The organism is Lysobacter sp. ISL-50 (genome assembly GCF_018612875.1).
GTDB lineage: Bacteria > Pseudomonadota > Gammaproteobacteria > Xanthomonadales > Xanthomonadaceae > Lysobacter.
On record NZ_JAGGRI010000017.1, the window covers coordinates 1 to 57,671 of the forward strand.

Sequence of the window (57,671 nt, forward strand, 5' to 3'; positions counted from 1 at the left end):
CGTCCATATAAAGCGTTCATGCGTTCGCCGCGCTGGGCGGCAACACACGGACACACACAATGGATATCGAGCGAGATTTGCGTGCCCTCGGCGGGCTGCCGGGATCGATACGATGGTTGCTGGCAGCACCTACGGACCTGGAGCCGGTCTGGGAATACGGCATTTGCCCCGTGGATGGATGTGCGGCCTTGACGCGCTTTCTGGAGCCGTGGACACGAATTGACCGAGCGCGGCGAATCGACGCCATCGAATTGCATGCGCGGATGGCGGCGGCGATGGAAGAGATAAACCACTGGCATCGACGCGTTCGTGGCGACTACAACCGCCGCAAGCGCCGGCCGAAGCGACGGAACGAGGCGGTCGCTGCGGTTCTGACGGCCACGGCGCGGCAAATCGAAGACTACTTGCAGTGCCGCCGGGAGTTGACGCCGCGCGAGTGGGTCGAGCAAGCGCTTGCGGCGGTCGAGCGGTTGTATGTGTTGCGGCCCCGGGACAGCGAGTACCAGCACGGAATCAGCTTTGCGGTCAGCGGATTGGAGCAAGCACTGGGCCAATTGCCCGAGTAGGCGGGGGTGTCCGGCCAAGCTGTCGGACACCTGTCTTCTCGTACAGAACGTTCCGGATTCCGCTTGGCTTCTCGGGAGAAGGAAGCGTTCATGTCCTTGCCGCAACGTTGCGGCTCCACCCCAAAGGACGAACGCCATGAAGATCGAAACCGCTCAGTCGCATCTGTTTCGCAATACGAACCAACTGCAGAACGCCTGCATCCTTCGGCTGGAAGAGATGAGCGGGCATTTTGCGCCCGCGCTCGACGCGGAAGAACTGATGGCGGCCAAAGCCATGGCGGCCGGCGCGTGGCGATTGATAGAGATCATGTTCGAATCGCAGGGCATGGAACTTGCGCTGCGATTCGATACTGACGACTTGATCGATACTTTGAACAAGCACGCAGGCTAGGACGAACGTAGAGACAAGACCCCAACGTCCACCGAGCGTTGGGGTTTTCCCTCTTCCTTTCATCCGCGCACCTGTCTGCCAGCTGTCGGCGGTCGAACAGGGCGGAAGTTCCGCTTGCGATGTTCGCGCAGCGAAGCGTTCATGACGTCGCCGCACCAACGCGGTCTACCCAGGAAGACCCATGAACGACCAGTACCTTATCGCCGACGCGGAGCTGCGCAGCCTCGGCGACTATTTGGAACGGATACTGCTGTCCAGTTACCCCATACCCGAGGACTTGAACGAACAGCTGAGTCTGTTCGCCTGCTACGGACTGGCTAGTGCGCTGGCTGAGCGTACGGATACCTTCCGCACCATGCGGTTGTCCGCCGATCTGATTGAACGGCTAGTGGATGCATGTCGGAAGGAACTGGCCCCGATGGAGCGCACGATTGATCAGGTCAAGGGCTGGACCGGTAAGCGACCGGTGCCGAGCGAGATTGGCGAGGACGAAATGACGCTGCGCTGGCTCCTGTCCACCATTGAGCGCTACTTCGATGGACTGGAACCGGAATTTTCGGCGCTGCCCGTGCATCAACTAAATCGGGTGTTGCGCCACGCCCGCCTGATGCAGGTATGGGATGTCGCGGACCACACCTATACGCGCACGCTGCGAAACGCCATTCACGCTATGGAGAACGCTATCCTCGCGGCGATGTGCGCGCCCCGTAACTGACCGCTGCTGCGCGAGAGCGCACACCCTTGCTCCCGACGGGAGCAGGGGTGTTCCCTCTTCCCTTGCCCTGATCTGCGCCGATGGCCGGCGGTCGCGGAGGCTGACCCGAATCGAATCCTGACGTGGGAATTTCCATCCGTGCTTATGGCCGCCATCGCGGCGTGTCCGACACCGCCGTGCGCAAGGCCATTGCCGCCGGCCGCATCACCGCCGAGGCCGACGGCACCATCAACGTGGCGCGCGCGGACGCCGATTGGGCGGCCAGCACGCGCGCGCCCGAGGAGCGCGTGCCGGCTTCCACGCGGTCGCGCGCGGAAACGCGGCCGGGGGCGGACGACGTTGCCGCCGTGGCGCCGACCAGCGCGCCCATCGGCGGCAACACCTATACCCAGGCACGCACCGCCAACGAAGTTCTGAAGGCGCAGCATCACAAGCTGCGCATCGCCCAACTCAAGGGCGAGTTGATCGACCGTTCTCAGGTCATGTCGCAGGTCTTCGCGCTGGCACGCGCCGAGCGCGATGCCTGGTTGAACTGGCCGGCGCGCATCAGCTCGATGCTCGCCGCCGAACTCGGCATTGATCCACACACCATGCACGTCGCGCTGGAGCGCGAAGTGCGGCAACACCTGTCTGAACTGGGCGAGTTTGTCGCGCGATTGGAGTAAGGCTTGTACGACGGTTCGGACGACGTTGCGCGGTACTGGCGCGATGGGCTGACGCCCGATCCGTTTCTCGATGTCGCGGATTGGGCGGATCGAGATCGGGTGTTGTCCAGCACGTCGTCAGCTGAGCCGGGTCGCTGGCGCACCGCGCGCACGCCGTACTTGCGCGACATCATGAACGACCTGTCGCCGGCTTCGGCGACCGAGCGCGTCGTGTTCATGAAGGGCGCGCAGGTCGGCGGCACGGAGTGCGGCAACAACTGGATCGGCTACGTCATCGCCTGCGCGCCAGGTCCGATGATGGCTGTCGCGCCGACGGTCGAGATGGCCAAGCGCAATTCGAAACAGCGTATCGACCCGCTGATCGAGGAATCGCCGTCGCTGCGTGAGCGGATCGCGCCGTCCCGCGCCCGCGACGCGGGCAACACCATTCTCGCCAAGGAGTTCCGCGGCGGCGTCCTGGTGCTGACCGGTGCGAACAGCGCGGTCGGCCTGCGCTCGATGCCGGTGCGATACCTGTTCCTGGATGAAGTGGATGGCTACCCCCGCGACGTAGAGGGCGAAGGCGATGCGGTGGCGCTGGCCGAGGCCCGCACCCGCACCTTCACCCGCCGCAAGATTCTGCTGGTATCGACGCCGACGATCGCCGGCGCATCGACGATCGAGCGCGAATACCTGGCCTCCGATCAGCGTCGGTACTTCGTCCCGTGCCCGCATTGTCGCCATGAGCAATGGCTGCGGTTCGAACAACTGCGCTGGACCTGGGGCGACCCGCGTTCGGCGCGCTACATGTGCGAGTCCTGCGAGCAACCGATCGGCGAGCACCATAAGACCGCGATGCTGGCGGACGGCCGTTGGGTCGCCACGGCGCCGCAGAACGCCGGCAAGACGGCCGGCTACCACCTGTCCTCGCTGTATTCGCCGGTGGGCTGGCGCAGTTGGGCGGATATCGCCGCCGCGTGGGAATCCGCGCAAGGTTCGGCCACGGCGCTGAAGGCGTTCAAGAACACCGAGCTGGGCGAGACCTGGGAAGAGGAGGGCGAGGCGCCGGATTGGGAACGCTTGCTGGAGCGCCGCGAGGACTACCGCATCGGCACGGTGCCAGCCGGTGGCTTGCTGCTGACCGGCGGCGCGGATATCCAGAAGGATCGCATCGAGGTCTCGGTGTGGGCGTTCGGGCGCGGGCGCGAGACATGGCTGGTCGAACACCGCGTGCTGATGGGCGACACCGCCCGCGCGGCGGTGTGGAACGAATTGGGTCAGGTGCTACAAGAGCAATGGACCCACGCCAGTGGCGCGCTGTTGCCGTTGACGCGAATGGGCCTGGACACCGGCTTCGCCACGCAGGAAGCCTATGCGTTCGCGCGCGTCGTGAGCGATCCGCGGTTGTTGCCGATGAAAGGCGTCGGCAGCGCCGCGGCGCTGATCGGTACGCCCACGGCAGTAGATGTCAGCGTGCCGGGCAAGCGCATCCGGCGCGGCCTGAAATTGTTCGCCGTGGCCGGTGGCATCGCCAAGCTGGAGTTCTACAACGCGCTGCGTCTGTCCATCGAGATCGGTCCGGACGGGCAGTCGGCGTTCCCAGCCGGCTACGTCCATCTGCCGAAGATCGACGGCGAGTTCCTGCAGCAGCTGACCGCCGAACACCTAATCTCCCGTCGTGATCGCCACGGCTACACCGTGCGCGCATGGGAGAAGCGGCGTGACCGCAACGAGGCGCTCGACTGCTACGTCATGGCGCGTGCCGCGGCGATGCAGGCGGGCGTCGATCGATTCGAAGAACGTCACTGGCGCGAGATGGAGCGAACGCTCGGCGTCACGCACGCAACGGCACCACCTCCATCGTCGCCCGCGATTTATCCCCCTCCACAGGCCGCCCCACCGGGCGGCCTTTCCATTTCTGGCCCGCGCCGGGGGCGCCGGGTCATTTCGAGCCGTTTCATGCGATGACCGATCTTCCTTACACTCACGAACAACTGAAAGCGCTGCGCAACGCGCTCGCGCGCGGCGAGCGCCGCGTCAGATTCGGCGACCGCCTGGTCGAGTACCGCAGCGTTGATGAACTGCTGGCCGCGATCCGCGAGATCGAGGCCGCGCTCGCCGGCACCGAAGGCCAGCCCCGCCGCGTGCGCCGCCTGCTGACCACCACCTCCAAGGGCTTCTGACATGAGTTGGTGGTCTCGGCTCCGAACGTCGATGTTCGGAGGCACGCCCGTGCATGAGGTGTCGGGCCAAGGCCGCCGCTCGACTGCATGGCAGCCCAGCAATCCCGGCGCGGTGGCCGCGTTGCTGGCGACCGGCGATGCGCTGCGGGTGCGCTCGCGCGATCTCGTTCGCCGCAATGCCTGGGCCAACGCCGCACTGGAAGCCTTCGTCGCCAATGCGGTCGGCACCGGCATCAAGCCGCAGTCGCTGATCGCAGATCAGACCCAACGCGAGGCGTTGCAGGCGCTGTGGCGCGATTGGTGCGACGAGGCCGATGCGGCGGGCCTGACCGATCTGTACGGATTGCAGGCCTTGGCCTGCCGCGCGCTGCTGGAAGGCGGCGAGTGCCTGGTCCGCCTGCGCCCGCGTCGGCCGGAAGACGGCCTGGTCGTTCCGCTGCAGTTGCAGGTACTGGAACCCGAACACCTGCCGCTGACGCTCAATCGGGAAGAGCCCAACGGCAATCTGATCCGCGCCGGCATCGAGTTCGACCGGTTGGGTCGCCGGGTCGCCTATCACCTCTACCTGTCGCATCCGCAAGACGGCGCGATGGCGCCGATGTCGCGTCACGGCGGCATGGAAACGTTCCGCGTCCCCGCCGCCGAGATCCTGCACATCTTCCGCCCGTTGCGGCCGGGCCAGATTCGTGGCGAGCCCTGGCTCGCGCGCGCGGTGGTCAAGCTGCACGAACTGGATCAGTACGACGACGCCGAGCTGGTCCGCAAGAAGACGGCGGCGATGTTCGCCGGCTTCGTGACCCGCGATGGCCCCGAAGATCCATTGCCGGGGGATGGACCGCCTGACGAGCACGGGACTGCACCGCTCGGCCTGGAACCGGGCAGCCTGCAAATTCTGGAGGCGGGCGAGAGCGTCACCTTCGCCCAGCCGGCCGATGTGGGGGCGAGCTACGAGGCGTTCCTGCGCTCGCAGTTCCGCGCCGTCGCCGCTTCGATCGGCATTACCTACGAACAGCTGACCGGCGATTTGACCGGCGTGAACTACTCGTCCATCCGCGCCGGGTTGCTGGAGTTCCGGCGCCGTTGCGAAATGATCCAGCACACGGTGCTGGTCTACCAATTGTGTCGCCCGATCTGGAACGCGTTTCTGGATGCCGCAGTGTTGTCGGGTGCGATTGAACTACCGGGTTACCGGCGACGCAAGCGCCAGTACCGCGCCAGCAAATGGGTGCCGCAAGGCTGGAGCTGGGTCGATCCCGAGAAAGAGTTCACCGCGATGATCCTGGCGATCCGCGCCGGCCTGCTCTCGCGCTCGGAGGCCATTGCCAGTTCCGGCTACGACGCCGAGACCATCGACCGCGAAATCGCGGCCGACGCCGCCCGCGCGGATGCCCTCGGCCTGGTCCTCGACACCGATCCCCGCCAGGTCGCCCGCAACGGCGCCCTGCAATCCGCGCCGGCCGAGCCGGCCCCTTCTGACTTGATCGCTGCCTGATGACTCCAATTCCCCACCTCGCGGCGCGCGTGTTTAACACACCGCTGCTGATTCAACGCGCCAAGCTTGAAGTGATCCTGAGCGTGCTGGCGCCTCGATTCGACTTGCAAACCCTGCCGCCCCCACAGATGGCACCTCCCAATACCTCCACTGTCCCGCGGCTGGGCGATGAGCGCGGGATTTACGTCTTGCCCATTCACGGCACGCTGGTCCAACGAGCGATTGGATTGGATGCGCTATCGGGCCTGACGAGTTATCAATCGATCGCGCGAAGAATCGAGGCGGCGCTGGCCGACGATTCCGTCCGCGGCATCGTCCTGGATATCGACAGTCCCGGTGGCGAAGCCGCCGGAGTATTCGATCTGGCCGACACGATTCGCGCCGCCCGTTCCATCAAGCCTATTTGGGCGGTGGCTAACGATTCTGCATTTTCGGCCGCCTACGCGTTGGCGAGCGCGAGTCAACGGCTGTTCCTTACTCGCACCGCCGGCATCGGTTCGATCGGCGTCATCGCGCTGCACGTGGACCAATCACAGTACGACGCAAAGGCGGGCCTGAAATTCACCCCGATCCATGCGGGCGCGCGTAAGAACGACGCCACGCCACATTCGGCGCTGACCGATGAAGCGCGCGACTCCATCCAAACCGAGGTCAACCGCCTCTACGAACTATTCGTCCTGACCGTCGCCGATCAACGCGGCTTGTCCGCCGAGAGCGTCCGCAAGACTGAGGCCGCGCTGTACTTCGGTCAGGACGCCATCAACGTCGGCTTGGCCGACCGGCTCGGCACCCTCAGCGATGCCGTCCAGCAAATGCACATCGAACTGGACGCTACCGCGCGTCCCCTTTTCCTGGAGTCCCCTGTGATGTCTACCCCTGATTCGACGGTTCCGACCGTCGATGCCGACGCCGTGCGCGCGCAAGCGCACAGCGATGCCTTGGCGATCGCCGAACTGTGCGAACTGGCCGGGCAACCGCAGCTGACCGCGACGCTCCTCGCCGCTGGCGTAACCCTTGCGGTCGCACGTCAACGCCTGCTCGCGGCCAAGGCCGAGTCCCGCGAGATCACCAGCCATTTGTCGCCGAATGCGCCCACCCCATCGGTGGCGCTGTCGGCGGCCGACAACCCGCTGATCCAAGCGGTCAAGGCGCGCGCCGCAACCGCGAAGAAGGAGCGCTGAGATGCGACTCACCACCTATCCGCCGTTCCAAGAAGGTTTGAACCTGGGCGATTTGCTCAAGTTCGAAGCCGACAACTTGTATTCCCGAGACCGCGTGACGGTTGCGCCGAATCAAACGCTGGTACTCGGCCAAGTCATCGGTCGTCTGGCCGGATCGAATCACATCACCGCGCTCGATCCGGCGGCCACGGACGGCCGCGAAGTCGCTGTCGGCGTCGTGATCGTGCCGATCACCACGACCAAAGACCCCAGCCCGGACGGTCTGATCGTGGCGCGGCACGCGACCGTGGCCGATCACGCCCTCGTCTGGCCCGCTGCCATTACCCCCGAACACCATGCCGCCGCGGTCGAGCAACTGCGCGCGATCGGCATCCTCGTGCGCCACGGAGTCTGACCGATGTCGATGAACAACCCGTTTCACAATCCCGCGTTCTCGATGAGCGCGCTGACCACCGCCATCAACCTGCTGCCGAATCAGTACGGCCGATTGGATGAGCTGAACCTGTTCCCGATCAAGCCTGTGCGTACCCGGCAGGTCACGGTCGAGGAACGCAACGGCGTCTTGTCGCTGTTGCCGACCCAGCCGGTCGGCTCGGCGGGCACCGTCGGCAAGCGCGGCAAGCGCGTGTTGCGGGCGTTCAACGTGCCGCACATCCCGCATGATGACGTGGTGCTCCCGGAAGAAGTCGTCGGTGTGCGTGCGTTCGGCACGGAATCGGAACTGGAGACGGTGGCCGGGGTGATGGCCGACCACCTGCAGACCATGCGCAACAAGCACGCGATCACCTTGGAGCACCTGCGTATGGGCGCCCTGAAGGGCGTGATCCTGGACGCCGATGGCAGTGAGCTGGCGAACCTGTTCGACATCTTCAAGATCACGCCCAAGACGTTCGACTTCCAACTCGGCGACCCCAAGACCGATATCAAGAAGAAGTGTCTGGACCTGAAGCGCTATATGAGTAAGGCGCTGCTTGGCGAGAGGATGACGGGAATCCACGTTTTGGTCTCGTCGGAATTCTTCGACGCGTTTACTGGGCATGAGGCCGTCAAAGACGCCTACCGATTGTGGCAGGACAGTCTGGTACTGCGTGAAGACATGCGATCTGATTTCCGGTTCGCGGGCATTCGGTTCGAGGAGTACGGCGGTGAGGCTAGCGACGGCGAGGGCAACACCCGCCGGTTTATCGAAGCGGGCGAGGGCCATGCCTTCCCGTTGGGCACGCTGGACACCTTCGCAACCTACGTGGCGCCGGCTGACTTCAATGAGAGTGTCAACACCCTGGGCCAGTTGCTCTACAGCAAGCAGGCGCCGCGTAAGTTCGATCGCGGCACCGACCTGCACACGCAGTCGAATCCGCTGCCGATGTGCCATCGCCCGGCCTTGCTGCCCAAGCTTAAGGCGTAAGCCGTGAACGCGTTCGCGACAATGGACGAGGTAGTGTTTGACACGCTCGGCGTCGTCGCGCTCGTACAGCGTGCCGGCTCCCCACCGGTACAACCCCAACTGATCGTGCGTGACGGCGTCGAGCGCTTGGGCGAGTTTCAGCAGGTCGTTGGTCGCGCTCGGCATGTGGTAGTTCGCAATCGCGACTGGACGTTCCGCCGGGGTGACACGGTCACCCTGGACGGCCGGTCCCAAACGGTCGAAGCGTTGGTCCGTGACGACGGATGGGTCAACGAAGCGGTGCTGCATGGTTGAGCCCGCCCCGACTTGGCGTTTGCTGGAGCGAGTCGCGGAGCGCTTGACCGAGATCCGCGTCGGCCGCGGCTACCGCACCGACATCGGCGCCGTTGTCGCGTTGGAACCTGCCCAGCACCCGGACGATGAAGTCGAGGGGCTGACGCTGGCCTCGCTCGGCATCCAGCGCGACGCCAGTAAACCCCACGGATGCTATCGACTGTTGCAAGTTCTGGTCGAAGCGACGGTGCCGGTCAGTTTGACCGACGCCCATGCTCGATCGCACGCCATCGCCGCCGACATCGAGGACGCGCTCGATGACTGGATACCGTTGCCGAATGCCCTGCCGGTACAAGTCGAGGACATCGTGTTACTCGACCGGCCCGAAGGGCTCCCGATGGTGGCCGTGCAAGTCGCTCTGACCATTCGCTATCGCCGCTGATGGGTCTGTTCATCGATGCCGATGCCACGCTTAATCTTGTCGAACATCGGATTCAGCTTATGAAGTACGGTGATGAACTGTGTTGATGTCACATGCATCACGAATTAACGGTCGAGATTTTGATACTAACACTCTGCGCCGAGCCGATGATTTTAGGCTGGGCGGGCTAGATCAAATTGACTTGACTAGATTGGGAGAAATAAAGATGCGCACGTCACTTTGGACCGGTGCAACAGGCCTTGTTCTGCTGGCATTTAGTACTGTCTCTCACGCATTGTGTCCAACGATCGCTGACACATATGTTCAGAAGGGAAAGTCAGACACCCAGGCTGGTGTGGTATCCGGTCTCGCGACCGCGACGTACTTCATTCAGGTGGGAATGTCCGGCGGCACATCCGGCTTGATCAATCTGGCGATACAAGCAGCACCTGGGTTCCAGTATTCCAATGGGCAAAAAGGATTCTTCGGACCTGGATCGACGCTATATGTCAGCTACTTTGTTCCCCCGGGGGCAGCGCCAGGTACCTATCGGGATGTTTGGTATCGCGTCATTAATTCGTCCGGTCAGACCATCTGCTCCGACGAATTCAGGGTAAACGTAACGCCTTAAGAAGTCATTTTTCGTTAGGAAAAAGCGTCCGAGATCATTCGGGCGCTTTTTTTATGGTGCTAGTTGCGGATCGAGATCCATGTTGGCGAAGCGCTATCGCTTTCGGCTCGGCTTAGTTCGGCGCCGCAAGCGATTTCCCTGGCCCTGCGCCGCGCGCTGGGCACGTTGCGTCGCCGCTGGCCGGTCATCGCCCGTCGTGACATTCAGACCGAATACGCCCTGTCGGCGCAGCGCATCCGTGCCGGAATTAGCGTGCGCACCACCCGCGAAGGTGTCGAACTAGTCGGCGTCGCGCGTGGCGTGGGACTGCGCAACTTCGCGTCTAAACGCAGTGCCGACGATCGAGGTTTGAACTTCACTGCACTACGCGGCAAACGCAGCTTCCGCCGCAGCGGCTTCCATCGCCGCCACGCCGGCACCGACGTCGCCTTCGTCCGAACCCCGATCTCGGGGGATGAGCGGGTCCCACGCACGCCGATCGTCCGCCTCTACGGTCCATCGCTGGCGCAAATGCTGCGCAAGGGCGATCGCCCCAACCGCATGGCCCAAGCCGGTCTGGACGTGATCACCGCCGACATCGACCGGCTGCTGTTGCGCTCGCTTCGTCGCTGAATCGGCTGCCACTCGGCAGCCCACTACACCTTATATATAGGAGCAACGCTGCCCCATGGCCGCGCAAGACCTGTTTTCGTTTCAGGGCAAGGTCTACCTCGCCCAGCGCCGAACCAATGGCAAGCCCGGTCCGCTGCGGTGGGTTGGTAATGCGCCGCAGCTCCAATTGGCCCTGGAGGTCCAGAACTCGGACAAGACCGAGTCGTTCAGCGGCAATCGCCTGCTGTACGGACGCCTGATCCAAAGCAAGACCGCCAATCTCAATCTCACCTTGGACGAGGCCACCCCCGAGAATCTGGCCGAGGGCCTGTACTCGATCCCGGCGACGCTACCGGCGGGCGCGATCAGCAATGAACTGTTGCCGGCGGGCCTGAAGGCCGGCGAGATGGTCGCCCTAGACCGCGGCTGGGTCAGCGAAATTTCGCTGACCGACAGCGCCACGCCCCCGGCGACGCTGGCGGCACCGAACTGGTGGACCGAATCGCCTTCGGCGGGCTTGATCGGACTACGCAAGGTCGAGGGATTCACTCAGCCGTTCAAGGCTACTTATAAGCATGGCGAGACGGTCAACATCGCCCTGTTCAACACGCCGCCGCAGGAACGGATGCTGTTCCTCGATGGCATCAACACGGTCAACGGCCGCCGCGCCCGCGTGACCCTCTACCGCGTCGCCTTCAATCCCATTGAACAGTTGGACTTGATCTCCGAGGAATGGGGCAGCCTGCAACTCTCGGGCGCGACGCTGTTCGATGAGTCCCGGTCGCTGGACCCCGACTTGGGCGGCTTCGGCCGCATCGAACTGGTGCGGTCGTAATGGCGCGCAAGATCAAACGCCCGGAACCCCAAACCGACGAACTGGCGATCCTGCAACCCAACCGCACGCTGCCGCTGGGCGACCGCAATGTGACCGTGCGGGAGCTGGGCTTCTTCGAAAGCCTGCGCCTGCACGAATCGGTGGCGGCCCTGGTCGGCGGCCTGGTCGGTTTGACCGACGACGGCAACATCGATCTGGATCGCCTGCATCGGGTCTGCGCGCTTCACCCCGATGCCACGGTCGAGTTGCTGTCTCAGGCCAGCGATCAATCCGTGGAGTGGGTGCATTCGCTCAACGCCGCGCAGGGCGATCTGCTGCTGATGACGTTTTGGGCGGTCAACGCCGATTTTTTTCTGCAGCGCGTGCTGGCGGCGCTGGAAACGCGGCGCGCGGTCCTGGCAACGACTGGCCCAGCGTCCTCGCCACGCTGATCGATCACGGCTTTGATTGGCCGTGGATCGAGCGCGCGACCGCGCGCCAACTCTCCCTGTTCTATCGCATCGCCGTCCAGCGCGAGCGAGCGCTGCGCGCCGATCGCGTCGAAGACGTCAACGCCGGCTTCGCTGGCGGATGTGACGTGACCGCCTTCATCCAAAAGCTACGGAATCCCTTATGAAACTTATCGAGAACTGGCGCCACGCGTGGCGCTTCCTGAGCGTGCAGGCGATGACGCTCGCCATCGCCCTCCAAGGCGTTTGGTTGAACCTGCCCAATGATCTGCGCATCCATGTGCCCGACCGCATCGCCGTCAGCGTCACCGCAGGCTTGCTGGTCCTCGGCCTGATCGGCCGCCTGTTCCAGCAGCGAGGGGCCCGTGGCGAAACTCTCCGCTGAGCAGGCCGGTGGCCAGAACGTCGTCGCGTTCCTCGACATGATCGCCCATGCCGAAGGCGTGGAGCGTTTCAGCGAACACGGCGGGTACGACGTCATGGTCGGCGGAAAATGCTTTACCAGCTACGCCGAACATCCGCGCAAGTTGGTGTGGCTGCCGAAGTACCGCATCAACTCCACCGCGGCCGGTCGCTACCAATTCCTGTGGAAAACCTGGAACAGCCTGCGCAACAAATTGCGACTGCCCGATTTCGGCCCGGCGTCGCAGGACCGTGCTGCCATTGAACTTCTGCGAGAGAACGGCGCGCTGGCCGATATCAAGAAAGGTTGGATCAGCTCGGCCGTTCGGAAATCCCGCAAGACATGGGCGTCCTTGCCAGACGCCGGCTACGGGCAACGAGAGCTGCCCCTTGAGACGTTGCTGGTGGTCTATCAAAAAGCTGGCGGGACAATCGCTTAACGCTTTTGAGTAATGGCCTCGCGTAGGTGTTGCTTTGCTAAGTACCGTTTCAAGCGATTTGACTCCAACAATTCGAATATCTTGCCCTTAGCTTCGGCGGCGCTTGCGAATTTTAATCTTCCGCGATTTCCATTGATGACAATGATGTGGTAATCATCCTTGCGCACGATGGACATTCGAATATCTTTGACGTGACGCGTTTCGCGCCCAGCTTCGGCCGAAATCCATTTGGACGAACTAATGAAACGCTTCTTTTTTTCCAGATCGAGGCGCCGTTCCCGAATGAACTCCGACGCCGCAGGCTCATTGGTTAATCGGTCGCAACAATGGGTGCCAACTTCCAAGGGCCGCCATGCGGGATGAGAAACAAGAAACACATAACGGATGCCCGTGCCACAGCATTCGCAAGTGCCGCTCAGCTCACCTAGATCTTCCCAGCCCTCATACATCCAGCCGTGACTGGGTGCGATGATGCCGTGTTCTTGAGCATGGCAACCAGCGCAAATGGTCTCGCAGGTGTCGTGTGAATACTGCCAAGGCTTTCGTCCTGGCAAGTAGAACTTGTGATGGACGTGCAATGTCACTTGGTCCGGGCCGCGTAAGCATTGACCACACTTACCCCCATCCAGGCGAATAACTTCCTCGCGAAACGACTTCCATTCCGCTGACCTGTACCCGTCCACTGTGCCTCCTTGGCAGTTGGAGAGCGGCGTCTAGTAAAACTTCTGACCGATTATACCGTGCCGAGTCACGACACCACGATCACGCTGCTGCTCAAGGGCAACGCGGCGGCGCTCAATGCTGCGCTTCAACAAGCCGGGGCGCGCATCCGTAGCTTCGCAAGCGAATCCCAGACCGCCGGGCGCAAGGCGCAATCCGGCCTGGCCGGCTTGCAGTCCGAGATTCGCGGCGTCGCTGCCGGCTATCTGTCTCTGCGGTCTGTGCAAGGTTTGGCGCACCTCGCCGACGAGGCGACGAACCTACAAGGCCGGCTCAAGCTGGCGACCAAGACCCAGCAGGAGTTCAACACCGCTTATCAAGGCGTGCAGCAGATTGCGCAGGCCACGCGACAGCCGCTGGCATCGACGGTCGATCTGTATGCCCGGATCGAGCGAAGCACCCAAGCACTCAAGCTGGGGCAGACTCAACTCCTCGGCCTGACGCAGACGGTTTCGCAAGCGGTCGCCCTGAGCTTTACATCGGCCGCCTCCGGGGAGGCCGCGATCATGCAGCTTGGCCAGGGACTCTCGATCGGCCGGCTCGGTGGCGAGGAGTTGAACTCAGTCCTTGAGCAAACCCCGCGTCTGGCCGAAGCCATCAAATCCGGTCTGAAAGAGCTCGGCGTCGAGGGAGCCGACAACCTGAAGAAGCTGGCCGGGGATGGCAAGCTGACCACGACGTTGGTCTTGCGAGCCATTCAAACCCAGGGAAAGTCGGTTGCCGACGAGTTTGCGAAGCTGCCGCTGACGATCGGCGGTGCCCTGACGCAGCTGCGTAACGCATTTACGGTCACCATCGGCGATACGGAACGTGCGACGGGGGCTGCCGGCGCGTTGTCCACCGAGATCTCGTCGCTCGCGACGTTCGTGTCGAACTACAACGCCGCGTTGGTTACGGCAGGCGACCGCACCGATGCGGTCGCGTCCAAGTTCAATGCATTGGTCTCGATCGCGCGTGTGGTGGGTAGCGCCTTGATCGGCCTGCGAGTCGCGTTCCAGATGGTGGGTCGCGTGATCGCCGCGGTCACGGTTAGCCTGGAGAACTTCGGGCGCTATCTCGCGCTCAATGCTCGCGTACTGGTGGCGTATGTCGAGGCGGCCCAGAAGGTCGCCCGCTTTGATTTCTCGGGTCCTGGCGAATTCTTCGCTACCCAGCAGAAGGCGTTCGAAGACGCCAAGAGCCTGGGTCGGCAGACCGCGGAAGCGTGGCGGGCTGCCGGCGGCGACATGGCCAATGAGATCGCTAAAGCCAACCAGCAACTGAGCCTGCTGTGGACGACCAGCGCCGATGCCAAACCGGCCAAGGACTTCGCCGCCAACGCGCAAACCATCGCCGACAGCGCCGGCAAGATCCAGTCGGGCACGAAGAAGGGCGACGGCGATAAGGACGCCCGCGAGCGCAAGGCCAAACAGGCGAAGGAGGCCGAGGAACAAAAGCGCAAGGACGAGGATCGCAAGAAGGAATTGCGGGAGGCGGTCGCCGAAGCGGAAGCTGCCATCGCACGCGTGCAAGGCCGAGAGCGCGAAGCCCGCGAGCAAGAACTGAAGATCAAGTTTGATCCGATCAAGCAGGACTTGAAGCGCCTGAACCTGACGGGCGAAGCCACTATTGAGATCCATATCGCGTCCGAGACGGCGCAGGCGGAACTTCAGGAACTGCAGGCTAAGGTCGAACGCGTATTCGGCGAACAGTCCCGGCAAGAGCAATCGATCCAGGCCGGTCAACAGACCGGATTGCTCACTGAGATCGGCGCGCGCCGTGAATTGATCGATCTGCATGCGCGGACCGCCGCTGAGGTCGAGCTACTGCTGCCGAAGATGGATCAGTTGGCCGCGAAGACCGGTTCCCCGGAGTCGATCGAGCGCGTCAAAGACCTGACCGCACAGGTCGCCGCGCTCAAGACGCAGTCGAACGAACTGGTCGTCACACTGACCAACGGCTTCGAAACCGGATTGAGTAATGCGCTGGAAGGACTGGCGACCGGCACCCTGACGTTGCGCCAAGCCCTCACCGGACTGGTGCAGGACATGGCCCGCGCGATGGCGCAGTTGGCCGCGCAGCAACTGGCTGCGATGGCAACCGCCAAACTGATGTCACTCGTCGGCAAGTTGGCCGGTGGTGGCAAAACGCCAGACCTCGCCCAGCCCGACCCGGTGGAGGCGGCGAAGGCGGGCGTGGCCTATGCCACGCCCATCGCCGCGGCCTCGGGGGCATTGGGGCTGGCCGGCGGCGTTGTGTTGAAAGCAGCTGTGGCCATGCAGACCGCGGCGTCCACGATGCTGGCGGCCAACGCCACCAAGGCGGCTTCCGGATTCTTCGCCAGCGGCGGCTTCACGGGCATCGGGCCGAAGTACGCCCCGGCTGGCGTGGTGCATCGTGGCGAGTTCGTGCATCGGCGCGAGGTCGTTCGGCAGCCCGGCGCGCGCTCGTTCTTGGAGCGGTTCAACCGCGTCGGTATGGCCGCGATCGATGGCCTGCGCGGCTACGCATCGGGTGGTTTCGTCCCTCCTGCGCCGCAGGCGCCTACAACGATCGGTCGAGGCGTCTCTGAGTCGCCGGGACGTACTGCCGAGCCAGACCGGCGCTCGGCCCAGATCACCAATGTGTTGTATCTAGACCCGCGAGAAATCGTGAACGTGATGAGCACCCAAGCCGGGCGGCAAGTGATCTTGTCCACGATTCGGGCGAACGCACCCACCGTTCGTCAGGATCTGGGATAGCGTCTCAGCGGGTGCGACAGCCGGCTGGCTCGATCGATTCACCCGCCACCCGGTGCATACCCAATGAGTTTTACCTCCCTGATACGTCTGGCCGATCAAATTCCGTGGTTGCTGCCGATTGCGCTGATCATTCTGACTCCGATCGCCGCAATTTTCGCGTGGCAGCGATTCCGTTCCGCACGAATGCGTCTCAATCTTCAGTCGACGGCGCGGCTGTACAAGAAGGTGTCAGGTGAGCTTTTGGGCGACCAAATGGCCTTCATGAGTGCGTTCGGATTCAGCCTGCACCCGCGTATTATCAAGCTGATTCGGGAGCGCGAAGATCCCGAGGCTTGCGTATACAGCTGTAAGCGGGGGCGCCGCTACATTTGCCACGCGAATGGGCGGATCGCATCGCGCACACCCGATGCCCGCATCTCGCTTAAGACGCGATCTCGATGGCTGGCAGGCGGCTCGCTAACGCTCCTGTTTCTGCCGTGGCTGGCCTTGATCTTGCATCCTCTCCTGAATTTTTCGCCGGAGTTTCAGACCCTCGTTGTCCTGACTCAGATTGTCATGTGGTTCGTGACGCCCGTTGCTTTGTGGGTATCGGACGACTTGATGCATGCGCATTGGCTTTGCGAGACGTTTGACAAACGCTACCCCCCTGCCCGGCCCGCGCCCGTGCTGTCGATGATCGACGCAGCGCCTCCCGAGAACCAGCAATCCAGGAAGGGAAGCAAACGGCCCGCTTCGTCCAAGGAATAGCGCGTCTGTCGCTGCTGACCGGCTTCTTTTCTACCCCACTCGGATCAGTACGCACGCCCGGCTCTTGAAGCCTGGCGTGCTTTTTTATACCTATGACTTTGCGAACCGGCGTCGCCAGCGACTACTATGACTTCCTCAATCAAATTGAAAACGCCTTGTGCGGTGAGGGGCATGCCTGGGGCCTGCTCTACTCGGGCACCGGTAACGGCACGCTGACGGGCATTGATGGTGTAACTGGTGGCTATCGCGGCGGCATCGCTTCCATCGCAGAAGCCTTCACGATCACGGCGCTGGATGCGAGTCGATTTCAGGTGGTCGGCGCGGCGGCCGGCGATCTTGGCGTCGCCACGGTCGGCCAACCCTTCGAACACGCACGGTTGCGTTTTCGGATCAACGCCGGCACCGCTGCGTTCGTCGCGGACGATCGCTTTACCTTGAACACGACATCCGCCTGGATGATGGTACGCCGTTTCGGCGTGCGCAATCCGACGTTCCGCACCGGCAACTTCATCAATCTGGCGGCGCTCTTCGACAATAACGTCGAGTCCTGGGGGTCGCGCGCGGTCTCGGACCTGCCGGCCGTTGCCGGGGTCGAGATGATCGGGCCGGGGTCGGTCCGTGCCGTGACGTTAGGCATCGGCGACAGCGGCGCGCACGGCCCGGCCGCGTTCGAACTGCAACGCTCCGACAACGGCGCCGCCTGGACGCCAGTGCAAGCGTGGACCGGCGTGACCTGGGCGACCGCGCGGGCGCGACGCACCTTCCCGGTGAGCGCCTCGCCGCCAGCGGCCCGGTTCTGGCGGGTGGTGGTCACCGCGACGGCCGGCGCCGGGCCGCTGGAGGTCAATGATCTGTCGTTCCACACCGATCTCAACGCCGACTACGAGTTGGAGGACCGCGCGCAGTGGATCGTCAAGGCGCCGGGACTGGACGGCACGAAGTCGATCTTCCTCGGCGCAGAGCTGTACGAAGACCCCGCGCGCGCCGTTTACAACCTCAATTGGTACGGCTTCCGCAATCACAATCCGTTGCTCGGGGTACGCTCGCAGGTCAACAACAGCGGCCTGCGCAATCTCCCGCTGCGCAACGGCCCATTCGCCTACTGGCTCGCGATCAACGGGCAGCGCGTGGTGATCGTGGCGCGGATCGGCACGGTCTATGTCAGCGCCTACCTGGGCTATGCCAATGCCTACGAGCCGCCGTCCATCCACGAGTATCCGCTGGTGATTGGTGCCTGCGGCTCGACCGAGGGTGGAACGCCGGATGCGACCGATGCCAACTTCCGCAGCTTCTTCGATCCGGGGCGTTACGGATTAATGGCGAACTACCCCGACAATGTTTGGCGGCCGCACAGCAATCGCTACGCATCCAGCGCCAACGACTACGGCGATACCGAAACCAGCGGCAAGGTGTATCCGAGTGCAATGTCGGCTTCGGGCGACCGTTCTTATCTGCGCGACAACCTCGATCAGTCTTCGCCCTTGCTTCCGTTGATCCTGGGGAATACGAATCCACGCCACCCGTGGGGTGAGTTCGACGGCTGCGCCTGGACCACGGGATTCTCGACGGCCTCAGAGTCGCGCATCGAACGCGATGGCGCGACCTGGTTGGCCTTCCAGAACACCTTCCGCATCTCGGCGGACAACTACTTCGCCTTGAGGATGGACTGATGGCCTACGCCACGTCGGCGGCGAACGACCCCAACGAGCTCCTCGATAAGCTGCGGCTGTTTGCGCAAGGCGCTGGCTGGACGATCGATGGCCTGCGCGATCGCAGCGCGGGCGGTGGCAAGGCCGTGAGCCTGCACGCCGGCACGCTACACGCGACCTTCCTGTCGCAGCTGACCGGAGGCGATGGCAACAATCCCTCGCCGCTGCTGGGTGCGTTCGGCCATACCGGCTATGCCGCCAATGCCAATGCGGATGTACAGAACGAAGCCAGCGCGGCGAGTTGGACGAACTATGTGCAAGGTCCGTACAGCGCGGTCTACTTCTTCGGCCGCACCGCACCGCAACCCTATCTGCACATTGTTCTGGAAACGCAAGCCGGCACGTTCAAGCATTTCGGTACGGGGCGCCTGGTCACCGCCGGCGTGGTCAACACCGGCCAGTATGTCTATGGCAGTTCGTGGTACTACGCCGCCAATTACATCAACAGCGCGGACTCACCGTACCACAGCGTCGCGTTCGATGACGCGTACTACAACTACACCACGCCATCGACGCGCATTCGCGCCGACTACGAGGGCATCGCGCCGCGCTGGCATGCGACCAACGGTGATTCGAACGATCCGCGGCGAATGACCTGCGGCTGGCGCTCCAAAGCCAGCCCGATCAACCTGCTCAAGGACGTCGGCCATAGCGCCTTGACCGGCCGCGCGCCGGGACAGCCGTTGTGGTATGCGGTCCCCCGCGGCGCCGGCCTGTGGTCCGACGTCGGTCATCCCCCCGACCTGCGCTTCATCCGCTTGGACAGCTACGCGCCCGGCGAGGAACTGTCGCTGGGCGGCGATCGCTGGAAGGTGTTCCCGGTCCATCGCAAGAACGGCCCGACCGGCACCCCGAACAGCGGCGTCTACGGCTACGCCTATCGCATCACCGAGTAATCCCAACACCTCATGCTCTGGCCTGCCCTTTGGCCGCTGACCTTCAGCGGTCAGGGCGACTATTTCCAATCGCCGCCGGCCTGGGACGGAACAAGATCGGCCGCGCTCGGAAGCGAGCCCAGCTTCGGCAGGTCTTCGTTCGATGTGCCGAACCATGTGATCGACCGTCGTGCGGGTGCACCGCAGCCGATGTTCGGCGACGACTTCTTCGACCGCATCCACGTCGAGCCGCAAGTGCTGAACCTGGGCAACGTCAGCAGCGTCCAGCAACGCGCCGTGCGCGTTTGGAATGCGTACCGCGCCCGCGCGCTGACCCTGACCGATGCCGCATTGAGCGGCGGCGAAGGGATCGTGCTGATCGCGCCCGGTGTGCCGCCACTGCCGTTCGCGCCGATGTCCGAACGGACGTGGCAGGTCGCGGTCGGCACGGACGGTCCACCGGTCATCGCGGCGACGCTTGCGTTCCGATTCGACGGTTTCATCGAGATGCCGGTGGTCATCACCGGCCAGCGCATCGTGGCCTGGGCGTTCGTGCCGGATTGGTCGCGCGGGGTGCTGGAACGGCTGGCATGGAAGACCGACATTCTGACCAGCCCACTCGCCGCCGAGCAACGGCGGGGTTTGCGGTCGGCGCCGCGTCGTTCGTTCGAAGCCACGATGATCGTGGACGGGCGCGAGCGCGTCCTGCTCGATTTGGCCGTGTTCGGCTGGGGCGGTCGCACCTGGGCCTTGCCGATCTGGCCCGATGGGCAGTGGCTGGCGCAAGACCATGCGCTGGGCGTGCGGGTCATCGCTTGCGATCCGCTGCACCGCGACTTCCGCGTTGGCGGCCTGGTGCAATTGCGTGGGTGCACGGCGTTTGAGGTCGAGGTCGCCGAGGTCGAAGCGATCGGTGCGGCGTCGATCACGCTGCGTCGTCCGACCACGCGCGCCTGGTCGCGCGGCAGCCGGCTGTATCCGGTGCGTACGGCGCGTTTGGCCGAGCCACCGCGGGTCACCCGACTGACCGATCAGGCCGCGTCGGTCAGCGCCCGTTTCGATGTGGTCGAAGCCTGCGATTGGCCGACGATAGGCAACCCGACGATGTATCGCGGCCATCCGGTGCTGGAGCAGAGCCCCGACGAGTCCGAAAGGCTCAACGAAGGCTGGCAGCGCGCGCTGCTGAGCTTGGACAACGAATTCGGGCGACCGTGGGTGCTGGACCCGGTGGACTGGGCGGCGACGACCCAGGCGCACCGTTGGCGCATGCACGGCCGAACCGAGCGTGCGACGGTGCGGTCCTGGCTGTACACCTTGCGTGGCCGACAGCGCGCCGTGTGGCGGCCCACGCACGCCGACGACCTGACCTTGCTGACGACCGTCGCCGGCACCGCCACGGCGCTCGATGTAATCAATGTGGGCTTGGCCCGGTTTGCTGGCTTGCGTCCAGGCCGTCGCGATGTACGGATCGAACTGCGCGGCGGTGTCGCCTTGCATCGCCGGATCACCGCGGCGGTGGCCTTGAACGACGACATCGAGCGGGTAACGCTCGATGCCGCGCTGGGCCTGGACGTTCGCCCGGGCGATATCCGTCGCATCAGCTTCTTGGTGCTGAGCCGCGGCGACAGCGACGAAACCGAAATCGAACACCACACCGACGGCGATGGCAGCGCCGACGCCGCCATCGTCCTGCGCGCCGTGCGCGATCCCGATATTGACGACGACATTCCCGCGCCGACATGAGTTTCGAACAACTGGAACGATCGACTGCTGCGGGCAATCCGCAGCGGCTGTACGAGTTCGTGCGCGGCGCCCAGCGCTACCGCTACACCGGCGGCGACCGCGACCGGATACTCGACACCCAAACGTATCGTGCCGTGGCGGCGTCGGACGATGGCATTCGCCAATCGGGCAGCGTCGCCAGCGACCTGCTGACCATCGTCGTGCCGGGCGATCTCGATCTAGTCCGCTTGTACCGCGGCCTGCCGCCGTCGACCGAGATCGGCGTGGTCATTCGTGACCTGCATGACGGCGATGACGACGTCAAGGTCGCGTGGATGGGACGCATCGCAGGGATCAATCGCACCGCGCCCGAACGAGCCGAGATCCGGTGTCAGACGCTGGATACCGTGCTCTCGCAGCCCGGCTTGCGCTTGGCCTGGACGCGCGGCTGCCCGCACACGCTGTACGACCGCAATTGTCAGGCGAACCCGGAAGCGCATCGCGTGCCGGTCTCGCTGACGACGGTCGCCGGGGTGATGGTCACCGCGGGCGAGTTCGGCCACTACGCGGACGGTTGGTTTGCGGGCGGCTTCCTGGCGTGGGATTTGGGCGAAGCCGGCATGGAGCGGCGTGGCATCCGCGCGCACAAAGGTGAGCAACTGATCTTGCTGGGCGCGGGTGATGGCCTACGCGTCGGGCAGGCGGTCGTGGCCTATCCCGGCTGCGCTCGAACCATCGCCATCTGCAATTCCAAATTCAAGAACGCCCCGAACTACGGGGGCGTACCGGGACTGCCCGGCAAATCGCCGTTCGACGGCACCCCCATATTCTGATATCCGGACACCCGCATGCACATTTGGGTCCAGCTCGCGATCATGGTCGTGAGCTATTTCTTATCGAAGGCCGCACAGCCGAAACCGCCGCAGCCCAAGCCCGCCGCGTTCGGCGATTTCCAGTTCCCGCAAAGCACCGAAGGCACGCCGCAAGCGGTGGTGTTCGGCGATGTGTGGACCGGCGACTGGATGGTGCTGGGGGTCGGGCAGTACCGCACGGTGCCGATCAAGCAAAAGGGCGGCAAGAAGTGATCGTGACCTTGGACCACCTGCGGCGTGCGCCGGGGTTTAGCGTGCGCGACGGATTCTGCGCGCAAGGCGGCCGGGAATGGTTTGCCTACTACGGCCTGAGCTGGAGCGACTTCGTCCGCGACGGGATCGAGGCCGAGGTGCTTCAAGCCACCGGCGACGCATTGGCGCTGCGTGTCATCGCCTTCGCGCGCGAGGAGGCGGCGCGTGGGCAGCAGTAAGAAGCAGACGGTTGGGCACCGCTATCTGTTCGGTCTGCACATGGGCTTATCGCGCGGTCCGCTTGACGAGATCGTGGAGATTAAGATCGGTGATCGCGAAGCCTGGAAGGGCTCGATCACCAAGACCGGCCGCATCTTCATCAACAAGCCCGACCTGTTTGGTGGCGACAAGGGCGAGGGTGGGATCAAGGGCACTCTCGATGTGCTGATGGGCGAACTGACGCAGGCGGTGTTGCCGGCGCTGTCGGCCCTGCACGGTCTCCTCGTCCCGGCCTTCCGCGGCGTAACCACCCAATACTTCGACGGTCAGATCACGGCGAACAATCCGTATCCGAAGCCGTGGAAGATGCGCGTGCGCCGCGCGCTGGCCGGATGGGACGGCGCACCGTGGTATCCCGAGAAGGCGGTGATCTGGCTCGGCAACGGCGCCGTTCGGGCCATGAACCCGGCGCACATCCTGGTCGAGTGTCTGACCAACCGCGATTGGGGTCGTGGCTTGGATCGCGGCCTGCTGGACGATGCCAGCTATCGTCGCGCCGCCGATGCGCTGTCGGCCGAGGGCTTCGGCCATTGCCTGCGCTGGAACCGACAGTCCTCGATCGCTGAGTTCATGCAGGTGGTCATCGACCACATCGGCGCGGCGCAGTATGTCGATCGTTCGACCGGTCGGCTGACCTTGAAACTGATCCGCGACGACTACCGGGTCGAGGATCTGCCGCTGTTCGATTACAGCAGCGGCTTGCTTGCGATCGAGGAGGACGAAGTGGCCGCGCCCGATGGCGCAGTCAATCAGGTCATCGTGACGTGGTACGACCCGACCACCAACGAAGAGCGACAGGCGCGAGTGCAAGACCTGGCCGGTATCCAGGCGACCGGTGGCGTCGCGTCCACCACGGTCGAGTACAAGGGCCTGCCCACCGCCGATCTGGCGGCTCGCGTCGGTATGCGCGATCTGACGATCGCCTGCTCCGGGTTGAAGCGACTCAAGCTGAAATTTGATCGGCGCGGCGGCGTGCTGGCGCCGGGTGGCGTGTTCCGTATCCGCGATCCGCTGCGCGGCATCGAGAATCTGGTGCTGCGCGTCGGCACGTTTGATGACGGCAAGCTGGCCGAGGGCACGATCACAGTCGCCGCGGTGCAGGATGTGTTCGGACTACCGGCAACGGTCTATCTGGAACCGCAACCGCCGGTCTGGACGCCGCCGGATCGTACTCCGCAGCCGCCGGCGAATCGGCGGTTGTTCGAAGCGAGCTACCGCGATTTGGCGACCACGTTGAACGCTTCGGCGTTGGCCGCCCTGCCCATAGACACGGGCGCCGTGGCCAGCATCGCGGAGCAACCGACCGGCCTGGCGCTGAACTATGTGCTGACCACGCGGGTCGGCAGCGGCGAGTACATCGAGGCCGGCGTGGGCGATTGGTGTCCGACTGCGGTGCTGGTCGAAGCAATGACGGCGACAACGATTGCGTTGCAGCTATCGGCCGGTCGGGGACTGGATCAGGTCAATGCGGGCACGGCCGCACTGGTGGAGGATGAGATCGCTCGGGTGGTGGCGATCGATCCGCAGGCGCAGACCGCGACGCTCGCGCGCGGCTGCGCGGACACCGTGCCGGTGCCGCACGCGGCCGGCGCTCGGATCTGGTTCTTTGATGACTACGCCGCCGCCGATCCGACCGACTACAGCATGGGTGAGACCGTGCAGGCCAAGCTGCTGACGCGCACATCGAGCGCGCTGCTGGACCCGGCGCTCGCGCCCGTGGACGCGATCAAGCTGGCGCAGCGGCAAGCGCGGCCGTATCCGCCGGGTGATCTGAAGCTCAATGGGCAGCGCTACCCGGCATCTATCGACGGCGACCTGGCCGTGGCGTGGGCGCACCGCGATCGACGCTTGCAAGCCGACCAACTGGTCGATCATGGGCAAGGATCGATCGGCCCCGAGGCCGGCACGGCGTATGTGCTGCGGCTGCTGGACGAAATCGCCGGCAGCGTGCTGGAAACCCCCGCCGCGACTGCGGGCACCAGCCACACCGCCGCGTTGAAGGGCGCCTACCGGCTGCGGGCTGAGGTCGGTTCGACCCGCGAGGGCCTGACGAGCTGGCAGAAGGCAACGCACACCTTCGACTTCAAGAACGGACTGCTGCGCACCGAGACCAGCGACGAGTTGGTCTCGGAGGCGGGCGACTACCTACTTATCGAGTAACCATGGCGAATCTGAAACTCTCGCAGCTGCCGGCGGCGACTGCGCTGACCGGCGATGAAATTATTCCGCTGGTTCAAGGCGGGCAGACCCGCCGCACCACGGCGGCGGCCGTCGCGGATCTGCGCAAGGGAGCATGGTCGGTACCGGCGCTCAATGCACCATGGTCAAATTACGGCGAACCTTTCTCGACGGTTGCGTACCGAAAAGACGCTAACCGAGTGCAGTTGCGTGGCTTAGCCAAAGGCGGCTCCGCAGCAAATGTGCTTTTCAATCTGCCCGCTGGATTTCGCCCGAGCGCGCAGCTGCTCTATTGCGTCGTCAGCGACTCGGCCGCGCCAACACGTGTTGATGTCAAGTCGAACGGTGATGTTCTGCTGTCCACCCCTCAGACTGGAGTCATGGCATGGCTGTCGCTCGATGGTGTTGGCTTCTACGTCGAATAGAACCGCGAGGTCCACCGTTACCATGCATTGCAAAAAAAGGAGCCTCGAATCCGAGGCTCCTTGAGTTATGTATTTTGTCGCGATCAAACAATTCTTCAACGACCCGCAATTACTTCACCGGTACTGGCGCCTCAAATCGGAAAGGCTCCGATACCAGCCAGCAGCCTCTCGGCTCTCTGACCTTCATGCGATAGGTCCCGGTAGTGTCATCTCGACTGACAGCTACGAACTCCAACGAGTCTCCCGGAGGGACCGACAAGCGGTTGTTCGGAGGAGTAGGTTCCTCCAGAACAGTTACGTCAGAAACCCACGAACCATCTCCATCTTGTTTCTCAAGGAGTGTGTCATGGAAATATAGGGCCACAGGTGTGCCCTTGTAGCCCGCGAAGGTCAACGGTGAGCCAGTTCCATTCTTTAGATTGTAATGGCCCGTATTTACAGTCCACTTTCCGCTCTTATGAGAAGTGCTCCCCGTGTAGCGGAGTGTGGCGGCAGATTTGGATTCGTTCCTCTCATTGCATTGTTCACTCGCAATTGCGGGAATTGAAGCGCTGAGAATAAGTGCAAGTGAAATCTTGAAAATCTTCATCCCCGACTCCCTAGAGTTCATATGTACGGTGGCTGCCATTCGGTCCATCATATCTCGCCGCGGATTCGGCTACTACCTTTCTGGCCCCTTTGTCCATTAGATTGAGCAGTTCCGCAGAGCTTTTAGCTTTGCATTCAGCCTCGGAAGGAAATGCGGAACTCTGCAACGTCTTTTCGAGCTCTGTGGCGCTATTCTTGGCTGTCTCTGCCCACGCTCTAACGTCTCGCACATGCTGGAATTCATCTTGGATTGTTTCACGCTTGCTTTTAACTGATGAATAGCTTTTTCGTAGGTGAATGATCAGGTTAAATTCGACAGTTAGTTCTTTCAAGCGGTACTGCCCGTCTTCACAGTAGCAATTAGCACCCAGGGTCCAATCCATAGCTGTCCGCGCACCCGTCCAGGGCATGAACGGGTCAATCGGAGCGGTAGGCCAAGTCTGCATGGGAGCGCCTGGCACTACGTCTTTCAGGTAGACAAGTGGAAGGTCGGTCCATTGGAGTAGACCCGTAGGATCCGACCAAAGGAGCGGTGAACTACTGACATAAGTGTATGTGTTCATCCCTCCCTCTAGGCCGATCGGATCACTTTGAAGATATCGGCCAGTCGATGGATCATAGTCCCGCTGCACGTTGTAGTGAGTGCCGCTCACCGAGTCGAATTGTTGCCCCGGAAAGCGCAGATCAAACACAAACGCTTGGCCATCCTGGTCCGGGTCCTGGTTTGGCAAAGAGCCGCCGAACACATCACCCGCAAGATCCCATTTCCAGACGGCCTTCTGCCGGACAGGATCAAGAACTACGCGTGGAGTGCCCAAATGGTCAGCCTGCACGTAAAGCAACTTGCCACCAGCCACGACGCCGATCGGCGTGTCGCCGAGCCAAATGATTTCCTGTGTCGGAGTGCCCGCGGAATCGTAGCGCCCAATAACGTTTCCGGATGTGTCGTAGGTGGTGTAATCAATGACCGCGCCAGTCTGCCGCTGTACGCGCTCGCCCGTACCGTTGTATCGATAGGTCGCCATCGTCGTGCCGTTGACTTTGACTCCACTCATACGTCCAGTAGCGTTATAGGTCCACTCAAGCGCGGAGCCGCCTTTGCTGGTGGTGTTTCCGGACGCGTCATAAGTACGGGCGACTGCTCCCCATTGCATTAGACGACCTGTGCCAGATGCATAAGTCGCTGTGATGCTCGTGGCACCGTCGGTCACTTCGACGGATCGGTCACCGGTATATGGGGTGTACGTGTAGGTCTTCAGAGGGGCGTCATTCGCTCCATTCTTGACAGCGGTCAGCTGATTGATCGTGTCGTACTCATATTTGCGAATCGGTGGACTCGACAGATCTGCGCTCCGGAGTGTTACCAGATTGCCAACCTCGTTGAATTCGAAACCCAACGACAACCCGTCCGTGGACGTGTCCTGGATGGAAATAGGTTGGTAGTTAAGATTGAAGGTGCGCTTAAGTATTCGCCCATTGCCAAACGTCAGCTGAGCCGCAGGACCAAACGGGTAGTAGGCGATGCCGGTAAGCAGGTTTTCGGTAGGCTGCCCTGCTCGAGTCACTGCGACACTGCCGACATCGCCATTGCTGGTTGCGCCGTAAGCGACCCGCATGCCGCTGGGATAGGTCATGGCGAGAAGGCGCCCTGCCTTTGAATATTCGTAACGTGAAACAAACGCCTTGCCGTTGGTGATCTGTACCTTCCGGCTAATGCGTCCGTAGCGGTCATGGCAGTATTCGGTGCTACCGCTAGAGTCCACGGTGCGGGCCAGTTTCCCTATGGCAAAACGTTCATCAGAGGCGCAGTTCAAAGGCGCAGCATCATACGAATGAGTCACGTTCATCGTGGCATCCGCAGGGTAGCTCGATGTCAGTTTTCGTCCCAGAGCATCATAGGTGAAGTTGCTGACGCGGCCAGCTGCGTCCGTACTCGACAGGAGATTGCCGGCACTATCGTAGGCACTGGTCGTCGTTCCGGTGGCTGGATTGGTCAGTGACAGTAGATCGCCAAAGCTATTGTGGTTGTAATCGACTGTCTGCGAGCCCAAGTCTCCGGTGACCATATCCAATTGGCCGTTGGCATCATAGTAATAGAACGATCTGTTTATAGGCGGCTTGTTAACGCTTAGCAGCGTGTTACTAGGGCGATTAAGCTCGTCAGTAGACTGAACAGATTGGGTGCCCAAAGCATCGGTGGTGTAGTTGGGCTTGCCGTTCTTCCAGTGGCTTGTCGTCGTAGCTCGATCATAGGCGTCCTTCGCGGTCACTACCCAGCCCAACTGGTTGCGTAAGGTGGTTAAGGCACGCGTGAGGTTGCCGGCTTTGTCTTGAACCTCTGTCTTGTTCGTACGCCCCTCGTTATCCAGGGTGTAATGGACGCGATCACCGCTAGCGTTGTAGACGTCGGTTACTCGTCCTGCGGCATCTCGTTCAAAACGTATCAAGACACCATCCGGATCGGTCGTCTTCTTCAATCGGCCGGCGAGATCGTACTCCAAGGTGGTGATGGAGTCGTCGCTCTCGACCGCGGGATTGTCACCCCGGACGATCTGGCGCGACACGCGCCCACGAGAATCGAATTCCACCTCGACAACAACGCCACTAGCGTCCTTGATTGCCGTCGAGCGACCAGAGCGGTCGTAACGCAGGTACTCGATCACCTGGCCAAGCGGATTTGTCACTTTCCAGACATCCCCCTTTCGATGGCCGCATGACCCATTGGCTACCGCGCAGCCTGCATCGTCCTGTGCGTAGAAACTAAAGAGCGTTACATCGCTCAGGTCGGTACGTGGACCGTCAACACGGATCAGTTGTCCCACGATCGGGCACCGAGCCGCTTGCACGTCTGCGGACTCGCAATAGGAAGAAGTGGTCGTTCGAACCTCACCTGACACAGGTTCGACCTGCGTAGCCGTCAGCTGCTGGCCGCGAGAGTTATAAGTCCACTGACGCTTGGCTTGCAGCGTATCGTTCAGATCATAGACGCGCTCTTCAATGGGCTCGTTAAAGACGGGATGCCAATCAGTTTGAGTTTTTCGCGCAATCCTTGAGTTCGGTGCGTCAATCCGCTGAACGACCTGCCCCTTTGCGTTGTAATCATAATCCGTGCTACCAGTGAAATCATTGGCCCGATCAGGAAAGCCATTAGCGTCATAGGTGAATTCGGCGATCGCACTGCAAGCATTCGCAGTGCATGCCCGTTCCTTGATCGTGACGAGCCTTCGGCCGTTGATCGTGGTGAACGTATATTTCATGCGCAGACCGTTGGCGTAGGTAACCTCGGCCCTGTCGCCCTCACCCGATTCAATGACGTAGCGTTCGGCCCCGCCCGCATGCTCAGTAGACGTTGGATCTCCAGAATTGTTGTAACCGAACGTGGCCTTAATCGCCCCGGTTTCATCGACTATTTTTGTCAATAGAACGAACGCATAAGAAGCCGTGTCGGTGTAGTAACCGTAGCTGCGTTTGTAACCCGAAGTCGCGACCACTTTATCCAGCCTGCGTTCCTTGAAACTTGGCAACGTAGGAAGCATTGGTGTCCCATACGTGTACTCATAACGCACGCCGTCGGGGTCCGTCATGGAGCTAACGAAACCGTCGCTGTTATGAGCGATAGTGATCGAGCGACCCTGCGGGTCAGCAATTTTGCTAAGAAGGCCGGCCGTGTAGCTCAGCGTTATATTGTATCCGTCCAGGTAGTCCAAGGCCACGAGACGCCCCTGAGCGTCATAGGTTTCCGTGGAGCCATTCGCAGAGTTAACGAGTTCCCATAGCAAGGGCGCGCCGGATTCCAGAATAGGTCGCAAAATCATCTGCACTTCAGAGGTAGCAGCCCATAGTCCTCCCGTCTTTCGGAACGTGATCTGCATTCCGTCATCACGATGAACAGTTACGAGATCAACGCCGGTCGGTGAGCTACGAAACTGGAGGCTTCGGCTGTAGCTGTAGCGCCAGTTCTCGCCGATGTCGATGGTTTTTACTTCCGGCGCACTGTTGTAAAAGCGATGAAATGCCAGCCCACGCCCGCCGGCACCTGCGTAATCGATTTCATCTTGAAACTTATTACTTGAATTAATGACGACTGGGTTGCCCACTGGGACGTTGCTGCAATCATTGCACCCCAGGTTCTTTCCTACGTCTTCGTCATCGTCTTTAAGAGGGAAGAATTTATTGGTAGTGCCGGCCCAATACGTGTATTGCGGGACAGGCTCGCCCTGATCATTTGTAAGCGGTGGGAGGCTGTAGTGATTTCCGATTTCAAGAAGGAGGCTGGTCTTCTCTGGCACTACAACTACGCTTGTTCTTTTGCAGTCGGAATAAATCTCAATCTTTTGATCGAAGCCATCAGGATAAATGGGCTCCGCGGCAGCTGCCGCCAAATTGTTAGCTCGCAGATCTTTGCATAGCCTCAGGGCGTCGCGAGGTGTGAATAAGTAGCCTGCGCCGTACCATAGTAGAGGCCCGGGGGGATGAAAGGCCTGCCCAGGCAGCTGTGGAAACTCCGCTCGCGCCGGGGTGGGGTGTGCATACACAAGAATGGCTGCTAAAGCAGCAGCCAAGGGGGAGAATTGCTGAGCTACCTTCATGTTCTGTCCTTTGAATATGATGGGCATTCCTGCCTATTTATTTCATCGCAAGAATGATCGATACACCTTGGAGCTACCAGGATTTCGTGGACTACGCTTGCATACGCAAGATATTGACGCGGGCGCACGCCGTGCTTTGGAAAGGTAGATGCGTCATCGGCCCAAAGGCGCAGCGCTCGAACGCAGGCACTAGGCTTGCTTTCTTGGCGTGCCGGCCTTGTGACTTGTGTTTTACCAACGAAGGTTTCCATGCGAGGAGTGGGCTCAGGCACTGCAAGCTGCAGTACCTCGACTGTCCCGCCAAAAGAAAATCTTCCACTGTTCGTCCCTGTTGATCAGCCGTTGCGGCTGAATCCGAATACCCAGGCACTCATTGCCCGAGCCGATTGTGATTATCGTCCTAGCCATAGTGCAACAGACCGAGATCACTCCATGAGATTGAATCGCTGAATTTGATGAACGTCTTGTGGCCCGCCGGCCCCCATTGGTCGGCGGGTTCCTGCCTCCACCGCCGTTAGCGTTCAACCGGCCGGGGGCGGGCGCGGTGAGCAACGTTCTTTCCTCGCTTCGCACGGCACGGGATCTCCGCTTGCCGAGGGTCATCCAGAAGCTCTGAGCGAAGAATCAGTACGTCGCGAGGGGCAGTGAGTCCGAAGCGAACATCGCCGTTGCGCACTCGGAACACGCGAACTTCGATGTCGTTGCTGATGTTGATCGCTTGGCACGGCCGGAGGGAAAGAACCAACATCCGCGATCAGCCCGGCCACACGCATGGGAAGTACATGCCGTACTGATCACAGGCCTCACGCAGTTCCCAACTCGGTTGTGGATCTTGGAGCAGCGCCTCCAGATCCGATGGCGTCATGAAGCGCCTGATGCATTCGCGACGCCCGTGGACTCCGACGACCCAAACCTCCGTCGTAACCGAATGATCGAGGTGGTGGCGACGCGCACGCGCGGTTGCCGCGCCGATGCACGCGTCGCGCCCCGCAAACGGAACGTGGTCGTCTTGGCCGTTGATCGAAACGCGCCAGTTCAGCGAACCTCGGCAGACCGCATCGAAATGGACCACATTGGTACTTACCATCCCTCGTACTCCTCGAGGACACCAATCTTTCGGACAAATCCTTCGCCCACCCACTGCGGGTGGTAACTTCGCCTCGACATCTGATCCGGATGCAGAAACAGTCCGCGGGCTTGTCGCTCGTCGGCGAGAGCGTGCGCTGGGAACACCGCCCAAAAGGTCGGGTCCATGATTTCGTGACTGGGAAGCGTCAGCCAGGCGTGCAGGTTAATGCGCGAGCCCGGCGCAATCCCGGTGCGCAGCATCTGTTCCAGCCCCTCGATGGGGGTGTGGCAGAGCCGATATCCATCCAAGCACACGTAGCCCAAGGTGTAGGCCACGCGGACACGCAGCTGCGCCTCCAACAATCCGCGCACCATAGCGATCAATCCGAAGCGCTGAGCAGCGATAACGTCTTCACGCAGGCCGCCCAGCCCGTAGTCCAGTAGGCGCTGGGTTGATGCGATGGTTTCGCCGGAAGCATATCGGAAGGAAATTGGCTCAAAGCGCGGCGGCTGTAGCCCCCACTCAATACTGCGTGCGTAAGCAGCCATGAGCTTGCACTCATAGCTGGCCGCCGCTTGGGCAGCGGGAGCGTCGTACCTAAAAAAACGGCGTAGCCAATTCGGCAGCTTCCAATGCATATACGCCGGGTTCGGAAGTTGGGACACAAAGCGCTCCTGGCCGCCCCTTGCGAGGCGGTGCGGCTGAGGTCAGGTTGAAGGAAAAGTGACTTAGACGGTGCGAGCCGATTGGGCTCGGGTCTGCTCTTGGCTTTGCTGATCCTGCGTCAGCGACTGCTGCTGATTGACCGCAGCCAACTGCTGGAATGACTTCTCGACCGGGATCTGGGCCGCGATCTCGGTGTTGACCTGGGCGCGCTTGTGCGCAGGGTCAGCCAGTTCGCCCTGCACGGCGAAAAGGTCCGTACCGGCCGGTGTGCTGCGGCCTGGCACGACATGGTTAACCTGCTCCAGCCCTGCTTGCCGCGAGTTCACCAGCAGCGCCGCTGTGGTGCGCTCGGCGGTCTCGTTGAGCGGAAGCCCCTGTTCGGCGAACGCGCGTCCGATACCAGCGTGGAGGGTGCTATGCATCGAGTGATTCGGATGGTCTGGATTGCGGGGGTCGCTGGCAATGACTCGCTCCGCATTCGTGTCGAGAGAACTAGCGTCGCCATACTGCCGAGGAATAGTTCTGCCATTGGCGACATCCTCTTGGAATGCTCGCGATATGCGGCTCATATCGTGCCGCTCGCTAACATCGGCGCCTAATGCAGCTCCCTTCGCCAGATACTCCACCCATTTCGAGCTTGGGCCGATCACCTTTCCAAGTGTTTGGTCGAGCAACGGGGTTTCTGCGATCGCTCCACCGATCAGGCCGACCGCCCATTGGCCGTGTTCAAGCACGCCCTGGCGGCCGGCTAAACTGGAGATGGATAGCTTAGGCCCGATGTGGTCGCCAGTGCGCTCGTTCACCACGCTATTGTTAACGGTGTAGTTCAGCAGGCTAGTGTGCTGCACGGTTCCGTGATCATAGTCTGGAGCGCCAGCAGGGGTTACCCCGTTCTTCTTGCACCATTTCTGATATTCTTCGGATTCGATGATGTTCTTTGCGCCTGGCGCATCGAAGGTACGCCCGCCCCAGCCGAACGTATGCGCGACAATCTGTGCGTGCGCGCCGCCGAGCGAATGACCAGTGACTTCGATCTTATGATCGGCGCCGTACTTCCGTTGCATGTCTAAGGCGTAGTTCAACGCAGCTTCGATCTGCGGGTCCCAGTCTTTCGCGCCTCGGCCAAAGCGGCTGGCCACGTGATCTACTCCTGCACGTTGTACATCACCCATTTGCTTCTGGGTGTGCTCTGTCTTCGGCCCGGATACACCGAGCGCGCCGAGGAGATCACCATCGGCTGCTAGCTTGACGTTAGGACCATACCAGTCCTGAGCTTCATCGCTACCGCGAAAGGCAAGCACTATCCGTCGCTCTTCATCGCCTTGCTTTTCGAAGGCCGCGACAGTCAACCCGTTTTTGCGGTTATCTTCAAAATTATCCCGTTGAGTGGACTCCACTTCGCCCAATAGAGACCAGCGCTCCGGGAATCGATAGGACTGACTCTTGCCGTCGCGCGCGGCAACTAAGTCGGCATGATCACCGTATGCAGCATCGGATAGCATCGCGTAGGCGGCGTCTTCCTTGAGGTCCAGCATAGCGCCGGGGAAGACCGGGGTGTCGTTCTTACTCATACACTGATTCCTTGTGCGGATAAATCGGGCTACTCGGTGGGGTCGGGCTCTTTATCTAAGTCGTAGAAATCAATCTGTATGAGCTTCTGACCAGGCTTGACTCGGTGGCTTACCTTGTAATTGGCCTTAGTCAACGCTGGACAATCGAAGCTGGGCTGGGCATTGCTTGCGTAAGACGCAACCTTGCAAGGAATGACCACAGGGGTGTTTAAGGAATTCTCCTCGATAGGGCATTTACGATGATCGCCAGACCTAGGGTTGACGTCGCAGCCCGATGAGTCTGATTCGTCGTGGTAGAAGTAGTAGGTATGGATCACTTGTTCCACGACCTCAGCCTCCTCGTCCGGGCCGCCGATCTTCTCCACCACGGCATTGACCCGCACCAGAGTCCAGTTGCAGGCGCCCGGAAGGTACTTGTCCACGACCAGCGCGGCACTGTAGCGGCTGTTCTTACGTGCCAGTTCGATAGGTTCGCTGTGGTAGTTCGGGCCTTGGCCCCACTTCGCGCCGGGGTGGCTGAAGCAAGTCATATCCTTCGTATCTGTCACATACAAAGCGACGAGTTCAATCTGCAACGAATCGGGCACGCGTCCCCCAAGTTGGACGATGTGCTTAGGCTTTTTGTTCAAATTGCGTGCAACATCCTTAGCGTCGCTCTGCTGAGAAATATCCGCAGGCGAAGCGCAGCCTGCTAATGACGGCGCCAGCGCAAGTGTCGCAGCGGCAAGGTATGGGTTCACTCGATTCTTCACGTCATTGTCCGGTCGATGAGCTGATACGGCTCGCAGAGGATTACATCCAAACTTCAAATTTGCGGCTCTCGGGTTCACGTTCGACGCAGGCGACCATCTGCCCCGTAGTGTTCGCGTACTTTGCTATGAAGAAACATCCAGCGAACGCGCTGATGGCGGATATCCACAGAGCCGGGACCGAGCATGCTAGCCCCGCTGCTGGGACCGCTGTCATGGCCAAGCTTTGTCCCGCCCAGCTCAGTACCAACCCGAAGAGGACGCGGCGATGAAGGCCGGTATCTGCGTATGGCTGGCTCGCCTTCATGGCCCGTCGAGAGTCCAGATAGGCACCGCCGTGACTTCCAGTGGCAATCGAGTTGAGCAGAATGGAGCCGACAGAGAGAGCCACTGAAACGTAGAGCAACAGCTCGGCTGTGAACTGATCTGCCAGAAGTAGAGTCGCCAAAGAACACGCTAGCGCACCAGTCGCGAGGCGGGACCACATTGCTGCGCGTTTTGTCGATCTCATGACCAACGACAGAGGAGGGTGGGACTTTAAAACTATGTCGATGAGCGGGTTCATGATCGCGACCTCTGCCCTATCGAGCGGGAATGGGAAGGCTGCAGCCGCTGTAGTAGATCCAGCATTCGCCGGAGTCAGAAGCCAGACACTTCCTCATGCTAAGTTCCTTGGCCTCCTCCTCACTAGCAGCTCCCTGGGAGTACGACACCTTGGCGGACGTGGCGACTGCCGCGCACTGGTTCCGAAACGTAAATTCAGCCGTGCAGGGCGCTCCACCTCGCCGCCGGCATTCGTCGACGGCTTGCTTGCGAGCCAATCGCTCGCTTTTTTGATCAGTGGCGATTCCGAACTTCCCTTTGTCATCGGTGGCGACCGCCCCCCACCGGCTCTCCCATTGCGGCCGACTAGTAGATTTTCCGCCCTGAATTGGCCCGCAGGATGACAGCGAGGTCCCGCTGTACGGGATTTGCCCCGGAGGGCAACCGCCCTCTGCGACGGCGAGGGACGGCGCGAAGATAATGGCTAGGAGGAGGAGTAAGCCGGTGCTTTTCATAATCAGTCCTTTCGTACTTCATGCGCTGACTTGATTCTATTTTCATGGTTAGGCGTTGCTTGGTCTACGGCCCTGTTCCCATGATTGTAGGTATTCGTTGGCCCGCCTTCTGCACCGCCTCTTTGCACGACAGTGGTGTCGACATTACGTGGTGCGGCGCCGTGGGACCCGGGCGGTTGGCCCTGTGGTCCTGGTTGACCTTGACTGCCGAACGCTGAGAAGTGCATGAAGTTTCCGACCTGTCCTTGAAAAAAGTGTGCGGCGACGGGGGGCACGGAAATGATAAGCATCGTAAGTATCAGGCCCATGCCGCCCTGCTCCATGGCTTGACCCGAAATGCCTCCAGCGCTCGCACCTGAGATGTTGGTCAACTTTATGAGCCACGTGGCCGCCGAGACCCTTACCATCAGGTCAAGAATCAGGCCTGAAATGAAGCTCAGTATCCCCATCGTAAAAAGTGCGCCCAGGCCGTACTGAAGCCAGCGGTGGAACATGGCCTTGGTCGCATCGAACGCCAAGGCGAAGATGAACAACGGTCCGAAGCCCACCCACATTGCGACAACGACCTTCATTAGAAGAAGCATGACACCCGCCGCAATGGCCGGGCCGGCCGTTCCCAGCCCTGCGAGGAGCTTCGCTGTGCGCTTTTCCTCAAGCAGCTCCGGGTTTCCATCGAGTACCTGAACTCCATCGATCGCCGTCATGGCAATCTGCAAGTAGGCCAAGTTCTGGTCGATGGCATCGGCTGTGGTTTGGCCCTTGTTCCCAGTGACGAGTTCATGGACGGCCTCGTCCATGTCGTGTGTCAGGAACGTGTGCAGCTTGATACCTCCAACTCCCATTGATGTCGCGATACCGACGCATAGTGCGATCTTTAAGCCATCGACCACCAGCTTCATGAGCGGGTCGCGCAGCTGTCCGGTCAGGATTCGATAGCCCTGGACGAGTACCCATAACGTCACGACAGAGATGCCGACGCCGGCAACGAACTTCATCATGCGCCCCATAAGCGCCAAGCCAAAGTCGCCGATCCGCGAGGTCAGGTACGTGTTGATGAGGCGGAAGCCCATGTAGTCCCCAATCCCCGTACCGACTGAAGGGGAAAGCCAATCCAGGAGATTGGGTACGCTACTTAACAGATCCATTGCATGGTCACTCGGTAGAGGAGAGGTCAGTTGCCAAACACGGAGTTCAGCGTGCTGCTTGGGACGAATCCGCCGCCGCCATTCTTCTTTCCTTGCAGCGCACGCTTCGCCAATCGGGCATGGTCCGCTTTCAAGGCCGCGATGTAGTCGTCATAGGCCTTCATACGAGCTTGCCAGTAGTCGAGATCGAGCTGGTTGCGCGCGACGAAGCGATAAGCTTCATTATCGTTGGCGGCCAAAGCGCCCTGGTTGCCGCTGACACCGTCGCGTTGCTGCTCTATTTGCTCGAACTCCCTGCTGCGCTGAAGCAACTTCTTGAGCATGGTCGCCGAATCGTTGTACCTGCGGTTCTCGGCGAAGACCATTCGCTGACAGATGGCAAGCTGTTCGTTCACAACGTTTCCGTCGAGTTGCGGTGCCATTTGCTTGAATACTCCGATCAACTGATCCTTGATGCCATTGCCCGGCCCTGTGCAGGTGTCGTCCATGCCGTAGTCGAGCGGCCGGAGCGCGAAGCTATCTTCTTTCTGCGCTTGCCCGAAGTTGAGGCGTTGCAGTTTGATCAACTGCTGTTGGTAGTGTTCGGCCGTGGACTTCCACCGTTCCGCGTTCTTTCCGTACTCGACGGCGCTCTTGCTGACCTGCTCCATGTTCGCCATGAAGTTGGTCGGGTCCTTGGTGATCATCTGGGCGCTGGCGGTGTTGCCCCAAAGGCCGCCCACCAACACGATCGAGATTGCAGCCCCCCTGACGGAGCCTTGATCCACTCTGCTGCGATGCTTCATACAGACTCCTTGTCGTATCGAATGTGCTGCATATAGATCACGAGGACTTTTTGCGACGGGGCGGAACTATTGGGCCACGGAACTCGACCGCCCTCGCGAGCGTTCCGCGTTCCCGCCGCGGTCTCGATCGAGGAATAAGCGGCTCATTCGACGGCTACTCTTTCTTGTCAGAACCCGCCAGCCTGCGGCGCAGCCATCCTCGGGTAGATGTGCCGTAGCGAACATCCCTGAAGTAGTGGCATTTCACGATTCGGCCTTCGCGTCTGACGCAAAGCTCCCAACCTGAACCGTCAAATGATCGATACGGACGATGATGAATGCCGCAATCACAGACGAGCACTTGCTGCCGAAATTCAATCCTTGAAATCTGCATGACGCCCTCCATGGCTGTCGTAAATACCTCGCTATCACGAGACTGACAAGCATTTCCTATCGATCATTGAGTTTCTGTAGGAAAAGTCTGATTTTTCTGTGGACATCTGTCTACACGGTGTGGAAATGAGATCGGGAGTACCCGTTTGATGCGCAGAAATGTAACTCGCCTGAGTAACCAGGCGTCGTCGCGCTTGAGCCTCAATTGTTTCAAATTCGATTCGTTTGTAGACATACGTCTACAACGTTGTAGACGCTTGTCCACGAGCGCAGGTGAGTAGCGCTGAGCGAAAAATGTTTTGTATTGATAACTCTAAATGTGACGGGCTTAGTCGCACCCCCAAAAGGAGTATCTGCCAGGAGGCCTCCATTGATTCGTGTGTTCTTGGTTGACGACCATCTCTTCGTCCGTCACTCCCTACAGCTGATCCTCGAAGCTGAGTCGGACATCGTGGTGATCGGCGAGGCTGCCCTTGGTCGCGAAGCAGTTGCCGTCATCCCCCAACAAGAAGTTGATGTTGTTGTTTGCGACTACGACCTGCCCGACATTGACGGGCTTCAGGTGACTCACTCGCTTCTGCGAGCCAACAAAGGCCTGAAAATCCTCATCTTTTCTGCTATCGACCACGGACTGATCCCGAGGCATCTGATTGGCGCTGGTGCGCTGGGCTACGTGACAAAAGGCGGCGCAGATGGCGCGAAATTTGTGCGTGCTATTCGCGAGGTTGCTGCAGGTCGGCGGTACTGGGACGAGGTCATTGGTGTCACTTCCCTGCCAGGAAAGACACCATTTGACCGGTTGCCCATGCGAGAACTTCAGGTGGCAAATCTAACGATCAGACGACTGTCGATAACTGCAGTCGCTGAGATAACTGGATTGACCGAATCGTCAGTACGCACTTATCGCCAGCGGTTGTTCAAGAAGCTTGGAGTTCGAAGCGATGTGGATCTCCTCTATCTGGCTAGGGAGCATGGCCTGATTCCGCCCGACTAGGTGCCTGATGTACGAGCGACCAAATACGGCCCCTCGGAACCGTCGCATGATCATTTTGTCGGCGCAAGCCGAGTTAATGCCGGCAGCTTTTAGCCCTGCGGTGTTTAGCCAACATTTGTATGCGCCGAATTGTTATGCACCGGCACTATTTATCCAGCGGCGCCAAGCGCTGTGCCGTTTTACCTTTAGTAAATGACGACCCCTCCTCCCTTCACTCCAGTACGCAAAAGGCCACGCCCAACGCCCTCGAAAGGTGGCGGTCGCCGCGTGCAATTGCCGCTGCTGGTGTTAATCGGGGAACGGATTCAAGCGATTCGCTTAGATAGGGGCCTCAGCCAGGACGACTTGGCCGTCGGCATACCAGCAGATCGATCCCATCTGGCGCTCATTGAAAGCGGCAGGACAGCTGCAACAGTCATGACTCTATACAAGCTGGCCTTCGCCCTTGATTGCGAGGTAAGCAATCTGCTCCCCGGCCGGGAGGAGGTTCGCCGCAAGCTGGGCCTCGGAACTGACGTCGAATGAGCCGCTGGCAGGGGCAAGGCGTTGCGACCGGACAACGGTGGCTCTATGGTTAGTTGGTTAGGCCAAGGAGCGGTGCATCATGAAATGGATTTGTGCGGTGACTATCGGCTTGCTCATGACCACAGGCTGTTCAAGCCTAGTTGCCACGGCCCCCTCTCCCGGTTACGCGTCGCTGGAGTTCGCCGACGTCCGAGACGGCAAGGACTCCATGTCCGGAACGTTCCAGTCGGTTGGTGGACTCGAAATTCCGACCACCTCCTCGACCATTTACGTGAAGGCCGGCTGGCGCAGGATCGGGTACACCTGCCCAGACCACCTAACCGTGGACGGGCCGCCCACGACGACGGCCGTCTTTGAGGCCGGCGCCTCGTATCAGTTGAAGTGCATTGCTTCGGAGGCAGTCATCGAGCGGGTCCGCGGTCAATAGCCGATCGCGCCCCTCAACGCCCAGCCTCGGCGCCGGCCTTGCGCGGTTGGGCGCACGTTGGCGACGGGCGGTACGCTCCGGGGCGCGGCCAGCACGTTCCCAGACGCGGCGACGCAGGGCCAACCAACATGAGCTGGTTTAGACCGGTTTTCGTCGCGCGATGCCCACCAGTCTGGGGGCACTTCGCGGACCCGCGCAGTGATCGAATTGCAACCGGCATCACGGGCGTTACGCGGCTCAATCAACGGTGTCATGTTCGGCGAAAGATGAAAATCCGCATCACGGGATGGGGGCGCCGGAAGCTGAAGCGGAGTGGCTTCCGACTCCAGAGGCTTCATTCCCGGTTCCAGCGTAGGGGTGTGTAAAGCAGGGGCCTCGCAGGAAGTAACCATGCCGCCGTTCCGGCGCGGCGGTCCGATTCCATCAAGGAGGCCATCATGTTCAACACTTCGAAACTATTTCTCTTGGCGCTGGCACTGATTCCTGTTTCTCCGGCTTCGGCTCAGGCAGATGCTGCCTTGCCCGGCAACGTCTATTTCGCCAGGGAGGAAAAGTCTCTGACGATTCCGATCACCTACGGGTGGACGACGCCGCCTCAGCGCAAGGTGATCTACAGTCTGGGACCGCTGAACTATTACTACTCGACGCAGACGCGCTCTTTGGTCGAAGAAGTGCGCATGCAAGTCGGCCTGACGAAGCGATGCGCGGGTACGGTGCGCCTGGGTTACTACGTCGTGCGTGCGTTCAGTCCGACCAGCACGGAAGGCACGTTCGTCACCCGCTATGCCGTGGTGGATCTTCCGCATCGGCCGAGAGACGTTTCCGACTACCCTCTGGAGCCGGATGAGGCGATCAACCATTCGATCCAGCAGCAGGGGCTGCATCCGCTGGGCATCGGCGGCTCGACCCTCACTAAGGTCTACTACAACGTGGTCATGTTCGCGAATACCTACGACGATAGCTGCCTCGGACAGACGCTGCAGGTGAAAGGCAACGACTCGCACGACTATCATGGCGAGTTGTCGCTGCATATCTTGTACGGGAACAATCTGCGCTGATGTGGTTGGACGGACACGGGCCTCGAATTGTTTCGAGGCTCGTGTCTTTGGGTGTTGCCGGGCGATCTGCTGGTGAAGACAAATTCCCCCGGCCTCTTGTGCGCCTAGCTAGGGGCTACCAATGCCGAACGAAGTTGAACGGAGCTACGGGTGCCCCCGCATCCGCGAACGGCCGCCCCACGTCCTTGCCTGGCGGCCTGGGCAGACCGAGGTGCGATCCGAGGTACCGCTCGCGGCCGACACGCGTCCAGGCGCGGCGACACCGGCCAACCGGCAGGAGCCGGTTTAGGCCGGTTTAAACCGGTTTAAACCCGTCACGAGAGTTGGACCCCGCGTGCTCCAGGCGCGCCAAACTTCCCGTTCCAACTTTTTCTACGCCTCGTCGCAACGACGAAATAGGCCTTATTTCCGAGGCTTTTGGCGTTTTCCATTGGTCGGCGGGTTATCCACAGAGGGGCTGTTTGGCGATTTTTTCGCCTCTCCGGGTCTTTTTCTCCAAGCCTTTGGTCGGCCGACCATTGGGCGCCCTTATAAAACAGCTACTTACAAGGGGCGGTTTTTTTGGCGTTTTGACCCCAAAGCGACATCAAACCGCTTGATCCGGCCATTGATACATGCTGATGTGCCGTGGTCTTACCCTAGTCCGCTCGCCACGCGTTGCGAAATCGCCTTATCTATTAGCATGCGAACCGGTCGCGCTGCCGGCTCAACTGAAACAGCTTGTCGAACCCGTGCTCGGAAAACAGCTCAGCTGTCTCTGCCAACAGCACAATAACTTCCTTGTCGCTATCCGGACGCTTCCGATATCGCATCGATCGCGATGCGCCGATCACTGCACGGGCCCACTTGAGCCGGAGGGCCAGACAGCGCGAGATTATGGAGTTCGACGGCGAACGCGTCGAAGGCATCGGCGGCTTCATCCACCAGTTGCAAGATGCGAGACCTTTCTTCGTCCTGAAGTTCGATTGCGGACATCCACCTATGATCCATGCCAATAGCATGGCCGTGCTCCCGATCGAGGTGCGTATCCCCGCAAAACTGCAGCAATACGCCTTCGCGTCTTGTCAGCTCACGCGCGATCGGGGCGAGGTGACTGAACATCACGTTGCCCGTCTCTTCCATGATCTCGATGAGCGCCAGGCGCTGCAGCGCATTGCTCCCTTGTATAAGAGAAGCTAAACGATAACTAAGGAGGCGCGCTGCCGCTGTATTATCGCTCCAGAGCTCTCGCACTATGGCGCTTTTTGAGGCCACTGGGTCTAGATCCAGCAGATGGAGGTCTTGCAGGTACCATGGCCAATGTGTCGCATCTTCTTCGGCATGAACATTGATGGCTGCTTCTAACTCATCTTGCGGAACGGGATAACGAAGCAAATAGCGATTTATGTCGCCAAAACTCATAATGAAATGCGCCATTGCCGGAATGAAAGACAGCCGTCTACGTGGCTCTAATTCCTTGCTTCGCAGCCAATGAAAGAGCGGGAGTGACGCGAATTTCTGCTTGCGAAGCATGATTCTCTGCATCACGATCCTCATAACTTTCCCCGTTGGTTTTTTGTTGCGCGGAAGAACGGCTCGTCCAACCCGGTCTAAGGCAAAACAATCACCGTCTCTACCGGCCCGCTGACACTGGAAACGCCGGTGGTGAGGCACTCTACCGCTGCGTCTAGCGCTGCCAAGGTGTGGGTCTTCTCGACCATGCCGCCGACGAAGCAGCCCGCGGTGATCGTGCCGGCGTCGACCGCAATGACTACGCCCCGGTACGGTTCACCAATTGCGTTTGATAGGAAAACAGACTGGTGCTGCCGTCCGCCCACTTCAGCGTCTGTGTTCCCGAAGAATTCTGTAGTGCCGCGCAGTTCAACGTACCCACACCCGCCAGGGTTGCCGTCACCGAAGCGGTACCTGCCTGCAAAGGAAGACTGATGCATGGCCAAGAAACTTCGCTCGAGGCAATCTGTACCTGCTGATCGACCAGCAATAGCCCCGGGTTATAGGTCACTTGGGCCGTGCCCACAGCACAGGTGATGAGGCCCGCCGCATGGGCATGTCCGCCACTGATGGACAGCGCAACCATCGCAATCATGGAACTCACACGAAATGCATACATGAGACACCTCCTTATAACGAACTGCGACAGGCCTCGATCAGCGGATCGGCGATACCGCAATTCAACGGCATCCTGTAAGTCCTGACAGTGGCCATGGAGGGCGTACGCGGTCACGTTGCTGATCGGATATCCGGAGGCAATGAAGATCGTTTCGCCACATTGCATAAGGCGCGTATGGGGTCGTTTACATTTGTATCGAGCTGGAGAACAAAAAATCCGCTATGGCCCACTGCCATGCGGCAGCTTGAACTCTTCCTGCATCGGCACGGGCTGTTAGCCACTTCGCCTCCTGCATGAAGCGATTCTCCTTGCGGCACGTCACATCATGTCGCGTCTGATCCATTGGCGCTTCATGGCTGCAATCATTGTGCGCAGATCGACTGCTCGACACCCACCAATTTTCACCTATGAACGACAATCACATTCCTATTCGACACGCGTCGCGACCCAGGTCCTGGCGCTGCACGACGCGGCCGGCGGCGTCTAACGTGCAGGCGGAAAACACCGATTTGGCCAGGTCGATGCCGATGGTTACATTGCGCATGAGAGACTTCCCCTCAGATATGCCGATGGTGAAAACCATCATGGCCCTTGAGGCCGAGCGGTGGTCCGCAAGGGCGGGAAGTCTCCTTTTTACTCATCCAAGCCCAAGCCGCTTCGCGGCTCTGCGGAGACCGCCCCGCCGTTCTTGCTTTACGCGCATTTCCATACACGACGCCCTATGGCCGTATCTGAAAACCGCTGCTGCTGGTGCAAGTCCGTTTTTTTAGTGGCGTGAAATCAGAGGCAGTCAAGATCGGGAAACGTGCGCCGAGCACTATAAGCTGGCGCCATCGAAGCTAGTACGCTCATGAGCCTTCTGAAGTGACGCCTATGCCTCCACGATCCGCTTGGTATATCTGGGGATATTTGTTGCTGGTGTCCGTAGCCGCATTCGGCGCGGCGGTTCTGGCGATGATCGTGATCGGACGCAACGCCGATCCAGCGCAAGCCGGGCTCGCGCGATATGCGCTGGTTATGGTGCTGGTGGTCGGCGTGACGTGGTTTTATATGCGTCGCGACGGTCTGCGCTGGTTCCGGTACGGAGTGTCGGTGGATGCGAGGGCCGCGATTGCATGCCTCACCGGGATGGTGGGCGGCAGCCTGTTAGCTCTACTGTGGGCTCTTATCGTCTGGGTCTGGGCTCCGTTTCACTGGCAATCCAATCCCACTTTGCGCATGGATGCTCTGCTGGCCGGTGCGCTTGCCGCGCTAGTAATGGGGGTCGCCGAAGAGGTGGGCTACCGCAGCTACGGATTGGAACGCCTGTATATCCAGTACGGCGCCGTTGTCAGCGTCCTGGCATCGAGCGCAGTGTTCGTGCTGGCCCATCTGACCAGCGGCATGCCTTGGCTGGCCGGTCTGTTGGTGGTGGGCTCATGCAGCCTGTTGTATGGCAGCCTGATGCTGGTAACTCGCAGTCTGCCACTTGTGACCGCATTTCATATTGCGAACAATCTGGTCCAGGATGCCCTGCTGCGAACGGGTGCGGGCTCGATTTGGCAGCCTGTCTTCCAGAACGCCGACGCTCCTCACCGGCATCAGATGGCAATATGGGTGAGCATGGCCTTGGTCAACCTGGCCCTAACGGCAGGGGTGTGGACCCATCGAGCTAGACTCTTGAGGGCATAGTCGGGGCGGGTAAATCGCCCAGTATGTCGTAGGGCAGTTCACAGTCCAAATCAGTCGAAGCCGTTTCGCGGCACGGCTCACTTCAGGGATAGATCGCTCTATGAAATCTCTCAGCATTCCTCCTGCCGCACACTGTCTAAACCCAATGCCGGCTCGACGCATCCAACGGAGCCATCCACTACCCCGACGTTGAGAGGCCGCATGACCGTCGCGCGTTTGCCGAGCCTTGCGCTGATCCTTCTCCTGCTTTCCGGTGCCTTCGTACCGGCACCGGCCAGCGAGACGATCCATCGACCGACCGTGTCTTCAACCGACATCGACCATTTCTGGGAAGCCTACGACGAGGCCCTCAGCACCGACGACCCGGCCCGGCAGACGCAGATTCTGCAACGCCGTTACATCGACCGGGGTACGCCCGGGTTGAAAGCCCTTATGGCGGTGAAAGGCTACACCGCGCAGTCGTATGTCGACGCCATCCGCGCCTATCCGCGTTATTGGACCTCGGTCCGGCCGCATACCCTGCGCGCGCGCTCGGCCATCGCCGAACTGGAACCGGAACTGCGCAAGTTCCAGACGCTGTATCCGCGCTTGCGGCCGGCCGCCATCTACATCGCGATCGGGGCGCTGAAATCCAGCGGCACCACACAGAACGACAAGGTGCTGATAGGCGCCGAACTGGCCACCGGCGACGACAGCGTCGACACTTCGGACATGCCGCCCAAGATGCGCGACTGGCTCGCCACCTACTTCCGCAGCCGTCCGTTCGAAACCATGACCTTGTTGACCATGCACGAGTTCGTGCATACACAACAGCGCGGCCCCGGCAGCAACTTGCTGGGTCAAGCCTTGTACGAGGGCGTCGCCGACTTCGTCGCCGAACGGGTCACCGGCCGCAAGCCGCGGTTGCCGTACGTCGAGTACGGCCCGGCCAACGAAACGGCCATCAAGGCCGCGTTCGTCCAGCAGATGGAGGGCGAGAACACCGACGACTGGCTGTACAACGACACCGACAATGCCTTCCAGGTGCGCGACCTCGGGTACTACGTCGGCTATGCAATCTGCGATGCCTACTACCGCAAGGCCGCCGACAAGAAGGGCGCGATCACACGCATGATCGAGCTGGACTTCACCGATCGCCAGGCGATCAAGGCTTTTGTGGACACCTCGGCTTACTTCTCTCCGGCGCATACTGGGAATTGATTTTAGCCGCGATGGCGAGGCGCTCTCACCGGCGCATCGCCGCCGGCACATCGGCGTTCGAGCGATGCAGGCTTGGTGGTCGCGCCCATTCGACGGCGTTCATTGCACCGTGCAGGTCAGATCGAAGGACACGGTGTCGCCGCTGACCAGACTGCCGAGCACGACGCCGGCGCCCTGCAGCGCGGCCACCGTCACCGACCCCGGACAGGCCGCGCCGCTGCACGTCGCCGCCGAACACCCCAGGCCGGTCGATGCCGGATCGCGCACCACCGCGCCGGCCACCGCATCGGGACCGTGGTTGCGCACCACCACCCGATAGGCCTCGACCGCACCACGCATCGCGCTGTCGTCGCCGCGGTCCAGCGGACCCGACTGCGGCGTGTTGGTCTTGCTGATCGACAGGTCGCTGGTCGCACCGCGCGCGTTGGCGAGGGTGCAGCTATAGAGGAACGGCTTCGAGAGCAGGGGCTAGTTCCGCCGACTTGAGGGGCCGTCGCGGTATCTGCCATCGGCAGTTCGATGCCGATGGCGATGAAGCTGGCGTTGGCCAGATGGCTGACAGGTGTGATGGGCCATGGCGCTACCGGCACGTCAATCGTCGATGCAAGAAACTCGTGACGCAGCGGCCAGATGGCTGACAGGTGTGATGGGCCATGGCGCTACCGGCACGTCAATCGTCGATGCAAGAAACTCGTGACGCAGCAAGGTGGACTCAGGCCTTGTGACCGATCCTGGAAAAATAGGGTGAAAGTTTCGACTCTCTTCTATAGGCTGGCCGAATAATCATAATTTCTACCAACGCCTGGTCAACGTAAGGCGGACGGAGCGGGGTGCTTGTGGGTAGAGTTGCGAGAATCCACCGGTGATGTAGTAGCGCTCGTCGGTGACGTTGTCCAGGTTCACCAGCAGGTCGAGATGCTTGCCGAAGGCGTAACGGGCGTTCAAGTCGAGCCGTGTGTAAGAAGGCAGGAAGAAGCTGTTGGAGGTGGTGGCTGCCTGTTTGCCGCCGTGGAATATGCCGCCGCCGACGGTAAGGCCGGACAGTGCACCCTCGAACGCCCATGAAGTCCACACGCTGGCCTGATGGCGCGGCACGCCGGCCAGGCGATTGCCCACGATCGACGCATTGGTGTCTTCCAGGATGCTCGCGTCGGTAAACGCATAGGAGGCGACCAGCGTCCATGCATCCGACGGTCGCATCGACACCTCGGCCTCGATGCCGCGCGAGCGCAGTTCGCCGGCCTGGATCACGAAGTTCCAGTCCACCGGGTCGGACACCACCGCGTCGGTCTTGCGCAGATCGAACGCGGACACGGTGGCCTCCATGCGGCCCTCCATCAAGATCGACTTCACGCCGATCTCGGCCTGCTCGCCGCGGGTCGGCTTGGGAATGATCCCGCGTTCCAGCAGCCCCGCATCGGCTTCGTTGCGGAACGAGCGCGCCCAACTCGCATAGAAGGACAAATCGGGCGTCGCCAGATAGGACAGGCCGGCGCGCGGCGAGAACGGCCGGTCGCGGCGGGTGACGGCGGGGTCGACGCCGCCGGTGTAGAACGACAGTGTGTCGGTGCGCTCGTAGCGTCCGCCGAGCAAGAGGCGCCAGCGCTTCCATGACATTTCGTCCTGGAGGTACAGCGCGGCGGTGTCGAACTCGTAGCGACTATCGCCGGTGTCGAGGTAGTTGCGGGGCTTGGTGCCGTATACCGGCCGGTACAGGTCGATCGGATTGCCATAGGCGATCCTGCCGTCGAGATACGCCAGGCGGTCGATGCTGCGTTCGGCGCCGATCAGCAGGCGATGGCGGATCGGCCCGGTGCCGAGGCTTCCGTAGAGTTCGGCTTGCACGGTCGCATCCTTCTGCCGCTCGCGGTAGCTGACGAAGTTGCGACTAATCGCGGTGCCGTCGAGTAGTGGGAACCCGTAGTTGAAGAATTTCTCGTGCGGCACTTCGACGTCGGACCAGAACGCGCCCAGGCGCACGCGCCAGTCGGCGCCCAGCAGGCGATCGAACTCCAGGCTGCCGCTCCATTGCTCCTTGCCGATGCGCATGAACGGTTCGCCGTAATTGCGGCTCGGCGGAACTCGTAGGAACAAGGAGTTGTTGCCGAGCCCGCGATCGAAGGCAGCGTCGCGGGCCAGATACTCCAGGCGCGCGAGCAGACGAGTGGTGTCGTCCGGCCGCCACTCCAGAACGGGGGAGACGAAGCTCTGCCGATTGTCGATGCCGTCGCGGAAGCTTCCGGCGTCCTCGTGGGCCAGATTCAGCCGGCCCAGCAAGGCGCCGTCGGCCGTCAAGCGTCCGCCCAGATCCATGCCTAACCGCAGATAGTCGTCGGAGCCGGCAGTGACCGATGCCTCGGCAGCAAAGGTTTCCTTTGGGCGTTTGGAGACGAAATTGATCACGCCTCCGGGCTCGAAGCGGCCGTACAGCGCCGATGCCGGGCCCTTCAGCACCTCGATGCTCTCAACGCCCTGAAGTTCGATTTCCGGTTGGGACACGCTTTGGCGAAAGCCGTCGCGCAGGGTGCTGATGGCCTGGAAGCCGCGAATCCGGAAGCGCTGGTTGCCGGAGAACCCGATGGTGCGCTGCACGCCGCCGATGGTTTCGGCGGCCTGGCCGATGTTGGAGACGTTGCGCAGGTCCAGCAGTTCGCGCGGCACGACGTTCACCGAGAAGGGCGTCTCCAGCAACGCAGCGCCGGTCTTGGTCGCCGTCTCTCCGGGAATCCGGCCGAGTGGGCGGCCGTAGACCGTCACCGCGTCCAGATCGGTCGCCGAATCGGTACCGCTGCTTGGTTGAGCCGAGGCGGGAGCGGCGGCGGCAACGGCCAGCACTAGCGGCGGGAACACCGCCGTCGTCAGGGGATTGCGCATGAGGACTCGAAGCCTTTGATAAAACGATATAACATTCCATCACAGATTGAGCCCTGTGGCTCCATGGGACCGGGGAGATCGATGAATCACTACTCGTACGGGTTCGGCGTGGCGCTGGCGGCGGTCGTGCTGTGCGGCTGCGATCGCGCCGCGCCGGCCGATACCGCAATCCCCGCTGCCGTTGCCGAAACCGGCCAAGCGATTGCTCTGCGCCACGCGCAGCGCCTGACGCTCGAACGCCGCGGCGGCTTCGTCGTCGCACGCTTCATACCGCCGTCGCAGGCGGCGGGCGAGCGGCCGGCGACGGTCGTGTTGGCCCCGGCGGACGGCCCCGCGCCCGCGCTGCGCGGCGACCTGCGCGAGGCCACGGTGATCCGTACTCCGGTGGCCCGGATCGCGACCAATGCCGGGTCCGACGAAGCGTTCCTGGGCCAGCTCGGAGTCAAGGACCGGCTGGTGGCGGTGGGCGGGCTGGGGTCGTACGACGACGACATCCGCCGCAAGGCCAAGGCCGGTGAGATCGGCCAAGTCGGCTACAACTGGCATTCGCCGCCGAACCTCGACGTATTACTGGTCGCCAAGCCCGACGTGTTTCTCATGCGCGTAAGCGACCCCGCGCACACGCCCGTGCTCGACCGCGCGCGATCGCTCGGATTGGCGGTGCTGCCGACGCTGGCCGAGGAAGAATCGAGCTATCTGGCGCGCGCCGAATGGATTCGCCTGTACGGCATCCTGACCGGCACCGAAGCCCGGGCCGAGCGGATCTTCGCCGAGGTGGAAGCGCGGGTGGCGGAACTGAAAACGCTGACCGCGAACCGGCCGAAGACCCGGGTGCTATGGGCCTATCCGAACGGCGCCGACCGATGGATCGCCACGGTTCGCGGCATCGAGGCCAGCTACATCGCCGATGCCGGGGGCATCAACCTGATGGCGCGCGCGGAAGCCTCGGGCCAGGATTCGGCCGACATCGTTTCGACCGAGACGATCTTGCCGCTGAGCAACCAGGCCGATGTCTGGCTGATCGGCGACATCCATGCGGTGCCGCCGCGGAATTCGACCATCGAGCCAGGCTTCCGCGCGTGGCGCGAGCAGCGCTTGTACGGCAACACCGGCCGCACGGCGGCGAGGGAAAACGCCTACGACTGGTACCAGACCGCTCTGGTGCGACCCGACTGGGTCTTGTCCGACTTCGTCAAGGCGTTGCATCCCGATCTGGTTGACGAGCCGTTCCGGTTCTTGAAGCCGCTGCCGCAGGGAAGCTACCAGTGAGCGCCGCGCCCTTGGCGATGCCGTCGCCCGCGCAGCGCCGCTCGCCGATGCCTTACTTCGCTGTGGCCACGTTGCTGATCGTCCTGGGGTTGGCGCTGATCGCGAGCCTGGCAGTGGGCCAGGTGGTGCTGTCGCCGCTGCAGGTCGTGCGGGGCTTGGCCGAGTTCGGTTCGGCCAGCAACGAATCGCGCATCGTCGTGGAATTGCGCCTGCCTCGCGTGCTGGCGGCGCTGGTCGGCGGTAGCGCGCTGGGTTTGGCCGGACTGTTGATGCAGACGTTGTTCCGCAATCCTCTTGCCGACACTTGGTCGCTCGGCTTGATGGCCGGCGGCCAGTTCGGCGCGGCGCTGGTGGTGGTGGCCGGCGCGGTCGTCGGCCCGGCGGCATTGGAGATGATCGCCGGGCTGGCCGGGGTGGGCATCGTCGCCGGCTCGGTCCTGGGCATGTCGGGCGTCGCCCTGTCGATGGTGTCGATGGCGCGCCGCGTCAGCACGGTTACCCTGCTCGTGCTGGGCCTGATGCTGGGCTTCCTGGCGCAGGGCCTGATCAGCGTGCTGTTGCACTTCACCAACCGGACCCAGTCTCGCGTCTTCTCCTCCTGGAACGATGCGACCTTCGCATCGATCGTCTGGCCGGATTTCGCGACCCTGCTGCCGCCGCTGTTGGTCGGGCTGGGCTTGGCGGTTTGGCTTGCCAAGCCGCTGACTGCGTTATTGCTCGGCGAAACCTATGCCGAAAGCCTTGGCGTCAACGTGCCGCGGCTGCGGCGCCTAGTGCTCGCGGCGACGATCCTGCTGGCCGCTCCGGTGACCGCGTTATGCGGACCGGTCGCGTTCATCGGCCTGATCACCCCGCATCTGGCGCGCGGGCTGATAGGTTCGGCGCGCATAGGCGCATTGATCCCGGCCACCCTGCTGCTGGGCGCGCTGCTCGCGCTCGTGGCCGACCTGGTGGTGCATCTGCCATGGAACCAGCACTTTCTGCATCTGAACGCGATCCTGGCCATTCTCGGCGCGCCGGTAGTGATTCTGCTCTTGCTCAACTCGCGCAGTCTGCGCGCCCAGGAGGCCTGAGGTGCTGAGCACCACCGAGTTGGGCATCGGCTATGGCCGCAAGACGCTGGCGAGGCTGCCGCCGACCAAGATCAAGGCCGGCGAGTTCGTCTGCCTGCTGGGCCGCAACGGGCAGGGCAAGTCGACCCTGCTGCGCACCTTGGGCGGGTTTCTGGCGCCGACCGCAGGCGAGGTGCGGTTGAACGGCGCGCCGGTGCGCGCGTTGCGCGGAGTCGCACGCGCCCACCGCATCGCCGTGGTGTTGACCGAACGTCCGCAGGTCGGCGCATTGGGCGTGCTGGATCTGGTCGAGATCGGCCGCCAGCCGTACACCGGCTGGGCCGGCGTGTTGACCGAGCACGACCGCAGCATCGCGGCCGATGCACTGGCCCAAGTCGGTGGCGCGCATCTGGCTTCGCGCACCGTCGACAGCCTCAGCGACGGAGAGCGCCAGCGTGTCATGATCGCGCGCGCCCTGGCCCAACAGCCCGACCTGATGCTGCTGGACGAGATCACCGCCTTCCTCGACCTGCCCAGCCGCGTCACGATCATCGACATGCTGCGCCGCATCGCCGCGGAGCAAGGCATGGCGATCGTGCTGTCGAGTCACGACCTGGAACTGTCGCTGCAAACGGCCGACCGGCTGTGGTTACTGCCGGGCCAGGGGCGCTTCGTCGATGGCACGCCGGAGGACGTCGCCCTGTCCGGGGCGATCGGCGAGGCGTTCGACCAGCAGAACATCGCCTTCTCGCTGCGCTCCGGCCGATTCGAAAGCGCGGTCGCTTCGAGCCGGACCGTCCAGGTCGAAGGCAGCGACCTGGCGACCGAATGGTTGATCCGTTCCCTGCGCCGGTGCGGTTACGGCGTGACGACCGATCCCGGCGAGGCGACTCATCGCATAGCCGCGTTGGCGGATGGGAGATGGATGGTCGACGGACGCCATCGAGCCGAGTCGATTGCGGGGGTATTGGAAGCGATTGCTGCGCCCCTTGCCCTTCAACCGAGCATATAAGTCGAGCGATGGCGTCTTCTGCTCGTCGAGCGCCGTCGACGACATCTAAGTCGGCTGCAGGGCTTCTCCTGCCGGCTATCGAAGTGTTCGTGTAGGCCGAGAACGCTACTTCCTGGCAAGGTATATGTTATGTTATAACATTGCATATAATGGGATGCCTGCGATGTATTCCGCTCGGTTTTTTGATGGCACAGCCGTATCGCTCTCGGGTTTGTGTCTGACCCACTGCATCGCCATGTCCCTACTAAGCGCCGTGCTACCGGGGATAGCTTCCTGGACTCAAGCAGCTTGGCTGCATTGGGCATTCGTTGCCTTCGCGATACCGACAACCGCGACAGCTCTTCTCCGCACCAGGCGAAACGGGACTCTCAGCAGCGGTGTAGCCATTGCCGCGATCCTGGGCTTGGCAGCTTTGGCGCTAGGAGCTTCGGAACTTCTTGGGGAGGCATCAGAAGTGCCCATCACAATCGCTGGGAGCTTCCTACTTGCTGGTGCCCATGTGGTGAACTGGCGTGCCCATCGACACTGATCGCAATTGGAGCCGATCGGGCCGATCAGATCTGCGCAAATGTAGAGTCCAAGCGACGATACACCCAATACCTGCGCATTAATGATAGGGGGATGGCATTGCGTGAAGTACTGATCGAGGTGCTTCAGCTCACCTAAGTAGGTTCGGTTGGGCCCGTGCTTCAAGCATTCCAAGTGCCCGAAGCTCGCCAGATCAAGGGTGCTGTCGACGATTATGTGTCAGGCCTATACGAGCAGGTAGCTGAGGGGCGCGCTGTGCCGGGCAAGGACGGCAAGGTTAGAGTCTTCGTGCTGGGACGTTACAAGAGGGATCAGGTTTTTGTGCCCAGCGACTGGCAGAAGCGCTTCGGCAGCAAGTTGACGATAGCCTTCCACATGATGCACGGGCCGAAAGGACTTGAGGCCGATTACGTCGTGTTGCCGCAGATGACGCGGCGGGACTTTCCGAACGAGCGTGGCGAAGACCCGGTATTAGCCCTCGCGATGCCCTCTGAAGACAAATTCCCGCTCGCTGAGGAGCGCCGCCTGTTCTACGTAGCGCTGACGCGGGCGCGGCGCTCCGTCGCGATGTTCACGGTCGAGAAGCAATTCTCGGTATTCCTCACCGAGCTCGTGGAGAACCAGCGGCTTGAAATCACTGGGGTCGACGGCGAGGTGGTGGAGATAAAGGCGTGCAGCAAGTGCAAACGCGGGGTCATGGTCGAAAAGAACGGGGCACGCGGGCCGTTTCTTTCCTGTTCGAACTTTCCTGCATGTACTGGCGCAGAGAGCATCGCCGTGCATCAGCTTTAAGCTGTGGGCGGTTAAAAATGTCAACGCTGAGTGGAGATAGACGCAAGAGATGTCGAAGACGCTAGAATGCGGCGTTTTCCAAAACGCAGGTGTTAATTCCGTGACTAAGCCGCTTCTTTGCGACATCAAACATTACGACATCAATGCTATCGGGGATCTGGTCCTCATCATGGCAAAAAACATAGAGCAATCTCTTATTGATGGTGGCGCAACACCAGGCGATGACTACACGATCCGGGACCTATACAACTGGGCGATGCCGTTCGCTCTTGATTTGTCTAGGAAGAACGACAGGCTTACCTACGTGTCTAACTTCTAGCTCCGTCGTGTCAAACCTGTCGTGAAGGTGCTTGTACCGAGAGAGGGCCTAGTGGTTGATCGAGGTCCAGGAAACTGAGCGGGGCTGTGGCTCGACACCTCAGCGCAACCTCAGCCTAGGGGCGTCCGGAAAAGTTGGTGATCGGCACGGATCACCCCTTCCGACCGTATCGACCACGCGCGTATGCCATCTTCTTTAGGGGACCGACCAACGATCACCGCGACCGGCAAAGGCAGGTCGATGGGATTGCGCGCCGCCAGTGTGCGAAAGCTGACCAGATCCGTTGCGGAGAGTTCGGGCACGCGCTGGGGGTGCGTGTGCCAGTAGCCTATCAATCGCAAGCCCTTCGCGTTGGCGACCTTGATCTCAGCTTGTCCCCGTTGCTCATCGATCACCTACTCAAACATTCCGGCTCGGTCGGCAGGGTGCGCAGGGGAGGCTGACGCCAGCATCAGGCCGCGGGAATCGTGCGGGTCAACGAAGAGTAGACCGCCACGCTCCTTTTGAAGAAAGCGTTGGCGATGGGTGTCGAAAACGAAAGCCACGGATGGGGGCACGATCAATTCGACGTCCAGCGTCGGCCAATGCCACAGCCACCCCTCAATCATTGTTATTGGGCCAGTCTCGAAAGCATTCCATAAAGTCTTGCCCTTCTGGCAGAGGGGGCCATGGTATGTGCCCTTTAGCTCTTCCAACTGATCCAAGCTTCCAACGCTGAAATGCCATGTTGGCTTTGTCGGCGGGTTCGCCAAAGCCTTGAGTGCGCGAGCGCTGATCATGTTCACGATGCGGCCCAAGGCAGCGCCAGCGCCAGGAATATAACTCTGGCCGCATGCGGGCACTGCGAAAAAAGCCCTGTGCATGGCTGACGACACACGGCTTGGTCGATCACGACTCATTTACTACCGAGTTGTCGGCGCTGCTGTGATCCACCTCGCTATTTGAAGTTTCGTGAGTGGGCGGCCGTTTCTTCCGCAAAAGCACTCGCGGTGGCCTCGATGGCTGATGCGGTGGCGATCGAGATTTCCAGATCGACACGCAGACCTGCCGCCCGATCGCGGCGTCGGACGATGGCATTCGCCAGTCGGGCCACGTCGCCGGCGACCTGCTGGCGATCGTTGTGCCCGGTGATCTCGATCTCGTCCGCTTGTATCGCGGACTGCCGCCGCCACCGAGATCGGCGTGGCCATCAGCGACCTGCACGACGGCTATACTCGGCTAGCGGGGGGCGCATGCGACGGAGCGAGTAGGAGTGAAGAAGAACATGGGGCTTCGGATCGCCCGCATCCATGCCGGTTTGCTGGCTTGGCTTGTTCCCGCGGCGATGGCCCTTGCGGGCAAACCGATCAGCTTCCCTGATGCGGCGACGCGCATTGAGGATCATCCGCAGCTCGAAGTCCGCGAGGCGTTGCATCAGGGCGCACAGGCGATGCGCGATGGCGCCCGCGCGCTACGCTATCCCAACATTGGCGTTGCCGCGACCTATGCGCGGATATCCGATCCGATAGAACTCGACCTCGGCTTGCTCAATCTGATATTGCACGATCTCGACCCGAGATTGCCGAAGATCCCGAACCCCGTGCTCCAGCCGGACACGTTTGGCATTGCGATGGCGACGATCACTTGGCCCATATTCACCGGCGGGCGAATCAGTGCGGCGAACGAAGCCAGCAAGGCCGGTATCATCGTAACCGAGGCCGCACGCGACGAGACCCGCGATGCTTTGTTGCTTGATCTTGTCGCACGCTATCACGGCGTCGGTGTCGCCATGCAAGCCTTGGCCGTCGAAGAAGGTGTGGTTGCCAGCCTGCGTGAACACCTGCGCCATGCGAACTCGCTCGAAGCGAACGGGCAGATCGCGGCGCTCGATCGCATGCGGGTCGAGGTCGCGCTCGCCCAGGCCGAGACATCCCGGCAGCAACGCCTCCATGCGCTGGAAATTGCCAAGGCCGGACTCGCCAGCCTGTTGAGCTTGGAGGACGACGTTGATCCGGTGACGCAACTCGGTACGCCGCCGCGCGTCGAGGCACTGAGTTCTTATCAAAGCGAGGCATTGCAGACAAACCCTGTGCTGCGTCAGATCGCCGCCGCCGCCGAACAGGCCGAACAGGGCGTACGCGCGGCGCACGGGGAATATTGGCCGACGGTTGCGCTTGTCGGCGGCTACGAACTCGAAAGTTATCATTTGCCCGAGTTGGTGCCGGAATGGACGGTCGGGGTCACCGTGGCCATGCCGTTGTTCGACGGCGGAGCACGTCGTTCCAGGTTATCGATGGCGAAGTCGAAGCTGCTGGAGGCACAAGCTCTGCATCGCGACGGCAGGAACAAGATCAGACTGATAATCCAGCAGCGCTACCTCGATTGCGAGGATGCCATCCGCCGTGTCGACGTCGCCACGCGCACGGTTGCGCTCGCGCGCGAAAGCCTGCGCATGCAGCGGATCGCATTCGCGGAGGGTGAGACCCGCAGCATCGACGTCGTCGATGCCGAGAACGCGTTAGCGACCGCCCGCCTCGGCCGACTTGCCGCGCGTTACGATCACGCATTGGCTTGGGCCACGCTGATGCTCGCGAGCGGGCATCGCGACGAAGTCGTACGCGTTTTCTCGCAGGATTACTCGGAGGCCGATTCCAATGCGTACTGATGCGCGTCGCCGCGATAAATGCATGCCAAGCGCTAAGGTGCCGGCACGGCCCGCCATCGCCCCATGGCTGATTGCTCTGTTGGTCCTGGCCGGCTGCCAGAAGGAGCCTGTGATCGAAGGGCGGGTCGAATTCCGCGAGCTCAACCTTGCGGCCAAATACCCGGGGCGTTTGCTCAAATTACACGTCGATGAAGGCCAGCACGTCGATGCCGGTGCGCTGATTGCCGAGATCGTCAGCCCCGAAGCTCAGGCCAAACGCCAACAGGCTGACGCACTTGTGGCTGGTGCTGAAGCCCAACAGGTCAAGGCCGACGAAGGAGCGCGCAAACAGGAATTATCGGTTGCGGCGGCTGGCGTCGCCACTGCCCGCGCACAGGCCGAGCTGATGCGAACCACCGAGGGGCGCATGCAACGATTGTTCAAGGAGGGTGTCGTGCCGCACCAGCGTCTGGATGAGGCGATCGCGTTGCGTCGCTCGGCTGATGCAGCGCTTGAAGCGGCCCGGGCGACGCTCTCGCTGATCCAAGAAGGCTTGCGCAAAGAGGACAAGGACACTGCGGCCGCGTTTACCGCGGGAGCGAAGGGCTTGCGCCAGGAAGTCGAAGCCGCACTCGATGAGACGCACATCCGCGCGCCCGCTTCGGGTCAAATAGTCGATGTCTTCATTCACGAGGGCGAGATCGTCGCGGCAGGATTTCCGGTTGCTGTCCTTGCAGTAAGCGACGCACCGTGGGTTAGTTTCAACGTACGGGAGGACCAGTTGACCGGACTCAAGGTAGGGCAGCGTTTGACCGCACGGATTCCGGCCATCGGCGAAGACGACCGGGTCGATTTCGTGGTCGAGCGCATTTCGGTGCTTGGCGACTACGCCACTTGGCGTTCGACGCGCGATTTGGGCAGTTACGATCTACACAGTTTCGAGGTGCGTGCGCGCCCGGCCAAACCGGTAACCGGATTGCGTGCCGGCATGAGCGTGCTCGTGCCGCTCGCGCAGTTGCAGGCGGCGAGGTGATCGTGTGACGGACGGCTCGCCGTCGTGGCGGGTTGCGCGTCGCGAGTTCGCGCTCTGGCGGGCCGATCGCGTGACTTTCTGGCTGATTTCCGGCCTCCCGCTGCTGGCTTGCGTGCTGCTGCTTGCAATATTCCAGCGACGTACTGCGCACGACCTTCCGGTCGCGGTGATCGACCGCGACCACAGCGAGATTTCACGGGAACTGGTCGGTCAACTCGATGCCGCGGCTGGTCTTCGGGTCATGCTGCATCCGGACTCCCTCGATGAGGCGCAGAGCGCGGTCGAGCGCGGGCATGTTTACGCTGTCATCGAGATTCCGCGGGGTTTCGAGCGCGACGTGTTTCGTGGGCGCCGCCCGCAGGTCGGATTGCTGCTGAACCAGCAATCGTTGAGCGCGGCCAACACCATTGCGCGCGATGTGCAGGAGGTCGTGTTGACCGCGGCAGGACGGCAATCGGCCGTGTTGCGCATGGCCGGCGGTCTGCCCATGCGGGCCGCGGCCGCGGCCGCACAGCCACTGCGCGTCGAAACCCG

The 57,671-nt window shown here is 61.6% G+C and carries 55 protein-coding genes and 1 pseudogene (1 of these 56 running past the window's edge); 42 read left to right on the forward strand and 14 right to left on the reverse strand.

Annotated elements, in window-relative coordinates; all coding sequences use genetic code 11:
- Nucleotides 1-59 precede the first annotated feature (59 nt).
- The 17 genes from J7J50_RS10125 to J7J50_RS10205 all read left to right on the forward strand — a co-directional run bounded on the left by J7J50_RS10125 (nucleotide 60) and on the right by J7J50_RS10205 (nucleotide 12,619).
- Complete coding sequence (locus tag J7J50_RS10125; RefSeq protein WP_215055765.1) at nucleotides 60-566, forward strand: hypothetical protein; 507 nt, start codon at nucleotides 60-62, stop codon at nucleotides 564-566.
- Between the two features lie 136 nt (nucleotides 567-702).
- A complete protein-coding gene (locus J7J50_RS10130; protein ID WP_215055766.1) occupies nucleotides 703-957 on the forward strand; it encodes a hypothetical protein in 255 nt (84 codons plus the stop codon).
- A gap of 181 nt (nucleotides 958-1,138) precedes the next feature.
- Nucleotides 1,139-1,672 carry a hypothetical protein gene (locus J7J50_RS10135; protein WP_215055767.1) on the forward strand — a complete coding sequence of 178 codons (534 nt, stop codon included), beginning with the start codon at nucleotides 1,139-1,141 and terminating at the stop codon, nucleotides 1,670-1,672.
- Nucleotides 1,673-1,833: 161 nt separating this feature from the next.
- On the forward strand, nucleotides 1,834-2,337 hold the full coding sequence (locus J7J50_RS10140) for an elements of external origin (protein ID WP_251044408.1): 504 nt from the start codon (nucleotides 1,834-1,836) through the stop codon (nucleotides 2,335-2,337).
- Between the two features lie 3 nt (nucleotides 2,338-2,340).
- On the forward strand, nucleotides 2,341-4,284 hold the full coding sequence (locus J7J50_RS10145; protein ID WP_215055769.1) for a phage terminase large subunit family protein: 1,944 nt from the start codon (nucleotides 2,341-2,343) through the stop codon (nucleotides 4,282-4,284).
- Entirely contained in the window at nucleotides 4,281-4,499 is a 219-nt protein-coding gene (locus tag J7J50_RS10150) for a hypothetical protein (protein ID WP_215055770.1), read from the forward strand. Before J7J50_RS10145 ends, J7J50_RS10150 begins: the two co-directional genes overlap by 4 nt.
- Nucleotides 4,500-4,548: 49 nt before the next feature.
- The gene (locus J7J50_RS10155; RefSeq protein ID WP_343222474.1) at nucleotides 4,549-5,991 is read left to right on the forward strand and encodes a phage portal protein; all 1,443 of its coding nucleotides are present in this window, start codon (nucleotides 4,549-4,551) and stop codon (nucleotides 5,989-5,991) included.
- Nucleotides 5,991-7,172: a S49 family peptidase gene (locus tag J7J50_RS10160; RefSeq protein WP_215055772.1), complete on the forward strand. Its 1,182-nt coding sequence runs from the start codon at nucleotides 5,991-5,993 to the stop codon at nucleotides 7,170-7,172. Before J7J50_RS10155 ends, J7J50_RS10160 begins: the two co-directional genes overlap by 1 nt.
- Nucleotide 7,173: 1 nt before the next feature.
- Nucleotides 7,174-7,566, forward strand: coding sequence for a head decoration protein (locus J7J50_RS10165; protein ID WP_215055773.1), 393 nt, complete (start codon nucleotides 7,174-7,176; stop codon nucleotides 7,564-7,566).
- A gap of 3 nt (nucleotides 7,567-7,569) precedes the next feature.
- Complete coding sequence (locus J7J50_RS10170; RefSeq protein ID WP_251044407.1) at nucleotides 7,570-8,577, forward strand: major capsid protein; 1,008 nt, start codon at nucleotides 7,570-7,572, stop codon at nucleotides 8,575-8,577.
- 3 nt (nucleotides 8,578-8,580) lie between these two features.
- Nucleotides 8,581-8,871, forward strand: coding sequence for a hypothetical protein (locus J7J50_RS10175; protein ID WP_215055774.1), 291 nt, complete (start codon nucleotides 8,581-8,583; stop codon nucleotides 8,869-8,871).
- A gap of 43 nt (nucleotides 8,872-8,914) precedes the next feature.
- Nucleotides 8,915-9,292: a hypothetical protein gene (locus J7J50_RS10180; RefSeq protein WP_215055775.1), complete on the forward strand. Its 378-nt coding sequence runs from the start codon at nucleotides 8,915-8,917 to the stop codon at nucleotides 9,290-9,292.
- A 673-nt stretch (nucleotides 9,293-9,965) separates the two neighbouring features.
- Nucleotides 9,966-10,514, forward strand: coding sequence for a hypothetical protein (locus tag J7J50_RS10185; protein WP_215055776.1), 549 nt, complete (start codon nucleotides 9,966-9,968; stop codon nucleotides 10,512-10,514).
- A 55-nt stretch (nucleotides 10,515-10,569) separates the two neighbouring features.
- Nucleotides 10,570-11,328: a hypothetical protein gene (locus tag J7J50_RS10190; protein WP_215055777.1), complete on the forward strand. Its 759-nt coding sequence runs from the start codon at nucleotides 10,570-10,572 to the stop codon at nucleotides 11,326-11,328.
- A complete protein-coding gene (locus J7J50_RS10195) occupies nucleotides 11,328-11,759 on the forward strand; it encodes a DUF6631 family protein (protein ID WP_215055778.1) in 432 nt (143 codons plus the stop codon). Before J7J50_RS10190 ends, J7J50_RS10195 begins: the two co-directional genes overlap by 1 nt.
- A 181-nt stretch (nucleotides 11,760-11,940) precedes the next feature.
- On the forward strand, nucleotides 11,941-12,162 hold the full coding sequence (locus J7J50_RS10200) for a DUF4175 domain-containing protein (RefSeq protein WP_215055779.1): 222 nt from the start codon (nucleotides 11,941-11,943) through the stop codon (nucleotides 12,160-12,162).
- Nucleotides 12,143-12,619: a glycoside hydrolase family 104 protein gene (locus J7J50_RS10205; RefSeq protein WP_343222475.1), complete on the forward strand. Its 477-nt coding sequence runs from the start codon at nucleotides 12,143-12,145 to the stop codon at nucleotides 12,617-12,619. The genes J7J50_RS10200 and J7J50_RS10205 overlap by 20 nt, the downstream gene beginning before the upstream one ends.
- Here the strand turns inward: J7J50_RS10205 and J7J50_RS10210 are convergent.
- Nucleotides 12,616-13,203 (reverse strand): hypothetical protein, encoded by a 588-nt coding sequence (locus tag J7J50_RS10210; protein ID WP_215055780.1) that lies wholly within the window; start codon nucleotides 13,201-13,203, stop codon nucleotides 12,616-12,618. The two genes, J7J50_RS10205 and J7J50_RS10210, sit on opposite strands and share 4 nt — an antisense overlap.
- 156 nt (nucleotides 13,204-13,359) lie before the next feature.
- Here J7J50_RS10210 and J7J50_RS10215 point away from each other — a divergent pair, with 156 nt between their 5' ends.
- The 10 genes from J7J50_RS10215 to J7J50_RS10260 all read left to right on the forward strand — a co-directional run bounded on the left by J7J50_RS10215 (nucleotide 13,360) and on the right by J7J50_RS10260 (nucleotide 25,058).
- On the forward strand, nucleotides 13,360-16,059 hold the full coding sequence (locus tag J7J50_RS10215) for a tape measure protein (RefSeq protein WP_215055781.1): 2,700 nt from the start codon (nucleotides 13,360-13,362) through the stop codon (nucleotides 16,057-16,059).
- 63 nt (nucleotides 16,060-16,122) lie between these two features.
- A complete protein-coding gene (locus J7J50_RS10220) occupies nucleotides 16,123-16,806 on the forward strand; it encodes a hypothetical protein (protein ID WP_215055782.1) in 684 nt (227 codons plus the stop codon).
- 92 nt (nucleotides 16,807-16,898) lie between these two features.
- Nucleotides 16,899-18,476 (forward strand): hypothetical protein, encoded by a 1,578-nt coding sequence (locus tag J7J50_RS10225; RefSeq protein WP_215055783.1) that lies wholly within the window; start codon nucleotides 16,899-16,901, stop codon nucleotides 18,474-18,476.
- Nucleotides 18,476-19,411, forward strand: a complete 936-nt coding sequence (locus tag J7J50_RS10230; protein WP_215055784.1) for a hypothetical protein — start codon at nucleotides 18,476-18,478, stop codon at nucleotides 19,409-19,411. The genes J7J50_RS10225 and J7J50_RS10230 overlap by 1 nt, the downstream gene beginning before the upstream one ends.
- Before the next feature lie 12 nt (nucleotides 19,412-19,423).
- Complete coding sequence (locus J7J50_RS10235) at nucleotides 19,424-21,133, forward strand: hypothetical protein (protein WP_215055785.1); 1,710 nt, start codon at nucleotides 19,424-19,426, stop codon at nucleotides 21,131-21,133.
- A complete protein-coding gene (locus tag J7J50_RS10240) occupies nucleotides 21,130-21,945 on the forward strand; it encodes a phage BR0599 family protein (RefSeq protein WP_215055786.1) in 816 nt (271 codons plus the stop codon). The genes J7J50_RS10235 and J7J50_RS10240 overlap by 4 nt, the downstream gene beginning before the upstream one ends.
- A gap of 15 nt (nucleotides 21,946-21,960) precedes the next feature.
- Nucleotides 21,961-22,197 (forward strand): hypothetical protein, encoded by a 237-nt coding sequence (locus J7J50_RS10245; protein ID WP_251044406.1) that lies wholly within the window; start codon nucleotides 21,961-21,963, stop codon nucleotides 22,195-22,197.
- A 2-nt stretch (nucleotides 22,198-22,199) separates the two neighbouring features.
- Entirely contained in the window at nucleotides 22,200-22,415 is a 216-nt protein-coding gene (locus tag J7J50_RS10250; RefSeq protein WP_343222476.1) for a hypothetical protein, read from the forward strand.
- Nucleotides 22,402-24,615 carry a phage tail protein gene (locus tag J7J50_RS10255; protein ID WP_215097491.1) on the forward strand — a complete coding sequence of 738 codons (2,214 nt, stop codon included), beginning with the start codon at nucleotides 22,402-22,404 and terminating at the stop codon, nucleotides 24,613-24,615. Before J7J50_RS10250 ends, J7J50_RS10255 begins: the two co-directional genes overlap by 14 nt.
- A gap of 2 nt (nucleotides 24,616-24,617) precedes the next feature.
- Nucleotides 24,618-25,058 carry a hypothetical protein gene (locus J7J50_RS10260; protein ID WP_215055789.1) on the forward strand — a complete coding sequence of 147 codons (441 nt, stop codon included), beginning with the start codon at nucleotides 24,618-24,620 and terminating at the stop codon, nucleotides 25,056-25,058.
- A gap of 599 nt (nucleotides 25,059-25,657) precedes the next feature.
- On the opposite strand, the gene J7J50_RS10265 is transcribed toward J7J50_RS10260, so the two are convergent.
- The 7 genes from J7J50_RS10265 to J7J50_RS10305 all read right to left on the reverse strand — a co-directional run bounded on the left by J7J50_RS10265 (nucleotide 25,658) and on the right by J7J50_RS10305 (nucleotide 37,278).
- Nucleotides 25,658-30,235, reverse strand: coding sequence for an RHS repeat-associated core domain-containing protein (locus J7J50_RS10265; protein WP_215055790.1), 4,578 nt, complete (start codon nucleotides 30,233-30,235; stop codon nucleotides 25,658-25,660).
- Between the two features lie 754 nt (nucleotides 30,236-30,989).
- Nucleotides 30,990-31,322: a hypothetical protein gene (locus tag J7J50_RS10275; RefSeq protein WP_215055792.1), complete on the reverse strand. Its 333-nt coding sequence runs from the start codon at nucleotides 31,320-31,322 to the stop codon at nucleotides 30,990-30,992.
- Nucleotides 31,316-31,969, reverse strand: coding sequence for a hypothetical protein (locus J7J50_RS10280; RefSeq protein ID WP_215055793.1), 654 nt, complete (start codon nucleotides 31,967-31,969; stop codon nucleotides 31,316-31,318). Before J7J50_RS10280 ends, J7J50_RS10275 begins: the two co-directional genes overlap by 7 nt.
- A gap of 63 nt (nucleotides 31,970-32,032) precedes the next feature.
- Nucleotides 32,033-33,541: an XVIPCD domain-containing protein gene (locus tag J7J50_RS10285; protein ID WP_215055794.1), complete on the reverse strand. Its 1,509-nt coding sequence runs from the start codon at nucleotides 33,539-33,541 to the stop codon at nucleotides 32,033-32,035.
- Nucleotides 33,542-33,570: 29 nt separating this feature from the next.
- Complete coding sequence (locus J7J50_RS10290; protein WP_215055795.1) at nucleotides 33,571-34,293, reverse strand: hypothetical protein; 723 nt, start codon at nucleotides 34,291-34,293, stop codon at nucleotides 33,571-33,573.
- Nucleotides 34,294-35,350: 1,057 nt separating this feature from the next.
- Nucleotides 35,351-36,493, reverse strand: coding sequence for a type IV secretion system protein (locus J7J50_RS10300; protein WP_215055797.1), 1,143 nt, complete (start codon nucleotides 36,491-36,493; stop codon nucleotides 35,351-35,353).
- A 26-nt stretch (nucleotides 36,494-36,519) separates the two neighbouring features.
- The gene (locus J7J50_RS10305) at nucleotides 36,520-37,278 is read right to left on the reverse strand and encodes a hypothetical protein (RefSeq protein ID WP_251044405.1); all 759 of its coding nucleotides are present in this window, start codon (nucleotides 37,276-37,278) and stop codon (nucleotides 36,520-36,522) included.
- Between the two features lie 751 nt (nucleotides 37,279-38,029).
- Between J7J50_RS10305 and J7J50_RS10310 the strand changes: the two genes are divergently transcribed.
- The 5 genes from J7J50_RS10310 to J7J50_RS10330 all read left to right on the forward strand — a co-directional run bounded on the left by J7J50_RS10310 (nucleotide 38,030) and on the right by J7J50_RS10330 (nucleotide 40,654).
- On the forward strand, nucleotides 38,030-38,644 hold the full coding sequence (locus J7J50_RS10310; RefSeq protein ID WP_343222483.1) for a response regulator transcription factor: 615 nt from the start codon (nucleotides 38,030-38,032) through the stop codon (nucleotides 38,642-38,644).
- A 46-nt stretch (nucleotides 38,645-38,690) separates the two neighbouring features.
- Entirely contained in the window at nucleotides 38,691-38,840 is a 150-nt protein-coding gene (locus tag J7J50_RS10315; RefSeq protein ID WP_215055799.1) for a hypothetical protein, read from the forward strand.
- A gap of 71 nt (nucleotides 38,841-38,911) precedes the next feature.
- On the forward strand, nucleotides 38,912-39,169 hold the full coding sequence (locus J7J50_RS10320) for a helix-turn-helix transcriptional regulator (protein WP_215055800.1): 258 nt from the start codon (nucleotides 38,912-38,914) through the stop codon (nucleotides 39,167-39,169).
- 79 nt (nucleotides 39,170-39,248) lie between these two features.
- Nucleotides 39,249-39,596, forward strand: coding sequence for a hypothetical protein (locus tag J7J50_RS10325; RefSeq protein ID WP_215055801.1), 348 nt, complete (start codon nucleotides 39,249-39,251; stop codon nucleotides 39,594-39,596).
- Nucleotides 39,597-40,033: 437 nt separating this feature from the next.
- Nucleotides 40,034-40,654 (forward strand): hypothetical protein, encoded by a 621-nt coding sequence (locus tag J7J50_RS10330; RefSeq protein ID WP_215055802.1) that lies wholly within the window; start codon nucleotides 40,034-40,036, stop codon nucleotides 40,652-40,654.
- A gap of 786 nt (nucleotides 40,655-41,440) precedes the next feature.
- Here J7J50_RS10330 and J7J50_RS10335 read toward each other — a convergent pair.
- From J7J50_RS10335 to J7J50_RS24755, 3 genes and pseudogenes are all read right to left on the reverse strand, one after another.
- Nucleotides 41,441-42,190, reverse strand: coding sequence for a hypothetical protein (locus J7J50_RS10335; RefSeq protein WP_215055803.1), 750 nt, complete (start codon nucleotides 42,188-42,190; stop codon nucleotides 41,441-41,443).
- A gap of 214 nt (nucleotides 42,191-42,404) precedes the next feature.
- Nucleotides 42,405-42,764, reverse strand: coding sequence for a hypothetical protein (locus tag J7J50_RS10340; protein ID WP_215055804.1), 360 nt, complete (start codon nucleotides 42,762-42,764; stop codon nucleotides 42,405-42,407).
- Between the two features lie 436 nt (nucleotides 42,765-43,200).
- Nucleotides 43,201-43,308: pseudogene (locus tag J7J50_RS24755) on the reverse strand (IS110 family transposase); the annotation flags it as partial.
- Nucleotides 43,309-43,682: 374 nt separating this feature from the next.
- Here J7J50_RS24755 and J7J50_RS10345 point away from each other — a divergent pair.
- Together J7J50_RS10345 and J7J50_RS10350 are read left to right on the forward strand one after the other, a co-directional pair.
- On the forward strand, nucleotides 43,683-44,435 hold the full coding sequence (locus tag J7J50_RS10345) for a type II CAAX endopeptidase family protein (RefSeq protein WP_343222484.1): 753 nt from the start codon (nucleotides 43,683-43,685) through the stop codon (nucleotides 44,433-44,435).
- A 300-nt stretch (nucleotides 44,436-44,735) separates the two neighbouring features.
- Entirely contained in the window at nucleotides 44,736-45,635 is a 900-nt protein-coding gene (locus J7J50_RS10350) for a DUF2268 domain-containing protein (RefSeq protein WP_215055806.1), read from the forward strand.
- A 99-nt stretch (nucleotides 45,636-45,734) separates the two neighbouring features.
- Here the strand turns inward: J7J50_RS10350 and J7J50_RS10355 are convergent, their stop codons facing one another.
- Nucleotides 45,735-45,974 (reverse strand): DUF11 domain-containing protein, encoded by a 240-nt coding sequence (locus J7J50_RS10355; protein WP_215055807.1) that lies wholly within the window; start codon nucleotides 45,972-45,974, stop codon nucleotides 45,735-45,737.
- Nucleotides 45,975-46,427: 453 nt separating this feature from the next.
- Nucleotides 46,428-48,509 (reverse strand): TonB-dependent siderophore receptor, encoded by a 2,082-nt coding sequence (locus tag J7J50_RS10360; RefSeq protein WP_215055808.1) that lies wholly within the window; start codon nucleotides 48,507-48,509, stop codon nucleotides 46,428-46,430.
- A gap of 108 nt (nucleotides 48,510-48,617) precedes the next feature.
- Here J7J50_RS10360 and J7J50_RS10365 point away from each other — a divergent pair, with 108 nt between their 5' ends.
- From J7J50_RS10365 to J7J50_RS10390, 5 genes are all read left to right on the forward strand, one after another.
- Nucleotides 48,618-49,778 (forward strand): ABC transporter substrate-binding protein, encoded by a 1,161-nt coding sequence (locus J7J50_RS10365; RefSeq protein ID WP_215055809.1) that lies wholly within the window; start codon nucleotides 48,618-48,620, stop codon nucleotides 49,776-49,778.
- A complete protein-coding gene (locus tag J7J50_RS10370; RefSeq protein ID WP_215055810.1) occupies nucleotides 49,775-50,851 on the forward strand; it encodes an iron ABC transporter permease in 1,077 nt (358 codons plus the stop codon). Before J7J50_RS10365 ends, J7J50_RS10370 begins: the two co-directional genes overlap by 4 nt.
- 1 nt (nucleotide 50,852) lies before the next feature.
- Complete coding sequence (locus J7J50_RS10375) at nucleotides 50,853-51,842, forward strand: ABC transporter ATP-binding protein (protein WP_215055811.1); 990 nt, start codon at nucleotides 50,853-50,855, stop codon at nucleotides 51,840-51,842.
- 684 nt (nucleotides 51,843-52,526) lie between these two features.
- The gene (locus tag J7J50_RS10385; protein ID WP_215055813.1) at nucleotides 52,527-53,162 is read left to right on the forward strand and encodes a 3'-5' exonuclease; all 636 of its coding nucleotides are present in this window, start codon (nucleotides 52,527-52,529) and stop codon (nucleotides 53,160-53,162) included.
- A 100-nt stretch (nucleotides 53,163-53,262) separates the two neighbouring features.
- Nucleotides 53,263-53,481, forward strand: a complete 219-nt coding sequence (locus J7J50_RS10390) for a hypothetical protein (protein ID WP_215055814.1) — start codon at nucleotides 53,263-53,265, stop codon at nucleotides 53,479-53,481.
- A 110-nt stretch (nucleotides 53,482-53,591) separates the two neighbouring features.
- On the opposite strand, the gene J7J50_RS10395 is transcribed toward J7J50_RS10390, so the two are convergent.
- A complete protein-coding gene (locus tag J7J50_RS10395; RefSeq protein WP_215055815.1) occupies nucleotides 53,592-53,876 on the reverse strand; it encodes a Mov34/MPN/PAD-1 family protein in 285 nt (94 codons plus the stop codon).
- Between the two features lie 857 nt (nucleotides 53,877-54,733).
- Between J7J50_RS10395 and J7J50_RS10400 the strand changes: the two genes are divergently transcribed.
- The 3 genes in view from J7J50_RS10400 to J7J50_RS10410 are tightly spaced (at most 4 nt apart) and all read left to right on the forward strand, a layout consistent with a single transcriptional unit that may run on beyond the window.
- Nucleotides 54,734-56,125: a TolC family protein gene (locus J7J50_RS10400; RefSeq protein ID WP_215055816.1), complete on the forward strand. Its 1,392-nt coding sequence runs from the start codon at nucleotides 54,734-54,736 to the stop codon at nucleotides 56,123-56,125.
- Nucleotides 56,115-57,137, forward strand: a complete 1,023-nt coding sequence (locus J7J50_RS10405) for an HlyD family efflux transporter periplasmic adaptor subunit (protein WP_215055817.1) — start codon at nucleotides 56,115-56,117, stop codon at nucleotides 57,135-57,137. The genes J7J50_RS10400 and J7J50_RS10405 overlap by 11 nt, the downstream gene beginning before the upstream one ends.
- A gap of 4 nt (nucleotides 57,138-57,141) precedes the next feature.
- Nucleotides 57,142-57,671 carry the beginning of an ABC transporter permease gene (locus J7J50_RS10410; RefSeq protein WP_215055818.1) on the forward strand. It continues 634 nt past the right edge of the window, so the window shows 530 of its 1,164 coding nt (coding positions 1-530); its start codon is at nucleotides 57,142-57,144; its stop codon lies beyond the right edge, outside the window.

What these genes read in the sequence shown, in the direction of transcription:
- J7J50_RS10360 (WP_215055808.1), bottom strand. Translation starts at nt 48,509, where the DNA reads ATGCGCAATCCCCTGACGACGGCGGTGTTCCCGCCGCTAGTGCTGGCC.
- J7J50_RS10315 (WP_215055799.1), top strand. Translation starts at nt 38,691, where the DNA reads ATGATCATTTTGTCGGCGCAAGCCGAGTTAATGCCGGCAGCTTTTAGC.
- J7J50_RS10195 (WP_215055778.1), top strand. Translation starts at nt 11,328, where the DNA reads ATGGCGCGCAAGATCAAACGCCCGGAACCCCAAACCGACGAACTGGCG.
- J7J50_RS10260 (WP_215055789.1), top strand. Translation starts at nt 24,618, where the DNA reads ATGGCGAATCTGAAACTCTCGCAGCTGCCGGCGGCGACTGCGCTGACC.
- J7J50_RS10150 (WP_215055770.1), top strand. Translation starts at nt 4,281, where the DNA reads ATGACCGATCTTCCTTACACTCACGAACAACTGAAAGCGCTGCGCAAC.
- J7J50_RS10305 (WP_251044405.1), bottom strand. Translation starts at nt 37,278, where the DNA reads ATGAAGCATCGCAGCAGAGTGGATCAAGGCTCCGTCAGGGGGGCTGCA.
- J7J50_RS10285 (WP_215055794.1), bottom strand. Translation starts at nt 33,541, where the DNA reads ATGAGTAAGAACGACACCCCGGTCTTCCCCGGCGCTATGCTGGACCTC.
- J7J50_RS10200 (WP_215055779.1), top strand. Translation starts at nt 11,941, where the DNA reads ATGAAACTTATCGAGAACTGGCGCCACGCGTGGCGCTTCCTGAGCGTG.
- J7J50_RS10160 (WP_215055772.1), top strand. Translation starts at nt 5,991, where the DNA reads ATGACTCCAATTCCCCACCTCGCGGCGCGCGTGTTTAACACACCGCTG.
- J7J50_RS10135 (WP_215055767.1), top strand. Translation starts at nt 1,139, where the DNA reads ATGAACGACCAGTACCTTATCGCCGACGCGGAGCTGCGCAGCCTCGGC.
- J7J50_RS10235 (WP_215055785.1), top strand. Translation starts at nt 19,424, where the DNA reads ATGCTCTGGCCTGCCCTTTGGCCGCTGACCTTCAGCGGTCAGGGCGAC.
- J7J50_RS10265 (WP_215055790.1), bottom strand. Translation starts at nt 30,235, where the DNA reads ATGAAGGTAGCTCAGCAATTCTCCCCCTTGGCTGCTGCTTTAGCAGCC.
- J7J50_RS10165 (WP_215055773.1), top strand. Translation starts at nt 7,174, where the DNA reads ATGCGACTCACCACCTATCCGCCGTTCCAAGAAGGTTTGAACCTGGGC.
- J7J50_RS10190 (WP_215055777.1), top strand. Translation starts at nt 10,570, where the DNA reads ATGGCCGCGCAAGACCTGTTTTCGTTTCAGGGCAAGGTCTACCTCGCC.
- J7J50_RS10220 (WP_215055782.1), top strand. Translation starts at nt 16,123, where the DNA reads ATGAGTTTTACCTCCCTGATACGTCTGGCCGATCAAATTCCGTGGTTG.
- J7J50_RS10335 (WP_215055803.1), bottom strand. Translation starts at nt 42,190, where the DNA reads ATGAGGATCGTGATGCAGAGAATCATGCTTCGCAAGCAGAAATTCGCG.
- J7J50_RS10355 (WP_215055807.1), bottom strand. Translation starts at nt 45,974, where the DNA reads ATGCGTGGTGCGGTCGAGGCCTATCGGGTGGTGGTGCGCAACCACGGT.
- J7J50_RS10325 (WP_215055801.1), top strand. Translation starts at nt 39,249, where the DNA reads ATGAAATGGATTTGTGCGGTGACTATCGGCTTGCTCATGACCACAGGC.
- J7J50_RS10230 (WP_215055784.1), top strand. Translation starts at nt 18,476, where the DNA reads ATGGCCTACGCCACGTCGGCGGCGAACGACCCCAACGAGCTCCTCGAT.
- J7J50_RS10300 (WP_215055797.1), bottom strand. Translation starts at nt 36,493, where the DNA reads ATGGATCTGTTAAGTAGCGTACCCAATCTCCTGGATTGGCTTTCCCCT.
- J7J50_RS10245 (WP_251044406.1), top strand. Translation starts at nt 21,961, where the DNA reads ATGCACATTTGGGTCCAGCTCGCGATCATGGTCGTGAGCTATTTCTTA.
- J7J50_RS10130 (WP_215055766.1), top strand. Translation starts at nt 703, where the DNA reads ATGAAGATCGAAACCGCTCAGTCGCATCTGTTTCGCAATACGAACCAA.
- J7J50_RS10125 (WP_215055765.1), top strand. Translation starts at nt 60, where the DNA reads ATGGATATCGAGCGAGATTTGCGTGCCCTCGGCGGGCTGCCGGGATCG.
- J7J50_RS10225 (WP_215055783.1), top strand. Translation starts at nt 16,899, where the DNA reads ATGACTTTGCGAACCGGCGTCGCCAGCGACTACTATGACTTCCTCAAT.
- J7J50_RS10240 (WP_215055786.1), top strand. Translation starts at nt 21,130, where the DNA reads ATGAGTTTCGAACAACTGGAACGATCGACTGCTGCGGGCAATCCGCAG.
- J7J50_RS10275 (WP_215055792.1), bottom strand. Translation starts at nt 31,322, where the DNA reads ATGGTAAGTACCAATGTGGTCCATTTCGATGCGGTCTGCCGAGGTTCG.
- J7J50_RS10405 (WP_215055817.1), top strand. Translation starts at nt 56,115, where the DNA reads ATGCGTACTGATGCGCGTCGCCGCGATAAATGCATGCCAAGCGCTAAG.
- J7J50_RS10170 (WP_251044407.1), top strand. Translation starts at nt 7,570, where the DNA reads ATGTCGATGAACAACCCGTTTCACAATCCCGCGTTCTCGATGAGCGCG.
- J7J50_RS10340 (WP_215055804.1), bottom strand. Translation starts at nt 42,764, where the DNA reads ATGTATGCATTTCGTGTGAGTTCCATGATTGCGATGGTTGCGCTGTCC.
- J7J50_RS10330 (WP_215055802.1), top strand. Translation starts at nt 40,034, where the DNA reads ATGTTCAACACTTCGAAACTATTTCTCTTGGCGCTGGCACTGATTCCT.